Consider the following 56,228-nt stretch of genomic DNA (forward strand, 5'->3'; position numbering starts at 1 on the left):
CGGCTCCCGTCGCGGGGCGCGTGTGCTGCCCCGCTCCGGCCGCGTGGCTGGTGTCCTTCCCGGCTCCCGTCGCGGGGCTGGCGTGTTGCGGGGCTCCGGTCGTGGGGCTGGTGTGCTGCCCGACCCTCGTCGCGGGGCTTGTGTTTTCCCCGACTTCCGCCAGGGGGCTCGAGTGTTGCCCGGCCTCCGCCGTAGAGCCCGTGTGCTGCCCGGCTCCCGTCGCGGGGCGCGTGTGCTGCTCGACCCTCGTCGCGGGGCTTGTGTTTTCCCGGACTTCCGCCACGGGGCTGGTGTGTTGCTCGACTTCCGCCACGTGGCTCGTGTGTTGCCCGGCCTCCGCCGTGGAGCTCGTGTGTTGCCCGGCTCCGGACACGGATCGCGTGTCCTCCTCGGCTCCCGCCGCGGGGCTCGCGTACTGCCCGGCCCCCGTCGCAGAGCCCCTGTCCTCCCCGGCCCCCGCCGAGGAGCCGGGACGCCTCTGCTCCGGCACCCGCGGTACACCGTCCATCGCCGTCCCCCTAGGGCCTGTTGACAACCCGGTCAGTCTGCCTTGTCCACGGCAGATGCGTCAGCTGTGGAGAGGCTGATCACAGATGGGCGCGCGGTATATCACAAGGCCCTCACTCTCTCTCCGCACACTTCCGCACAGGAACCGTCGGCATCGGTCGCCGCCCACCCAGCTGACGGACCGTCAGATCGGCGCTACCGTGAGCGCCATGGAGACCACGACGGCACTTCCGAAGATCATCTCCGTCGACGACCACACGGTGGAGCCCTCCGACGTCTGGCAGAACCGGCTCCCGAAGAAGTACCTCGACACCGGCCCCCGCGTCGTCCGCGCCCCGCTGAAGGAGATCAGCTTCCTGGGCGGCCGCTTCAAGCCCGTGATGGGCGCCCCCGGGGACGACGGACCCCTGGGCGACTGGTGGCTGTACGAGGGACTCCAGCGCCCCCTCACCCGCCTCGACACGGCGGTCGGCTACAGCAGGGACGAGATCAAGCTGGAGGTCATCACGTACGAACAGATGCGCCCCGGCTCCTACGACGTCCCCCAGCGCCTCGCCGACATGGACGTCAACCACGTCCAGTCGGCCGTCTGCTTCCCGACCTTCCCGCGCTTCTGCGGCCAGACCTTCACCGAGGCCAAGGACCACGAACTGGGTCTGCTCTGCGTCCAGGCCTACAACGACTGGATGGTGGAGGAGTGGTGCGGCCCCGACGCGCAGGGCCGGCTCATACCGCTCACCCTCATCCCGCTGTGGGACGCCGAACTGGCGGCCGCGGAGGTACGCCGCAACGCCGCCCGCGGGGTCCGCGCCGTCGCCTTCTCCGAGATACCCCCGCACCTCGGCCTGCCCTCCGTCCACTCCGACGACTGGGACCCCTTCCTCGCTGCCTGCGACGAGACCGGCACGGTCATCTCGATGCACATCGGCTCCAGCAGCCGTATGCCCTCCACCTCCGCCGACGCCCCGCCCGCCGTCGGCTCCACGATCACCTTCGCCAACTGCTGCTTCTCGATGGTCGACTGGCTGATGAGCGGCAAGTTCGAGCGCTTCCCGAACCTCAAGGTCATGTACGCGGAAGGCCAGATCGGCTGGATCCCCTACATCCTGGAGCGCGCCGACGTGGTCTGGGAGGAGAACCGCGGCTGGGGCGGCGTCGCCGACAAGGTCCACCGCCCGCCGTCCGAGCTCTTCACCGAGCACGTCTACGGCTGCTTCTTCGACGACGCGTTCGGCCTGAAGAACCTGGATGCGATCGGCGTGGGGAACGTGCTGTACGAGACCGACTACCCCCACTCCGACTCCACGTGGCCGAAGTCCCGCGAGGTCGGCGAGGCGCAGATGGGACACCTGGACGCCGAGGTGGTGGAGCGGATCGTGCGGGGCAACGCCATCGACCTGCTCGGTCTCACCCCGGACGGCCTCTGGGGCGGCCCGAAGTGATGGAGTACGGCATCCAGCTCCCCGTCCAGTCCCAGAGCACCCTCTACGCCGAGCCCTGGGAGGCCGGCGCCGGGCCGGAGGATCTCGCCGAGGTGGCCGGGGCCGCCGACCGCGCCGGGTTCGCGTACATCGCGGCCTGCGACCACGTGGCCGTCCCCCGCCGCCTCGCCCCCGCGATGAGCACGGTCTGGTACGACCCGGTCGCCACCCTCGCCTTCCTGGCGGGCGTGACCGAACGGGTGCGGCTGCTGAGTCATGTGGCGGTGGTCGGGCTGCGGCACCCCCTGCTCACCGCCAAGCAGTACGCCACCCTCGACCATCTGAGCGGCGGGCGGCTGATCCTCGGGGTCGGTGCGGGACATGTGCAGGAGGAGTTCGAGGCGCTCGGGGTCGACTTCGCGGGGCGCGGGGCCGTTCTCGACGAGTCGATCGACGCGCTGCGAAAGGCCCTGGGGCCCGAGGAGTTCCCCGAACACCACGGCAAGCTTTACGACTTCGAGGGCCTCGGGCAGCGTCCGCGGCCCACGCAGTCCCGCGTACCGGTGTGGGTCGGCGGGTCCTCTCCGGCCGCCGTGCGCCGGGCCGCGCTCAAGGGTGACGGGTGGCTGCCCCAGGGGGACCCCCGGGACCGGCTGCCCGCACAGATCGATCGGATACGGCGGCTGCGGGCGGAGGCGGGCGTCGAAGGGCCGTTCAGCGTCGGGGCCATCGCCGAGCCGCTCCACGTCGGCACGCCCACGTGGGACGTCGGCCGCCGGACGCTCAGTGGCCCGCCCGACGAACTCGCCGAGTCCCTGCGTGCCTACCGCGCGATGGGCGTGGACCAGATCCAGGTGCGCTTCCGCAGCCGCGAACGGGCCGAACTCATCGACCAGATCTCGGCGTTCGGCGCCGACATCGCCCCCCACCTCTGAGGAGTCACCGCATGGGCAAGCTGGACGGACGTGTCGTCCTCGTCACCGGCGCGGCGCGCGGGCAGGGCGAGCAGGAGGCCCGGCTGTTCCGGGAGGAGGGCGCCGAGGTCGTCGTGGGCGATGTGCTGGACGAGCAGGGGAAGGCGCTGGCCGAGGAGATCGGGGCGCTGTACGTCCACCTGGATGTCAGTCAGGAGTCCGACTGGCAGCGGGCGGCACGGGCCGTCGTCGAGGAGTACGGCCGGGTCGACGGGCTCGTCAACAACGCCGGCATCCTGCGCTTCAACACCCTCCTGGACACGCCTCTCGCGGAGTTCATGCAGGTGTTGCAGGTCAACCAGGTCGGCTGCTTCCTCGGCATCAGGACCGTGGCGCCGGTCCTGTCCGACGGCGGCACGATCGTCAACACCGCCTCCTACACCGGGGTGACCGGGATGGCGGGGGTGGGCGCCTACGCCGCCTCCAAGCACGCGATCCTCGGGCTCACCCGGGTCGCCGCGCTGGAGCTGGCACCGCGCGGTATCCGGGTCAACGCCATGTGCCCGGGAGCCGTGGACACCGAGATGTCCAACCCGGCGGTCCTGGACCCCTCGGCGGACGGCGAGGAGGCCTCCCGGGGGCTGGACCGGTTCTACCGCAAGGTCGTTCCGCTGGGCCGGATCGGGCGGCCGGAGGAGGTGGCGGCGCTCGCGCTCTTCCTGACCTCCGCCGACTCCTCGTACATCACCGGCCAGCCGTTCGTGATCGACGGCGGGTGGCTCGCCGGGGTCTCGGTCATCTGACCACCCATCAGCTATTGACGCTGTTGGCGCCCGGTGCCACAGTCGGCGGCAGATCAGGAATCTGACGGAGCGTCAGAAACTACTGGGGACGGTGAACCTCCTTGGAATTCGGGCTCTTTGTACAGGGATACGTGGGCAAACGTGCCGAGACCGACCCGCTGGCCGAGCACAAGGCGCTGATGGAGGAGACCGAGTACGTCATCCAGGCGGACCGGTCCGGCTTCAAGTACGCCTGGGCGTCCGAGCACCACTTCCTGGAGGAGTACTCGCACCTCTCCGCCAACGACGTGTTCCTCGGGTACCTCGCGCACGCGACCGAGCGGATCCATCTCGGCTCCGGGATCTTCAACCCGCTCGCGCAGGTCAACCACCCCGTGAAGGTCGCCGAGAAGGTGGCCATGCTCGACCATCTCACCGAGAACCGCTTCGAGTTCGGCAGCGGGCGCGGGGCGGGCTCGCACGAGATCCTCGGGTTCATACCGGGCGTGACCGACATGAACTACACCAAGGAGATCTGGGAGGAGACCATCGCGGAGTTCCCCAAGATGTGGCTCCAGGACGAGTACGTCGGCTTCCAGGGCAAGCACTGGCAGCTGCCGCCGCGCAAGGTGCTGCCGAAGCCGTACGGGAAGGCGCACCCCGCGATGTGGTACGCGGCCGGGTCGCCGCCGTCGTACGCCATGGCCGCGCGCAAGGGGCTCGGGGTGCTGGGCTTCAGCGTGCAGAAGGTCTCCGACATGGAGTGGGTCCTCGAGCAGTACAAGACGGCGGTGGTCGACGCCGAGCCGATCGGGGACTTCGTCAACGACAACGTGATGGTGACGACGACGGCCATCTGCGCGCCGACGCACGCCGAGGCGATCGAGATCGCCGTGAACGGGGGGCTGCACTATCTGCCGTCCCTGGTGTTCCGGTACCACGACACCTTCCCGCGGCCCGAGGGGTTCCCGGTGTGGCCGGAGACGCTGCCCGAGTACACCGCGGAGTTCGTCGAGGTGCTCATCGAGGAGGAGCTGCTGATCTGCGGGGATCCGGACGAGGTGGTCCGGCAGTGCAAGCGGTGGGAGCAGGCCGGCGCGGACCAGCTGAGCTTCGGGCTGCCGGTGGGGGTGCCGAAGGAGGAGACGCTGCAGACGATCCGGCTCATCGGGGAGCACGTGATTCCGAAGATCGACACGGATCCGGTGCACCGGACCACGCGGTTCCGCGAATCTGCGTAAGGGGGTTCGGTTCCATGCTCGACCACCTCATCAAAGGGGCGACCGTCGTCGACGGCACGGGCGCCCCCGCCCGCACCGCCGACGTCGGCATCCGGGACGGTCGTATCGCCGTCGTCGGCAAGGTCACCGAAGACGCCCGCACCAGCGAGGACGCCACCGGGCTCGTCCTCGCCCCCGGGTTCGTCGACCCCCACACCCACTACGACGCCCAGCTGTTCTGGGACCCGTACGCGACGCCCTCCCTCAACCACGGGGTCACCACGGTCGCCGCCGGGAACTGCGGTTTCACGCTGGCGCCTCTGAACCCGGCCCGCCCGGACGACGCCGACTACACCCGCCGGATGATGTCCAAGGTCGAGGGGATGTCGCTGGTCGCCCTGGAGGAGGGGACGCCCTGGAGCTGGCACTCCTTCGGCGAGTACCTGGACGCTCTCGAAGGCCGGATCGCGGTCAACGCCGGTTTCATGGTGGGCCATTGCGCGCTACGGCGGTATGTCATGGGGCCGGACGCCATCGGGGGCCAGCCGTCCCAGGAGCAACTCTCAGAGATGCTGCGGCTGTTCCACGAGGCCATGGACGCCGGCGCCTGGGGTCTCTCCACCACCCAGTCGTCCACGCACTCCGACGGGGACGGAAAGCCCGTGGCGTCCCGGCACGCGCTGCCCGCCGAGCTGCTGGCCCTGTCACGGGCCGTAGGGGAGCACGAGGGGACGCAGATCGAGGCGATCGTCGCCGGGTGTCTCGATCAGTTCAGCGACGCCGAGATCGAACTGTTCGTGGAGATGAGCGCGGCGGCCGGGCGGCCGTTGAACTGGAACGTGCTGACCATCGACTCGTCCGTGCCGGAGCGGGTGCCGAGGCAGCTGTTCGCGAGTGAGCAGGCCCGGAAGGCGGGCGGCCGGGTGGTGGCGCTGACCATGCCGATCCTCACCCCGATGAACATGTCCCTGGGCACCTTCTGCGCGCTGAACCTGATCCCCGGGTGGGGACCGGTGCTAGGGCTGCCCGTCCCCGAGCGGATCGAGCGGCTGCGCGACCCCGACGTACAGAAGGAACTGCTCAGGGCGTCCCAGTCCAAGGAGGCCGGGGTCTTCCGGCGGCTGACCAACTTCGGGCGGTACGTCATCGGCGACACCTACAGCGAGACGAACCGCGGGCTCAATGGGCGGGTCGTGGAGGACATCGCGGCCGAGCGCGGGCAGGAGCCGTTCGCGGCGCTGGTGGAGATCTGCGCGGCCGACTCGTTGCGTACGGTCCTGTGGCCCATGCCCACCGACAACGACCCGGCGTCCTGGGCGATGCGTGCCGAGGCCTGGCAGCACGAGGACGTGCTGCTCGGGGGGTCCGACGCGGGCGCGCATCTGGACCGGATGTGCGGGGCGCCGTACACGACCCGCTTCATCGGGGACTGTCTGCGCGGGCGGCGGCTGACGTCGTTGGAGCAGGCCGTGAAGATGCTCACCGACGACCCGGCCCAGCTGTTCGGGCTGCGGGAGCGCGGGCGGATCGAGGAGGGATTCCATGCGGACCTCGTGCTCTTCGACCCGGAACGGATCGCCGCGGGCACGGCCACCCTGGTGCACGACCTGCCGGGCGACAGTCCACGGCTGGACTCCAAGGCGATCGGGGTACGGGCCGTGTGGGTCAACGGAGTCGAGGCGATCCGGGACGACGTGGTGAGCGGGTCCGTACCGGGCCGGGTACTGCGGTCCGGCCGGGACACGCGGACGGTGAACACGAAGTGAGTTCGCCGGAGGAGCAACGGCTGTTCGTCGGTGGTGAGTGGGTGGTGCCGGGCGGTGGGCATTACGCGGTGGTCGATCCGGCCACCGAGGAGACCGTCGGGTGGGCGCCGGAGGCCTCGCGGGATCAGGTGCGCGCGGCCTGTGCCGCGGCCCGCGAGGCCTTCGGGACGTGGTCGCGCACGTCGGCGGGGGAGCGGGCGGCGATCCTCGCGCGCGCCTCCGACCTCATGCGCTCCCGCCTGGTGCCGTACGCCGAACTCGCCCAGGCCGAGACCGGGGCGACCACCGCCACGGCCCGCGCGATGCAGGTCGGCGTCGCCGCCGCCCGCTTCCGGCGGTACGCGCAGGTCGAGCCCACCGAGTGGGCCATCCCGCCGCAGATCAACGAGGCCGGCCCGATGGGGAAGGCCGCGGTGATGGGCGCGCTGGCCGTCCGGCAGCCCGTGGGGGTCGTCACCTGCATCACGTCGTACAACAACCCCTGGGCGAACCCGGCCGGCAAGATCGCCCCCGCGCTAGCCCTGGGCAACACGGTGGTCGTGAAGCCCGCCCCGCAGGACCCCCTTTCCGTCTACCGCATGGCGGAGGCGCTGGAGGCCGCCGGGGTCCCGCGCGGGGTCGTGAACGTGGTGAGCGGCCGTTCCGTGGAGGTCGGTGAGGCCGCGGTCGACTCCCCGGACGTCGACATGGTCAGCTTCACCGGCTCCACGGCCGTCGGACAGCGCATCGGCGAGGTGTGCGGGCGGTCCATGAAGCGGCAGTTGATGGAGCTGGGCGGGAAGGGAGCGGCGGTCGTCTTCGAGGACGCGGATCTCGGGTCGGCCGTGGCCGGGATCGGGACCACCTTCTCCTTCTACAGCGGACAGATCTGTACGGCACCGACGCGGGTGCTGGTGCAGCGGGGGGTCTACGAGCGGCTCGTCGAGCAACTGGCGAAGTACGCAGGCAGGTTGAAGGTGGGCGATCCCCGGGAGGCCGGGACGGTCGTCGGGCCGGTGATCTCGGCGGCGCACCGGGAGCGGGTGGAGTCGTACGTCGAACTCGGCCGCAAGGAAGGCGCTTCCGTCCTCGCGGGCGGTGAACGGCCCGCTCAGGAGCGGGGTTTCTACGTCGCCCCGACCCTGCTCGCCGACTGCCGACCGGAGATGCGGGTGGTCCGCGAGGAGATCTTCGGCCCGGTCGTGACCGTGACGCCCTTCGACGACGAGGAGGAGGGCATCACGCTCGCCAACGACAGCGAATACGGCCTCATCGACTACGTGTGGTCGGCGGACGTGGCCCGCGCCTTCCGGGTGGCACGGCGACTACGCGCCGGGGGAGTCGGGATCAACACGGTCGGCCGCAACATGGAGGCACCGTTCGGAGGCTTCCGCAGCAGCGGGGTCGGACGGGACTGCGGGTCGTACGCGCTGCACGCCTACAGCGAGGTGCAGTCGATCGTCTGGCCGGGGTGAGGCGGCTTCTCGGGACGGGGTTCGGCCAACTGGCCGGTAACCCTCGGGCGGGCCCGTAGAGTCCCGGACCGGGGGCGGCGACATCGATGTCGCCGTACTGAAGACCAGTCAAGAACCCTTCCGGAGAACCGACTTGAAGCTCACCAAGCGACTCGCCCTGACCACCGCGGCCCTCGCCGCCGCGACCGCCTTCCTGGGGACGACCGCCGGAAACGCGGCCCCCGCCGATGCGGCGCTCAAGCCCGTGAAGGCCCCCGCGGCCCTCAAGGTGCCCGACGGCAACAAGCTGACGGGCGTCTACCCGGCCCGGGGCGTGCAGACCTACACCTGCACCGACGGTGCCTGGAAGCTCCTGGAGCCGGCCGCCACCCTGTCGGACAGGAGAGGCCGCACGGTCGCCCTGCACTCCCGTGGCCCCGTCTGGGTCTCCACGGTGGACGGCAGCGCGGTGAACGCCGCAGCGATCGCCACCTCCCCCAAGACCGGCACCATCCCCGAGCTCCTGCTCCAGGCCACCGCCACCCGGGGCACGGGCGTCTTCGGGGGCGTCTCCTACATACAGCGCCTGAACACCACCGGCGGCGTCGCCCCGGCCACCGCCTGCACCGGCACGGATCAGGTGAGCATGGCCTACACCGCGACGTACGCCTTCTACAAGCCGGCCAAGTGACGTCGCCCGTGACGGTCTGAGCGGCGCGGCGGTGGCTTCCCGCCGACGCGGGGGCCGCCGCCGTGCCGCCAGCTCATGTGCTCCTGCCCCTCACAGGAACTCGCTCCGGTAGGTCGAGGCCAACTCGGCCGCGCGGCGGCGGCGCTCCGCGAGCTCGTCCTCCGACAGCTGTGGTGGGGGCGCGTCCTTGCCCGCCACGACATCGCCGATGCGCGTGAAGTACTCGTCCTGGCCCGCAGGGGTGCACATGCACAGCATGCGGGCCGGCGCACCCGAGGCGTTGCGGAAGTTGTGCGGGGCGTTGGCCGGGATGTTGATCGTGGACCCGGCCCGTACGGTGTGCTTCTCGCCGCGGAAGGTGAACTCGATCTCGCCCTCGAGGAGGGTGAACATCTCCTCGAAGTCGTGCCGGTGCGGCGGCGGGCCGCCGCCGTCGGGGACGCGCATGTCGATCAGGCAGTACCGGCCGTCGGTCTGCTCGCCGGTGATCAGCATGGCGTACGTGTTGCCCACCAGAGAGATGTACGTCGTGCCGGGATCGTCGGGGTCCGCCACGGTCAGCGAGCGGGACGGATCGTCGTCGGGGATCATCGGGGTCGTCTCCTTCAAGGGGCGGTCAGGTGAGGATCAGGCGGCGGGCGCGACGATGACGACCTTGCCGTGCAGCTCGCCCGTGGCGGCCTGGGCGTGGACTGCCGGCAGCTCCGCCAGCGGTACTCGCCGCGCGACGTCGACGCGCAGCTCGCCGGAGTCGACCAGCGCCACCAGCCGCGACAGCTGTTCGGCGTCGCTGTTGACGAACAGGTCGATGCCGCGCACGCCGCGTTCCTCGTCGCTGGGCGCGGGCATCCACACCGTGGTGTTCACCAGCACGCCACCGGAACGGATCAGCGTGAGCAGCGCGGCCAGCTGCGCCGGTTCGATCGGCGCGAGGTTGAGCACGACGTCGACCGGCTCGGTCACCGCCACGGTCACCTCGGTGGCGGTGTGGTCGACGACCTCGTCGGCACCCGCGGTCTTGACCTGCTGGCTGCTGCGCGGGCCGGCCGTGGCGATCACGTACGCGCCGGCGTTCTTGGCCAGCTGCACGGCGTAGCCGCCGACCGCGCCGCCCGCACCGTTGATGAGCACGCGCTGCCCCGGCACCAGCTTCGCGTGATCGAACAGGGCCTGCCAGGCGGTGAGACCCACCAACGGCAGCGCGGCGGCGTCGGGCAGCGGGATGCTCCGGGGCGCCGGCGTCAGAATCCCGGCCGGGGCCACCACGTACTCCGCGGCCGCGCCGTCGCCGCCCATCGGCAGGAAGCCGACGACCTGATCGCCGATTTCGAGGCCGGCCACGCCCTCACCCAGCCCGTCGACCGTGCCGGAGACGTCGATGCCGGGAATGTGCGGCAACGTCACCGGGATGGGGCCCTGCATGAAGCCCCCGCGGATGTTGCCGTCAACACCGTTGAACGACGTTGCGGCGACCCGGATCAGAACCTGACCGGCGCCGGGTACGGGCCGCTCGACGTCCTCGTGGCGCAGGACGCTCGGGTCGCCGTACTCGTGGAAACGTACTGCCTTCATGGGAAATCCTTTCGAAGCACTCTCGGGTCATGCGATGCCTAAGTGCCCACGGCGGGCAGGAGTTGGAGCTTTTCGTAGCTGGGTGAGCCGGGTGTGGCGGAGAAGACGAGCAGTTCCTGGGCCTGGTCGGGGTCGATCAGGCGCTGGCAGTACAGCTCCAGTTCTCCCAGATCGGGATGGCGGTAGCGCTTGAGGTCGTTGTGGTGGCTGACGTCCACCTCGTGCAACCGCCAGACCTCGGCGAACTCGGGGCTGGCCTCCAGCAGTGCGGCGACGATCTCGCCGGCCCTGCCCGTGGGCTCCGCCGTGTGCACCGCCCGGATCTCCACGGTGAAGACCCTGCCCCGCAGGGCGTGGTCCTCGACGGGGTAGAGGTCGCGTTGCGCCGGGTCGGTGAACCAGCGGTAGACCAGGTAGCGGGACAGTCCGCTGAAGCGGGTGTAGTCGCCCAGCAGGGCGACCGCCGGACGGGTCTGCAGCAGCGTCTCACCGAAGCGGGACATCACCAGGGCGGGTGTGTCCGCGAGCCGTTCGACGATCCGCATCATGGTCGGGCCGACGTGGTCGTCGCGTCCGACCCGCCGCGGCGCCGAGTGCCCGGCGAGGTCGAAGAGGTGGTCGCGCTCGCTCAGGCTGAGGTGCAGTCCCCGGGCGAGCCCGGCGAGCACCTGCTCGGACGGCATCGGACCGCGCTGTTGCTCGATCCGGCTGTAGTAGTCGACCGACATGCCGGCCAGTGCGGCGACCTCCTCGCGCCGCAGCCCACCGGTACGACGCCGCGGACCGCGGGGAAGCCCCACGTCCTCCGGTTGCAGCACCTCCCGGCGTGCCCGGAGGAAGTCGGCCAGCAACGCCCGATCCATCTCAGCCTCCCGTGTTCGACTGAGCAAGCGTGGCGTTGATCAGAACCCGGATGAAGGCCTCACTTATCCACGGACAAGTTGTCCCTGGCAGACCGAGCGGTGCCGGCTGAGCACCGGCTGCGCGATATGCAGCTCATCGGCGGCGGGGCCGAAGTGCACCTCTGGTGATGCCTGCGGGGTATCACCACGACTAAAAGAAGTCTTGGACACCCGCTCAGGCCAATGGCAACCTGAATAGGTGCCTATTGAGGCCGAAGTGAATTCGGCACATTGATTCGGCGCATGAATTCGACAATTCATAAGGAGCAGTAGCGTGCGCGTTTTCGTCGCTGGCGGGACCGGCCATTCCGGTTCGTACATCATCCCCGAGCTCATCGCAGCCGGGCACGAGGTCACCGGCCTGGCCCGGTCGGACACAGCCGCGGCTGCGGTGTCCGCGCTCGGCGCGAAGGTGCGTCGCGGCGACCTCGAGGATCTCGACGGGCTCAAGGAGGCGGCCGCGGACTCCGACGGCGTCATCCACGTCGCGCACAGGCAGGACCTGCTTCCCTCCGGCGGGCTCGACGCCGTGGCCGCCGCGGAGCTCCCGATCATGCTCGCGTACGGCGAGGCACTCGCGGGAACCGGAAAGCCGTTGGTCGCGGCGGGGAGCATCGGCTCGCCCGGGAATCTGGGCCGACCGGCCACCGAGGAGGACCCGGCTCTTCCCGGGGGCGATGAGTACAAGGGCACCCTGCGGGTTCGCAACGTCGTGGAAACCGCCGTCATCGGCCTCGCCGAGCGGGGCGTGCGGTCTTCGGTCGTGCGGATTGCCAACATCGCGCACAGCACGACCGACCGTGCCGGCTTCCTCCCCACGCTGGTCGCGCTCGCGAAGGAGAAGGGTTTCGTCGGCTACCCCGGAGACGGCGCGAACCTGTGGAACGCCGTGCACATCCGCGATGTCGCCTCCTTGTTCCGCTTGGCGCTGGAGAAGGGGCCGGCCGGCGCATACTGGCACGCGGTGGGGGACGGGGGAATTCCGTTCCGCGAGATCGCCGAGGCCATTGGAAGCCGTCTGGACCTGCCCACTGCAAGCGTTCCCGTGGACGTATTGATGGTGCCGGGATACTTTGGATTCCTCGCGAACATCGTCACGCAGAACTACCCGGCGTCCAACCTCATCACCCGCCGGACCCTCGGCTGGGAACCAGCCCAGCCCAGCTTGCTCGCCGATTTGGACAATGGCCATTACTTCCCGCCGGCTGAGGGACGCTGAGAATATGACGACTGTGGGATTCATCGGAAGCGGACATATAGGCAGTAGCGTCGCGCGGCTCGCCATCGAGGCCGGGCACCAGGTCGTGCTCAGCAACTCACGCGGTCCCGAAACGCTCGCGGACACGGTCGCGGAACTGGGGCCGCGGGCGTCCGCGGCGACGAGCGGGGCGGCCGCGGCGGCCGGTGACATCGTCGTGGTCACGGTGCCGGTCAAGGCCTTCCCCAACCTGCCCGCCGCGCCACTGGCCGGGAAGACGGTCATCGACACGTGCAACTACGGCCCCGAGCGTGACGGGCCCATCCCCGAGCTGGACGGCAAGTCGCTCACCTCGAGCGAACTGCTGCTGCGGTACATCCCGGACGCCATGGTCGTGAAAGCGTTCAACACCATCTACTTCAAGCACCTGCTGTCACTCGCCCGCCCGGCGGGGGCGGCCGACCGCTCGTCCCTGCCGATCGCCGGAGACTCCGCGCCGGCGAAGGCGGTGGTGACCGAATTCATCGCATCCATCGGGTACGCCGTCGTGGACGCGGGACCGCTGGCCGACAGCTGGCGGCAGGAGACGGGCACGCCGGTGTGGGGCACCCCGTACGGGCCGGTCTCGAACGAGAAGGGCCGGCCGGTCGACGAGGACGCCATCCGCGCGGCACTGGCCACCGCAACGCGGTAACCGCGAGTTGGCGCGGGCCGCGGCATGGTCCGGCCGTGTTAGGGCCCTGTCCGGTAGGCGTCGGTCTTGGCAAGTGAGCTCGGCAGGAGTTGGAGCTTCTCGTAGCTGGGTGAGCCGGGTGTGGCGGAGAAGACGAGCAGTTCCTGGGCCTGGTCGGGGTCGATCAGGCGCTGGCAGTACAGCTCCAGTTCTCCCAGTTCGGGATGGCGGTAGCGCTTGAGGTCGTTGTGGTGGCTGACGTCCACCTCGTGCAACCGCCAGACCTCGGCGAACTCGGGGCTGACCTCCAGCAGTGCGGCGACGATCTCGCCGGCGGTTCCCTCGGGGTCCGCCGTGTACGCCGCCCGGATCTCCGAGGTGAAGACCCTGCCTCGGAGGTCGTGGTCCTCGGCCGGGTAGAGGTCGCGTTGTGCCGGGTCGGTGAACCAGCGGTAGACCAGGTAGCGGGACAGTCCGCTGAAGCGGGTGTAGTCGCCCAGCAGGGCGACCGCCGGTTGATTCTGCAGCAGGGTCTCGTTGAACCGGGACATCACCAGGGCGGGTGTGTCCGCGAGCCGTTCGACGATGCGCATCATGGTGGGGCTGACGTGGTCGTCGCGCAGCTGCCGCCGTGGCGCCGAGTGCCCGGCGAGGTCGAAGAGGTGGTCGCGCTCGCTCAGGCTGAGGTGCAGTCCCCGGGCGAGCCCGGCGAGCACCTGCTCGGACGGCATCGGACCGCGCTGTTGCTCGATCCGGCTGTAGTAGTCGACCGACATGCCGGCCAGTGCGGCGACCTCCTCGCGCCGCAGCCCACCGGTACGACGCCGCGGACCGCGGGGAAGCCCCACGTCCTCCGGTTGCAGCACCTCCCGGCGTGCCCGGAGGAAGTCGGCCAGCAGCGCCCGGTCCATGCTTCTCTCATCCTCCGCGAACGAGACACATGCCGAGGGATGTCCGGTCGGCGCATCCACCGTATCTCCTCACTGGTCCAGATCCACCCGTACGGTCAACTGACCGGCCCCTATGGCCCGTACCGCCGCGCTGTTCATCCGGGGCAGCGTGCGCAGTCGTACGGCGGTGTCGTCGTCCGGCATGAGATGGGCGGTCCCGGCGTGCCACCGCCCCCGGATGCGCACCCGCACCCGCGGATCGGCCTTGATGTTGCGGACGTACTGCGAACGCTCGCCGAACTCGGAGACCAGCCAGAAGGCCCCGCCGATCCGCTTGCCGCCCACCGGGGTCCTGCGGGGCAGGCCCGAGGTGCGGCCGGTGGTCTCCAGGACGGTCTGGAGCGGCAGCCGGCGCATGATCGGGTTGAAGCGGCGCTGGAAGGCCGTGGCTGCGCGGTACTTGCGCTCGGCGTTGGGGGACATGGGTGGTGAGACTCCTGTCTCTGGTCTGCTCTCCGGTCTTCCGTAACCTGACCGACGGCCTCGATGATCTCAGGGTGCGGCCGGGTGGACGAAGGGTGTCGGCGATGCGCGTGGTGACCTGGAACCTGTGGTGGCGCTTCGGCCCGTGGGAGGAACGCCAGAAGGCGATCCTGGCGGTGCTGCGGGAGCTGCGGCCGGATGTGGTGGGACTGCAGGAGGTGTGGTCGGCGGGCGGTTCAGGTGGTGAGAACCTCGCGGAGTGGCTCGCGGGCGAGCTCGGCCTGCACTGGGCGTGGGCCGCGTCGCCCGCCTCGGAGCGCTGGCAGCGGCGGATCGGCGACCCGGGGGTCGAGGTCGGCAACGCGGTGCTGAGCCGCTGGCCGGTGATTGACCAGGCCGTCCTGCGGCTGCCGGCCCCCGAGGATCTGGACGACGGCCGCCTCGCCTTCCACGCCCGGCTGGCCGGCCCGTCGTACGACATCCCCTTCTTCACCACCCACCTCACCTCGGCCCCCACCGCGTCGGCGATCCGCTGCCAACAGGTCACGGCGCTGGCGGAGTTCGTGGCGACGCACAGGTCGGGCACCGACTTCCCGCCCGTCGTCACCGGCGACTTCAACGCCTGGCCCGACTCCGACGAGGTCCGCCTCTTCGGCGGCTACAAGACGGCCCCGGCCGCTCCGGACCAACTCTTCCTGGACGCCTGGGAGTACGCGGATCCTGCGGCCCCCTCGGCGACCTGGGACCCGGCGAACCCGTACGTCCGCGTGGCCCCGCCGGTCCGTATCGACTACATCCACGTGGGCCCGCCGGGAGCGAGGGGGCTGGGCCATGTCCTGGGCGTCCGGCGCGCGGGCGACGGTCCGGTGGACGGGGTCTGGCCGTCGGACCACGCGGCGGTGGTGGCGGACCTGGCGGACGGGTCAGAGTGACGTCAGCAGGGCGGCGAAGGCGGCGTGGCTGACGGTGACGATGGTGTGGGCGGCATCGGAGTCCGTGATGTGAACGTTGTCGAGGTCGGTGGATATGTGGACGCAGGCGTCGCCTTCCTGGCAGTAGGACGACTTCTGCCGGCGGTCAGTGATCATGTCGGCTCCCTCACAGGTTCTGGGCGATGGAATGGATCATGGTGAACGGGGCGATGCCGAGCTCTCGTGCTACGGCGCCGAGATCCGCGAATCGGGTGTGGACTGGCTCGTTCGCCAGATCCGGGACATGGCGAGGATCCCGGCCAGCGAAGACGGAGACCACGTCTCAGGCCTCTTCCTCGCCGGCCATGAAGTCGACGGCACGACCGAATGGCAGGTTCGGGACGGCCAACTCTTCGTCTCGCCGAGCGACGGCAGGTACCGCTACCTCAACGCATGACCTCACTCGCCCTGTTCGTGGCCGGTGAACATGTCGATCAGACCGTAGGGCGTGCTGTCGCCGAACATGAGGGCGTAGAGCTCGGTGCCCTCGGTGGCGGTTGCGGCGCTGCGGGGGAACATGGCCCGCTCGTACTCGGTGAGCGCGGTCTCGAGGTCGTGGGGGCGGGCCGCGAGGGCCTGGGCGAGTTCGGCACCGTCGAGCATGGCGAGGTTGGCGCCCTCGCCGTTCGGGGCGGCGACATGGGCGGCGTCGCCGATCAGCGTCACTCCCGGCACCCGCTCCCACCGGTGTTCGACGGGCAGGGCGGCGAAGGGACGCAGTATCGGGGCGGTGTCGGCGTCGGTGATCAGCGCGGTGAGTTCCGGTGCCCAGCCGTCGAATTCTGCCGCGATGCGGGCGGTGGCCGCGGCGGGGTCGGTGAAGTCGATGTCCGCGAACCACTCCTGCGGGCGGGCGAATATCACGTAGGTGTGCAGGTCGCCGCCCCTCTCCCGGTGCGTCACGAAGCCCTTGCCCGGCGCGAGCACGAACAGTGCGCCGCTCCCGACCGCTTTCGCGCTGACCGGGTGCCGGGTGTCGGCGTCGTACAGGTACACCTCGACGCAGGACATGCCGGTGTACTCGGGCCTCGCGGCGGAGAGCAGCGGCCGCACCCGGGACCAGGCACCGTCCGCGCCGACCAGCAGACCGGTGACGACGGTGCTCCCGTCGGCGAAGGTCACCTCGTGGCGGCCCTCACCGAGCTCACGGGTGCCGCTGACCTTGTGACCCCAGCGGACCGTCCCGGCCGGGAGCGAGTCCAGCAGGAGCTGCCGCAGCTCGCCGCGCTGCACCTCGGGGCGGCCGCCGGTGCCGTCGTCGGCCTGCTCGAACAGGACGGTCCCGTCCGGGGCGAGCAACCGCGTCGCCTCACGGCCCTCCAGGACGAGACCGCGGAACTCGTCCATCAGGCCGGCCGCCTGAAGGGCGAGCTGTCCGTTGTCGTCGTGGATGTCGAGCATCCCGCCCTGCGCACGCGCCGTCGGCGAGGACTCCGCCTCGTAGACGGTGGACGGGATGCCGTTGACGTGCAGGACGCGGGCGAGCGTGAGGCCGCCGAGTCCGGCGCCGATGATCGTGACGTGGGTGGTCATGGTGACTCCTGGGAGGTCGCAGGGCCGGCGGGCGGTCACCCGGCGGGATCTGCGACAAGACTCCTGGCCCCGGCCGACAGGCCGCCGACATCGGACCGACAGTCCCGACAGACGACCGACAGTCCCGACAGCGACTGCTCTCCCGGTACGTCACCCACTGATGCCGACCAGTCGGTATGGACATCCCCGCCCCGGCCCGGTACAGATGCAGTCATGCGAATTTCCGTGACGATCTTCCTCACCGACGAGACCATCACCCCGACCCGGATCGCCCGTGAGCTGGAGGCGCGGGGCTTCGCCGGGCTGTATCTGCCCGAGCACACCCACATCCCCGTCGAGCGGATCACCCCGTACCCGGCGGGCGGCGACCTGCCGCGCGAGTACGGCCGTACCCTCGACCCCTTCGTCGCGCTCGGCCAGGCCGCAGCCGTCACCGAGCGGCTCGGTCTCGGCACCGGCATCACGCTCGTGGCCCAGCATGACCCGATCGACCTCGCCAAGCAGATCGCGACCCTCGACCACCTCTCGGGCGGACGGTTCACGCTCGGACTCGGGTTCGGCTGGAACGTCGAGGAAGCCGCCGACCACGGCGTCGAGTGGCGGACGCGCAGGGAGCTGGTCCGCGACCGGATGGCGCTCATGCAGGCGCTCTGGGCGGACGAGCCCACCGCCTACGAAGGGGAGTTCGGGAGCGTCCGGGCCAGTCACGCCTTCCCCAAGCCCGTCCGGAAGCGGACTCTCGTGGGCGGCGCCGCGGGGCCGAAGTTGTTCTCCCACATCTGTGAGTACGCCGACGGCTGGCTGCCCATCGGCGGACGCGGTCTGACCGAGTCCCTGCCCGTGCTGCGCACCGCCTGGTCCGACGCGGGCCGCGACCCGGCCGCCCTCCAGGTCGTCCCGTACGCCGTCGTCCCCACGCCCGGCAAGCTCGCCCACTACGCCGAGCTCGGGATCGAGGAGGTCGTGCTGCAGCTGCCCCCGTCGGGGGAGACCGAGGTGCTCAAGGTGCTTGACGAGTATGCCCGTTATGTCCAGGGTGAGGGTGAGGGGGTGTGACGTCACCCACCTTCGGGCAGCGCCACTGCCCTGATCACACCGCTCGTATGCTCGAAGGATGACGACTTCCGCGGCCTCCGGAACCGGCCCCACCGACCGCCCCGGCGGTACCGGCCCCACCGAGAACTCCATGCGTCGCGCTCTGAAACGTGCCCGGGACGGTGTCGCCCTCGACGTCTCCGAGGCCGCGGTGCTGCTCCAGGCCCGCGGCCCGGCCCTGGACGACCTCACCGCGTCGGCCGCCCGCGTCAGGGACGCGGGCCTCGCACAGGCGGGCCGACCCGGTGTCATCACGTACTCGAAGAGCGTCTTCATCCCCCTCACCCGGTTGTGCCGGGACAAGTGCCACTACTGCACCTTCGTGACCGTGCCCGGCAAGCTCCGCCGGGCTGGCCACGGCATGTTCATGTCCCCCGACGAGGTCCTGGACGTGGCCCGCAGGGGCGCCGCGCTGGGCTGCAAGGAAGCCCTGATCACCCTCGGCGACAAGCCCGAGGACCGCTGGCCGGAGGCCAGGGAATGGCTTGACGCCCATGGCTACGACGACACCATCGCCTACGTCCGGGCCATCTCCATCCGCATCCTGGAGGAGACGGGCCTGCTGCCCCACCTCAACCCGGGCGTGCTGTCCTGGACCGACTTCCAGCGGCTGAAGCCCGTCGCGCCGAGCATGGGCATGATGCTGGAGACGACCGCCGAGCGGCTCTGGTCCGAGCCCGGCGGACCGCACTACGGCTCCCCGGACAAGGAACCCGCCGTACGGCTGCGGGTCCTCGAGGACGCCGGGCGGTCGTCGGTGCCTTTCACGAGCGGCATCCTCATCGGGATCGGGGAGACGTACGAGGAGCGCGCCGAGTCCCTCTTCGCGCTGCGGCGCACGGCACGGGCGTATCACAGCGTCCAGGAGCTGATCATCCAGAACTTCCGCGCCAAGCCGGACACCGCGATGCGCGGCATGCCCGACGCGGAACTGGACGAGCTGGTCGCCGCGGTGGCGGTGGCCCGCCTCATCATGGGTCCGGCCGCCAACATCCAGGCCCCGCCGAACCTGGTCGACAGCGAGTACGAGCGGCTGATCGGGGCGGGAATCGACGACTGGGGCGGGGTCAGTCCGCTCACCATCGACCATGTGAACCCCGAGCGGCCCTGGCCGCAGATCGAGGAGCTCACCGAGCGGTCCGCGGCGGCCGGTTTCGAGCTGCGGGAACGTCTGTGCGTGTACCCCGAGTTCGTGCAACGCGGCGAGCCCTGGCTGGACCCACGGCTGCGACCGCACGTAGCGGCTCTGGCGGACCCGGAGACGGGCCTCGCGCGTCCCGACGCTCTCCCGCAGGGGCTGCCCTGGCAGGAGCCGGAGGAGGTCTTCGTCCCGTCCGGCCGCACGGATCTGCACGCCACGATCGACACCGAGGGCCGTACGTCCGACCGCCGCGACGACTTCGACGAGGTCTACGGCGACTGGGGCGCCCTGCGCGAGGCGGCCGCCCCCGGCATGGTGCCGGAGCGCATCGACACGGACGTACGGCAGGCCCTGCGGGTCGCCGCCGACGACCCCACGCGGCTGACCGACGCCGAGGCGCTGGCGCTGCTGCACGCGGACGGGTCCGCCCTGGACGCCCTGTGCCACGTGGCCGACGACGTCCGCAAGTCGGTGGTCGGCGACGACGTGACGTACATCGTCACGCGGAACATCAACTTCACCAACGTCTGCTACACGGGCTGCCGGTTCTGCGCCTTCGCCCAGCGACGCACGGACGCCGACGCCTACACCCTGTCCCTGGACCAGGTGGCCGACCGCGCCCAACAGGCCTGGGAGGTGGGCGCGGTGGAGGTCTGCATGCAGGGCGGGATCCACCCCGACCTGCCGGGAACGGCGTACTTCGACATCGCCCGCGCGGTGAAGGAGCGGGTGCCCGGCATGCATGTGCACGCCTTCTCCCCGATGGAGGTCGTCAACGGCGCGACCCGCACCGGCATGTCCATCCGCGAGTGGCTGACGACGGCCAAGGAGGCCGGCCTCGACTCCATTCCCGGCACGGCCGCCGAGATCCTCGACGACGAGGTCCGCTGGGTGCTGACCAAGGGCAAGCTGCCGACGGCCACCTGGATCGAGGTGATCGAGACCGCGCACGAGGTCGGCATCAGGTCCTCGTCGACGATGATGTACGGACATGTGGACCAGCCACGCCACTGGCTGGGCCACCTGCGGACCTTGGCCGGAATCCAGCAACGTACGGGCGGCTTCACGGAGTTCGTGACGCTCCCCTTCATCCACACCAACGCCCCGGTGTACCTGGCCGGCATCGCCCGCCCCGGCCCCTCCATGCGGGACAACCGGGCGGTGACGGCGATGGCACGCCTGCTGCTCCACCCCTGGGTGCCGAACATCCAGACCAGCTGGGTCAAGCTGGGCACGGAGGGCGCGGCGGAGATGCTCCGCTCGGGGGCGAACGACCTGGGCGGCACGCTGATGGAGGAGACGATCTCGCGGATGGCGGGTTCGTCGTACGGCTCGTACAAGTCGGTGAAGGACCTGATCGCGGTGGCGGAGGCGGCGGGCCGTCCCGCCCGTCCGCGCACGACGCTGTACGGGGAGGTGTCGGAGGAGCGGCAGAAGGCGGCGCAGGTCTCCGACGGGCACCTGCCCGAGCTGCTGCCGGTCCTGGACTGACGGGAAAGGTGTCTCGGCGGGGGCCGGTACGATGATCCGACCCCCGTTCGACGGGGATCCTTAGCCGAGGAGATGCGTGCCGTGCCAGCCCCGAAGGTCTGGGTGACGGGTCTGACCGTGGGGGCGATCGCCGCCGTCGTCGCCCTGGCCGTACAGGCCGACAAGGGAACGAAGCCGAGCGTGGCCGCCACCGCCCGGCCGAGCGTGTCGGCGTCCCCGCGCGCGTCCGCGCAGCCCGAGCCGTCGGCGACCGCGGTCCCGGACGCCTCCGGGACCGGCCGCCGGATCGTCTACTCGCTCGGCGACAAGCGGGTCTGGCTGATCGACGCGAGCGAGGCGGCCCGGCGGACCTTCGCCGTCTGGCCGGGGACGGTGGACCCGGCCCCCGGCACCTACTCGGTCTCGCTGCGCCGGGGAGACCCGACGACCGGGTCCGACGGCGTGCGGATCGAGCACATCGTGTACTTCACCGCCGTGGGCGGCGTGAACGTCGCCTTCTCCAACGCGGTGAACGGCTCCTCGCCCCCGCCCGCGAACGGCGCCCAGACCGGCGGCATCCGCATGAAGACGGCGGACGGGTCGGCCCTGTGGACGTTCGGCGAGACGGGGACGAAGGTCGTCGTCGTCAACTAGCGCTGCGGTCGGGCAGGTTGACCACCAGCAGCACGACCCCGCTCAGCACGAACACCCGCAGCGCCGCGTCCAGGCCGTTCCAGGTGTCCGACTGCCACATGGAGAACCACTCCCCGCCGATCGCGATGAACCCGGCGCCGAAGAGCAGCATGAGCATGAGCAGGCCGTAGGTGGAGAAGCGCCGGGCCGCCTGGTCGTCCCGGCGCACCCACAGCCATGTGCCGTAGATCAGCACGAGCGCCGCGAGCGTCTCCCAGACGATGATCGCGACGTACGCCGTGTTCTGAAGTCCCTTGCTGGTGATGGCTCTCCACATCAGATCGTCGTCCTTGAACGTCGTGTCCATCGCGAGAACGTGCTGCACGAACGCCTGGTTGGTCCCGAAGTCCGTGATGTTCCCGAACGCCACGAGCGCTATGTACAGCGCGACGCTCGCGGTGAGGAGGGTGGCGGAGAGGTGGAGTGCGCTGCGTGTGGTGCGTGGGGGTGTCGATGCCATGGAACTCATCTAACCGGAAACCGCTTCGACGATGTCAGTGCTCCTTGTTAGCCTCCAGCGGCCTGTGTGAACAGGCTCAACGAAGCGCGGGGAGGGGACAGTTGACCAGATCGAGAAGATCAGGTGGCGGCAGACTGTGGGCGGTGGGGTGTTCCACGGCCGCCGTCGTGATGGCCATGTCCGGTGTGGCGCACGCGGCGGACAACCTGCCGCCGAAGCAGCCGCTCGTCGAGGACCTCATGACGGGGACCAAGGCGTGCGCGACAGGGGAGGACCGGGCGTACGTGGGAGCGCCGCCCACTCTGCGCGCGGCCCTGTACGACCCTGAGGAGGACAACCAGCCCGCCGAGGCCAACATGGTCAAGGGCGAGTTCGAGGCCTGGTGGACGGATGCCGACGGGGTGGAGCAGAGGCTAACGTACACCACGAACCCGACACTCTCCGGCGCTCGGCAGCTGTGGCGGATGCCGCAGGACGGCATCCCGGCGAACACCGTCGTCTCCTGGCACGTCCGGGCGAACGACGGCACGGAGAACTCCCCCTGGAGCTCCGAAGGCGCGGGCTCCGTCTGCGAGTTCGTCTACGACGACGTGAGCCCCGAGAAGGCGACGATCACCTCTCCCGAGTACCCGCAGGACGTGCTCTGGGTGGACGGAGTGGGCGTGTACGGCCACTTCACCATGGACTCGCCCTCGGACGACGTCGTGGCCTACACGTACGGCTTCATCGGCGGCCCGTACGGGACCGTTCGGCCGGAGCAGCCCGGTGGGAGCGTGACCGTGCCCTTCCTGCCGTTGCGTTCGGGGCCGGACAGGCTGACCGTCCACGCCATCGACCGCTCCGGACGCAGCAGCGGCGAGTCGTCGTACAGCTTCTACGTGCAGTCCGGCCGCGCCCCGGTCGCCCACTGGCGGCTGGACGACGCGGCGGGAGCCACCAGTGCGGGAGCCGAGACGGGCACGGCAGCGCGTGCCGGGTCCGGCGTGACCTTCGGCGGACCGGCCCCCGCGCGCACCGACCTGACCTCCACGGCCCACCTGGACGGCAGCAGCCATGGCTACCTCACCCCGGACGCGCCGGCGGTCGCCGACCCGCGCAAGAGCTTCGCGGTGAGCGCGTGGGTACGGCCCGCGCGGACCGACCGGACCATGACCGTCGCCGGCCAGGACGCGGGCCGGTCCGCGGGGTTCACGCTCGGCCTGCGCGAGGAGGGCACGACGTCCCTCTGGTCGTTCGCCATCGGGGACGCACGGGTGTCGGGCGGCGCACCGGAGACCGGCGAGTGGGCCCACCTGCTGGGTGTGTACGACGCCGAGACCGGTCACGCGAAGCTCTATGCCAATGGTCATGAGGTCGGCACCGAGACCGAGGCCACGCCCGCCGCGACCACCGGCGCCTTCCAGATCGGCCGCGTCCGCCATGGCGAGGCATACCGCGACCGCTGGCGCGGTGACCTGGGCGACGTACGAGTCCACGACCGGGTGGTCGTCCCGGCCGAGGCGGCCCAACTGGCCCATCGCCGACCGAGCCTGCTCGGCCACTGGTCCCTGGAGACGGCCCCGGCCGGCGCAAGCCCCGACCAGAACGGCGGCGCACCCCTGAAGCTGGGTGACGGCGCCGCGATCCACCGCGGCCCTGACGACTCGTGCATCCCGGAACTCGACCCGGACTGCCCCGTGATCCCGTACGCGCTCGTGGGCGACGGCCATCTGACACTGGACGGCCGGACCGGTCACGCGGCCACGGACGGGCCGATCGTCGACACGTCGGACAGCTTCACCGTCGGCGTGGTCGTACGCCTGGCGGACGCCGAGCCGGACCGCCCGATGACCGTGCTCTCGCAGGGCGGTGAGCACACCGACGCCTTCAAGGTGCGCTACCAGCCCTCGGAGCACGCCTGGCAACTGGTGATGCCGCAGCGGGACGAACAGGGCGCGGCCGAGACCGTGGTGGCGCAGGTCGCCGCGGCGGACGGCGGCGAGGGCCGCGGACACCGGCTCGCCGTCGTCTACGACGACGCCACGGACCAGATCAAGCTCTACATCGACGGTGGGAGCATCGCCGCGGCGACCGCGGACTTCCCGAACGGCTGGCCGAGCACGGGTCCCCTGCAGATCGGCCGGGCCCGGACTGGCGAGGGTTGGGGCGAGTACCTGCACGGCGACGTGGACGAAGTGCAGGCGTACGCCGGCGCCCTGAGCGCGGACGACATCAACGGGCTGGGCTGGGGCACCGACCCGTGCCTGTGCTGATGCCTGCCTGAGCGAGTCGGGCCGAAGGGCCGTGGGACCCACCGGATGCACCGGGCACGGGGTCTCACGGCCCTCACTTGTTGCCACACTGGGCGGAACAGGTGGGGACGGACACGGGAGTGTGACCGATGAGGCCTACGCGGCCGTCGATGCAGGAGCTGATCCGGCAGCGCAGGCGGGCCGGGTTCGTGGGGCGCGGTGACGAGCGGGCCGCGTTCCGGCGCAACCTCGACCTGGCGCCGGAGGACGAACGGCACCGCTTTCTCTTCCACGTGCACGGCAACGCCGGGGTCGGGAAGACCTTCCTGGTCCGGGAACTGGAGCAAGTGGCCCGCGAAAAAGGCGCGTTCACGGCCTATGTCGACGAGAGTGTCGGCAGCGTGCAGGAGGCGTTGGCGGCGATCAGCCGCCAACTTGGCGCCCAGGGCTGCCGCTTCAAGGAACTGGAACGGCTCCTCGCCACCCACCGCGAACGCCGACGCGAGGCGGAGGCCGCCGCCGTCGCCACCCTCGAGGCGGAGCCCGAGGGGCCGTCGGCGGGCAGCATGGCCGCGGCGCGGGCAGGACTGGCCGGACTGGGAATGGTGCCGGGCGTGGGAGCCTTCGCGGGCGCCCTGGACGCGGCTCAACTCGCCCAGGGAGCAGACCGGTTGCGAGCCGGCCTCAGCGCGCGCTTCCGCAGCCAGGAAGACGTCCAACTGGTCATGCACCCGGAGCGGGTACTCACCCCGGTTCTTCTGGACGAACTCACCGACGCGGCGGCCGCGGCCCCCTGGATCGTCCTCTTCTTCGACACGTACGAACGGACCGGCCCGTTCTTTGACGGCTGGCTGCTCGAGGTCATGACCGGCGACCGGTACGGCACCCTCCCCGCGACGGTTGTCGTGGTGACGGCGGGCCAACGTCCCTTCGACACCGCCCGCTGGGGCGCCTTCGCGGACTTCATGACGGACGTGCCCCTCGAACCGTTCACGGAAGCGGAGACCCGGGGGCTGCTGGCGGGCAAGGGAGTGGTCGCCGAGCCCGTGGTGGAGGAGGTGCTGCGCCTCACGGGCGGACTGCCGGTCCTCGTGTCGACCCTTGCCGAGCAGCGCCCCACCGGCCCCGAGGACATCGGCGACCCCAGTGCGACGGCCGTAGAACGCTTCCTGAAGTGGGAACAGGATCCGGTACGGCGGTCCGCGGCCCTGGCGTGCTCATTGCCCCGGCACCTGGACATGGACGTGTTCCGGGCGGCCGTGGACTGCCCGGACGACGAGGTGGAACAGCTCTTCGCCTGGCTGCGGTCCCTGCCGTTCGTCACCGACCACGGCGACCGGCTGCGCTATCACGACTTGGTGCGGGAGGCGATGCTGCGGATGCAGCGCGGGCGGTCGCCGCGCGGCTGGGTCCAGCAACAGGCGCGTCTGGCACGGATATTCGGTGAGTGGCGGGCGGAGGCCGAAGCCGGGCGCGCGGACGGGGAGCTGTGGGCGGACGAGGAGTGGCGGGAGCTGCGGCTCGCCGAGTCCTACCACCTGCTGTGCGCTCAGGCGCGTGTCGTACTGCCGTTGGTGCTGCGGGACTTCATGGACGCCTGCGACACGGATGATGTCACCGCGGCCCGGTGGGCGCGGACCCTGCTGGACGCGGGCCGGGACGGCCACATGGAAGCGGTGTCCCGGTGGGGGAACGAACTGTCCCGGACGCTGACCGAGGGCGGCGTCCCCGCGGCACTCGCCCGACTGCTGTCCCGGGCGGCCCTCGACGAACCGGCCCAGGCACACGCCCGCGTGGTACGGGGCAGCGCGCTACGGCGCCTCGGGGCCCTGGAGGAGGCCCTGCGCGAGTACGACCGGGCGGTTGCGCTGGATCCCGGGCTCGCACGCGCCTACCGGGGGCGTTCCTACGTGCGCGGCGAACTCGGCGACTACGAAGCGGCGGTCGACGAGCTGGACCAGGCCCTCGCGCTGGAGCCGGACAATGCCTCCGCCCACTCGGTGCGGGGTGAGTACCACAGGGTGCTGAACCACGGCGACGAAGCGCTCAGGGACCTGGACAAGGGGATCGAACTGGACCCCGCCCACCACTTGGCCTGGGCGTCCAGGGGTGCCGTCCGTCTGACCCGGGGTGAACTCGACTCCGCCCTCGCGGACTTGGACCGGGCCCTCGACCTCAAACCCGACTACACCTGGGCCCTGGTCCGCCGCGCCCGCGTATGGCGCGGCCTCGGCGATCCCACCCGCCAACTGGCCGACCTCGACCGAGCGGTCACCCTCCAGCCGGACTCGCCCTGGGGCTGCTGCGAGCGCGGCGACGCCCTCCGCAATGCCGGCCGCCTCGAGGAGTCCCTCCGCGACTACGATCGCGTACTCGCACTCGCCCCCGACTACGCCTCGGCCCACGCGAGCAGAGGCGCTGCCCTGTCCCAATTGGGCCGCTTCGAGGAGGCACTCAGCGCCCTGAACCGCGCCCTGGACCTCGACCCCACCTACATCTGGGCCCTGTGCCGCCGAGCCGAAACCCACCTCGCCCTCGCCGCCTTCGACGCGGCCCTCGCCGACGCGGAACGCGCATGCGCGTCGAACCCGGACGACGAGCGGGCGCGTGCGGTGCGGGAGCGGGTGCTGGGGGGCGCCGGATAATCCTCAGCCCCGACTGCTCGGGGGCGAACAACCGTCCTGGACACCGACCCGCCCGTGCCATGGTGGCTCGCTGAGCGCGTAAAGGAGACGATTGACCACTTCACCGACAGTGAAGTCCCATCCGGTCAGGCGCTGTCCGCTCCAGTTGATCCCTACGCGGAAGTCGTCCTTGGCCAGATCCGGCAAAGCCGCGCTTCGCCACTGATCCAGCGGCATTGGAACAGCTCGAAATTGAGGACCCCATAGCTGAGCGGCGCGCTGTGCACGGGTCTTCGACGACCAATAGGGGAAAGCTGGTTGCCCAGAACTTGAGACCGGGGTCGGACTGCCGTCGTCGTCTCGAACCCACCAAACAGTACGAGTCCGAGCGATCTCACGGAAGAAGGCCGCTGCCTGGGCCCCGCTTGTGCTCACCAGAACCCTCCGTACGCCTGACCGGCGTCACCCCGACCGGCCGCCGCCCCCGCCCCTGGCGTCATAGGCCCGCCGAGCCTCCTCCACCCTCTCCAGATTCGGTGACCACTGCGCCAGTGTCGCGAACAACGGGGCCAGGCTGCGGCCCAGTTCGGTGATCTCGTACTCCACGCGGGGTGGGACCTCCGCGTGGTACGTGCGGTGGACCAAACCGTCGCGTTCCAGTTGGCGCAGGCGCTGGGTCAGGACCTTGGGGGTGATGGTGGCGATCCGGCGTTCCACTTCCACGAAGCGCTGACGGCCGTACTCGTGGAGGGCCCAGAGGATCGGCGTGGTCCAGCGGCTGAAGACGATGTCGACCACGGGGGCGATGGGGCAGGCGTTCTGGGGTGTGGTCTCCGTCACATCGATACCATCCATCCATTACTTTCCTCTAGGTACCTACTGGCTTCCCGATAGTAGCTTCGCCGGTGTCCACAGAAGCCTCCGGATTGGGGAGCAACATGATCGTGGTGACCGGTGCTACGGGGAACGTCGGGCGGCCGCTGGTGAGGGCGCTTCTCGCGGCGGGGGAGCGGGTGACGGCCGTCTCCCGGCGGAGTCCGGACGACATCCCGGCAGGGGTGCGGCACCATCGGGCCGACCTCGCCGCACCCCGGACCCTCAAGCCCGCCCTCGACGGCGCGGAGTCGCTCTTCCTTCTGACCTCCGGCGACTTCGTGGCGCAGGGCGGCAACCTCGACGACGTCCTCGACGTCGTCCGGGCCGGTGGGATCCGGCGGGTCGTGCTGTTGTCCTCGCACGGCGTCAGCACCGGCGACCATCCCGCCGGACTCGAGGACGCCGTACGGCGGTCGGGGCTCGACTGGACCATGCTGCGGCCCGGCGGATTCCACTCCAACACCCTCCAGTGGGCCGGTGCGGTGCGCGCCGAGCGGACGGTGGCGGCACCTTTCGGGGACGTCGCGCTGCCGACCGTCGACCCGGACGACATCGCCGAGGTCGCCGCCGTCGCGCTGCGGGATCGCGGACATGCCGGGCGCGTCCACGAGTTGACCGGACCCGCCCCGATATCGCCTCGGCAGCAGGCCGCCGCCCTAGCGGACGCGCTGGGCGAACCCGTGCGGTTCGTCGAGCAGACCCGGGCCGAGGCCAGGGCCGGGATGGTCCGGTTCATGCCGGAGCCGATCGCGGACGCCACCCTCGACATCCTCGGCGACCCGTCGGAGGGTCTGCGCCGCGTCAACCCCGACGTCGAGCGGGTCCTCGGCCGCCCGCCCCGCGCCTACGCGCACTGGGCCGCCGGTAACGTCTCCGCCTTTCGGTAAAAGGCGCGCATACCCACACGCCCCCTGAACCCCCCACCTCCCGTCGATTACAGTGCTGAGCGTCGTACATACGGACGGTCGCCACGGGAGGTCTTGGTGGGTGCGACAGCCGGGGCCGTCGTCTGGGGGCGTGCCGAGCAACAGGACTTCCGTAGCCGGGTGCGGGGGACGCTCCTCGGGGTGGCCGTGGGTGACGCGCTGGGCGCGCCGGTCGACGGACTCGGACTGGACGAGATCCGGGAGGCGTACGGCGCCGAGGGGCTCGTGGACCTCGCGTTCGGGTACGGCCGACGCGGCGCCGTCACTCATCTCACCCAGCTGAGCCTGTTCACCGTGGACGGGCTCATACGGGCCCAGGTCCGACGGGACACAGGCGCCTGGCATCCGCCCACCGATCTGCACCGGGCGTATCTGCGGTGGGCCGCCACCCAGCGGGACTGGGGACCCGACGAGCGGCGCAAGGACGACGGCTGGCTGGCCCGGGAGGAGTGGCTGTACGCCCGCCGCGACCCGACCCGGTCCCTTCTCATCGGGTTCGGCGACGACACCATGGGGACGCTGGAGTCGCCGAAGAACCCGAACGAACTCGGGCCCGAGGCCACGGCCCGGTCCGCGGCCTTCGGGCTCCTGGTCGGGTGGGAGCCGCAGCTCGTCGTGCAGCTGGCCGTCGAGTGTGCCGCGCAGACCCACGGGCATCCCGTCGCCTATCTGTCGGCGGGCGCGTACGCCGTGATCGTGCACGCGCTGGCCCTCGGCGACAGTCTCGACGGGGCGGTGCAGCGGGCGCTCGCGCTGCTGGCCGCGCGGCCCGGGCACGAACCCGTGTCGGACGCGCTCCAGCACGCGCTGGGTGCCGTACGGCAGGGGATGCCCACCCCGGCGCGGGTGGAGGAACTCGCCGCCGACGGTTCGGCGGACGGGCTGCTGTCCGCCGCCGTGTACTGCGCGCTGGTCGGGGAGGACGTACGGCACGGTCTGTGCCTCGCGGTGAACCACGACGGGCCCTCGGCCGCGGCCGGCGCCCTCACCGGAGGCCTGCTGGGTGCCCTGCACGGCGAGACGGCCCTCCCGCCGGCCTGGCTGGCCGAACTGGAGGGCCGTCCCACCCTGCTGGAACTCGCCGACGACTTCGCCATGGAGATGACCCAGGGGCCGGCCCTGCACGGGCCGGCGGGGGCGTCCCCGGGGTGGCTGGTCCGCTATCCGAGGGCCTAGACCGGTCCGGTCGGAACGTCTAGTCCTTGACCTTCGTACCGATCACGTCCTCCACACCGCCCACCGGAGTCGGGATCGCCGCGGCCGCCGCCCCGTCCCCGTCCGTGTTGATCTTCTCGATGATCGCGAGGCGCTCCGGGGTGTCCTCGGGCTTGATGAAGCCGACGAGGATGTACAGGATCAGCGAGACCGCCAGCGGGATGGAGACCTGGTACTGGAGCGGGACGCCGCCGTCGACGTTCCAGTTGATCGGGTAGTTGACCAGCCAGAAGGCGAGCAGACCCATCGACCAGCTGGTGAGCGCGGCGGTCGGGCCGGAGCGGCGGAACGGGCGCAGCAGGCCGAGCATCATCGGGATGGCCATCGGGCCCATGAGCCCGGCCACCCACTTGATCACGACGGTGATGATGTCCTTGAACGCGGGGGAGTTGACCTGGGTCGCCGCCGCCATCGACAGGCCGAGGAAGACGACCGTCGTGATGCGCGCGACCCGCAGGCCCTGACCCTGGCTCCAGCTGCGCGCCCTGCGCCACACCACCGGTGCGCAGTCCCGGGTGAAGACCGCCGCGATCGCGTTGGCGTCGGAGGAGCACATGGCCATCGTGTGCGAGAAGAAGCCCACGATCACCAGGCCCAACAGGCCGTGCGGGAGCAGCTGTTCGGTCATCAGGCCGTAGGAGTCGGAGCCGTCCGGCTTCTGCGACTCGACCAGCAGCGGCGACATCCACATGGGGAAGAACAGGACGACCGGCCACACCAGCCACAGGATCGCCGACAGCCGTGCCGAGCGCTCGGCCTCATGCGCGTTCGCCGTGGCCATGTACCGCTGGGCCTGGTTGAGCATGCCGCCGTTGTACTCGAAGAGCTTGATGAAGAGGAAGGCGAGCAGGAAGACCGTGCCGTACGGCCCCACCAGCGGCTCCCCGTGACCCTGGAGCTCAGGCTCGTCCCAGGCGCCGAAGAAGCCGATGCCCTTGTCGTTGAGCTTGAGGACGACGGCGATGAACATCGCGACACCGGCCAGGAGTTGGATGACGAACTGACCCAATTCCGTGAGCGCGTCGGCCCACAGGCCGCCGATCGTGCAGTAGACGGCCGTGATGGCACCGGTGATGAGGATGCCCTGGTTGAGCGAGATCCCGGTGAAGACGGACAACAGGGTCGCGATCGCGGCCCACTTGGCGCCCACGTCCACGATCTTCAGCAGCATGCCCGACCAGGCCAGCGCCTGTTGGGTCTTCAAGTCGTAGCGGTTCTTGAGGTATTCGAGCGGAGATGCCACATGGAGCCGTGAGCGCAGCCGGTTGATACGCGGCGCGAACAGCTTCGAGCCGATGGCGATGCCGAGTGCGATGGGGAAGGACCAGGTGACGAACGACGTGACGCCGTACGTGTAGGCGATGCCCGCGTACCCGGTGAACATCACCGCGCTGTAGCCCGACATGTGGTGCGAGATGCCCGACAGCCACCACGGCATCTTGCCGCCGGCCGTGAAGAAGTCGCTGACGTCGTCCACCCGTTTGTGCGACCAGACGCCGATCGCGACCATCACGCCGAAATAGCCGATGAGCACGGCCCAGTCGAGACCGTTCATATGCGCCCTCCCAGGGATCAGCCCGGCGCTCATCGTGGGCGCCACCGCGTGGACACGACAAGCTGGTGTAGGGTCAAAGGGAGGTAAAGATATTCGTGATGATGGCCTGCGTTCACCTACATGAACTCACCGCATCAGCTCCCCGGCGTTGACCAGCAGTGACTGTCCGGTGATCGCCCGCGCACGGTCCGAGGCCAGGAACGCCGTCGCGTCCGCCACGTCCCCGTCGGTCGCGAGATCGGGCAGCGCCATCCGGTCGGTGAGCCGCTTGAGTACGTCCGCCTCCGGCACCTTCTCCGTATGCGCGGTGAACTGCACGTACGCCTGCACCGGCGGCCCCCACATCCAGCCCGGCAACACGGTGTTGACCCGGATCCGGTGCGGCCCGAGTTCCCGCGCCAGCGAGTACATCGCGCTGGTCAGCGCCCCCTTCGAGGCGGCGTACGCGGCCTGCCGCACCTGTGAGGGGGAGGCCACGGCCGACTGCGTCCCGATGAACACCACCGAGCCGCCGCCCGCCGCCTTCAGCCCCGGCAGACAGGCCCGGGTCATCCGCAGCGATCCCAGCAGGTTCACGTCGATGACCGACTGCCAGGTCGCGAAGTCCGCGTCCTCGAGGCCCCCGAAGTAGCTGTCCCACGCGGCCACCTGCACGACCGCGTCCAGCCGCCCGAACCGCTCCACCGCCAACTCCGCGAGCCGCACGCACTGTTGCTCGTCGGTGATGTCCGTCGACCGGTACGCCGTGTGCGCCCCGTCCGGATCGATCTCGACGGCACTCTTCGCGAGGTTCGCCTCGGTCCGCGCCCCCAGCACGGCGTTCCCGCCCTCCCGCACGACCGTCGCGGCGACCTGATGACCGAGCCCCGCGCCGACGCCCGACACGACGACGGTCTTCCCGGAGAGAAGTGACATACCGGCGGCCTCCCTGCTCTGGCGCATTATCTGACGGGGCGTCAGAGTATGGGCGAGTGCTGGAGGAGGGAAGGTCCCATGTCAGAAGAGACCCACAGCGAGACGTACGCCGAACTGGCCGCCGTAGGGCCCTACGGAGTCCGCCCCGGCCACGCGCTGATCACCATGGTCGAACCGCATCCCGGCCACGAGTACGCCTACAACCGCTGGTACGAGGATGATCACTTCATCGCGGGAGCGATGGCCATGCCCTGGATGTACGCAGGACGCCGCTGGGTGGCCACCCGTGAGCTCCAACTCCTGCGCGTCCCGGAGAAGTCGGCGGTGGCCCAGCCGGTGACGGCGGGCTGCTATCTCTCCACCTACTGGGTCACCGACGGCCGCTACGACGACCACATGAAGTGGACGGTGGCCATCAACAAGCGCCTCAACCGCGACGCCCGCGTCTACCACGACCGCACCCACGTCTTCACGGCGTTCCAGGACCACGAGTCCACGGTCTACCGCGACGGCGCTGCGGGCCCGAGGGACTTCCACGCCCTGGACCACCCGTACGCCGGGCTGGTGCTGGAGGTGATCGACGCGGAATCCCCGGAGCGGCGAGGGGAGTTGCTGGAGTGGCTGGTCTCGCGGCACCTCCCGAAGAGCATGACGGGCTCCCCGGCGGCGATGGTGACCGTCTTCCGCCCGACCCCCCTCCCCGGCGACCGCATGACCTACGTGAAGCAGGTCGAGGGCGTGGACACCCGCCTCACACTGCTGTGGTTCCTGGAGGCGGACCCCAGGGAGTGCTGGGACCCCTGGTTCACGGACCTGGAGGACAAGGTCACGGAATCAGGTCTCGGACGAGTGGAGCTGCTGGCGCCTTTCGTCCCGACGGTCCCGGGCACGGACACCTACGTGGATCAACTGCGCTGATCACTTCAGCTCATCCGGACAAGGCGTCCCGCGAGGCACCGTGTACGGCGCCGCCAGCCGATACGTCCCCGCCTTCGGCGCGAGCAGCATCGTCCACTTGTCCCCGTCCGCGTCCTCCGGCGTCTCCATCAGGCATCCGTTGACGTTGTCGAAGGTCTTCGGCTCCCCGTCCTCCCGCTCCTTCGACGCGTCCGTCTCCTGCGGCGGCTTCAGCTTGTTGCCCTCCGCGTCCACGATCGACAGCCACGGCGAGTAGGGGATCCGGATGAGGATGCGCCCGGCCTTCTTCACCCGCATGGTCATCTCGCCCTGCGCGGCCCGGTCGACGACCGTGTTCGGGGAGGCGAGCGGCGCCGGGTCGGTCACCTCGAAGAGCTGCCAGTTCGCGTCGCCCCAGATCTGCTTCAGATACGGCATCCCGCGCTGGACCAGCTCCCGTTCCCGCTCGCCCCCGTCCCCGTCGGGCTCGTCCTTCGGCACGACCACGAAGTGCACGGCCCAGCGCTGGAGCCATTCGTGGTAGTTCGCGGAGTTCAGGGTGTCGTCGTAGAAGAGCGGGTTGCGCTCCATGTCGGCCTGCCGGTTCCAGCCCCGGGCGAGGTTGACGTACGGCGCGAGCGCGGACGCCTCGCGGTGGGAGGCGGCCGGTACGACCTCGACACGGCCCTTCTCGGCGCCGACCTCCTGAAGCTCGTTGACGAGGGGGGCCAGCTCGCGTGCCCAGGACGCCGTGGGGGTCGTGTGGACGACGTCGTCGACGGACTTGAAGCCGATCCAGGTGGTGAAGCCGGCGAAGGCGACGACGAGGGCGTACCACTTGCGGGTGCGCGGCACCGCGAACGGCAGCGCGGCCGCCAGGGCCACCCCCGCGAACAGCATCGACAGACGCGAGATGTTGGAGCCGATCTGGGAGCTCACCAGCCAGACCAGGAGGACCGACAGGCTGTAGACCCCGGCCGTGATCCGGACCGTCGTCCACTCGCGCGGGACGAGGAGGAAGACCAGCAGGCCGTAGGCCAGCGGCAGCAGAACCGAGGCGATCTTCATCGGCTGGGTGCCGGCGAACGGGAAGAGCCAGGCGGACAGCGCGACGACGGCCGTGGGCGCGATGCCCAGCGCCCAGGCGCCCGGACGCCGTTTCTGCAGGAAGAGGGCGACCGCCACCAGGCCCACGAACAGGCCGGCGACCGGTGAGGCCATGGTCGCGAGCGCGGCGAGCGGGGCCGCGCACAGGGCTTTCGCCCAGCGTTTGTAGCGCCAGCGGTGGGGCCAGCAGAAGACGACGGCGACCGCGCCGAGCGCGAAGACGGTGCCGAGTCCGAAGGTCACCCGGCCCGAGGCCGCGTTGCACAGGAAGGCGTACACGCCCGCCAGCGAGGCCCACAGGGGGTTCTTCACCGACCGGCTGCGGATGAGGATCAGCGTCAGCAGCCCGGCCGAGACGGTCCCGGCCAGCATCATCGTCGTACGGACGCCGAGGACCGACATCAGATACGGCGAGACGATGCTGTACGACACCGGGTGCATGCCGCCGTACCAGGCCAGGTTGTACGCGGAGTCGGGGTGCCGGCCGACGAACTCGGCCCACGCGTCCTGCGCCGCGAGGTCGCCACCGCTGTTCGCGAACGTGAAGAACCAGACGATGTGGAGGACGCCGGAGAGTGCGGTCATGGAGAGGACGGGGTGGCGCAGCAGTCGCTCGCGCAGCGCGAGGAGAGCGGTCCGGGCTTTGGCCCTGAGGCCCGGGGGCGGGCTGCCGTTCCCGGTGTCAGGTTCTGCGGGCTCGCGTATTCGCGGGCCGGTACCCGGGCCCGGGTCGGTGTCGTCGGCGCGTGTCGGCTCCGCAGTGGCCACCTGAAGGCACTCCCCGTGGTGTCCCGTCTTCATGTCTCGGCCGCGCCCCAGCGTCGACCTGCCCCGGTTCGTGACGCTAGCACGCGGCCCGCCGTCCGGAACCCGGGCGGGGTCCGGCCGGTGGGCCGCGTGAGGTGTCCGTCCCGGTGCCGGATCAGCCGACGCGGGTCAGCTTGTCGGTGAATCCCGGTTCGGTCAGATCCTTCTGCAGGGTGACCGGCACCTTGACCGCGCCGCCCTCGCCGTCGCCGACGGTGAGGCTGCCGACCTTGGTGCCGGCCTTCGCGGTGTGCGGTACGTCGTCGGCGGTGAAGGACAGCTTCACCTTGAAGCCGGCCCAGCCGACGGCGGTGACGTCCTTGGTGAGCACGAGGGGGGTGTGGCCGCCGAGGCCGTCGTCCACGTACCCGACGACGTCGCCCTTCTTCAGGATCTTCGCCGAGGTCAGGGCGTCCTCGGCGGCGAGCAGCGCGACCTTGCTGACGTCGTTGACGGTCTGGATGATCGGCGCCTTGTGCTGGCCGAGTACCGCGCCGACGACGGTGACGGTCTCCCCGCCGACCTTCTTGCGTGACGCGAAGAGGAGGTTGCCGCCGGCGGCGCTGGTGGTGCCGGTCTTGATACCGATACCGGTGTAGGGGACCAGATAGTTGTAGTTGTACCACTTCTGTCCGGACGGATCGACCCACTGTCCCATGGACGTGATCTCCATCAGCGCCGGGATCTTGACCAGCTCGTTGCCGAGCTTCACCTGGTCCTCGGCGGTGGAGACGGTGGTCTCCTTCAGGCCCGAGGCGTCGGTGTACTTCGTGTTCTTCATGCCGAGTTCCTGGGCGGTGTCGTTCATCTTCTTGATGAACGCCGCCTCGGAACCGGAGTCCCAGCGGGCGAGCAGCCGGGCGATGTTGTTGGCGGAGGGGATCATGATCGCCGCGATCGCCTGCCTCTGGGTGAGGACGTCGCCCTGTTTGACGGTGTTGAGGGTGGACTCGCCCTGCTTGTTGTAGCCGCCCTCCTTCTCGGCGAGCGCGTCGACGGTGATCTTCGCGCCCTCCTCGCCGGACTTGAGGGGGTGGTCCTTGAGGACGATGTAGGCGGTCATGGCCTTGGCCACGGAGCCGATCGCGACGGGGGTCTGCTTGCCGAAGTTCCCCATCGTGCCGACGCCGTTGACGTCCATCCAGCCCTGCCCCTGGGTGGGCCAGGGGAGGGTGGCCTTGCTGCCGTCGAAGGTGTACGAGTCCTCGGCGGTGAGGCTGAGCGTGGGGGCCGGCAGCGGGCGCAGACTCTGCGCGATCGCAAACGCGATGACCAGGAGGATGAGGATCGGGGTCCAGATCTTGACCCGGCGGCCGAGGGTGCGCAGGGGGCTGGGCGGGGGCGGCGGAGTGTTGGTGAGCTCCGCGAGGAGGTCGAGAGGCGGCTTCGGCGGCAGGGGCTGCTGTGTGGTCCGCTCCGGGCCGACCTGGGGGACGGCGGCGGTCACATCCGCCTTCGGCCGCGACTCGCGGGGCTCGTCGAGGCCCTTCAGCGCGACGAACTTGCTCGTCCGCTCGGCGGGGGTCTCCGGCTTGCGGGGGGTGTCGGCGTCCTTGGGCTCTGCCGTTGTCGCTGCAGCCTCCGCCGCCTTGCCGAGCTTCAGCATGGTGGTGGGCTGGTCCACGGAGGGCCGGGGCGCCTTGAAGACGGCGGTGGGCTGGTCCAGGGGTGGCTCGTCGCTCACATCCGCGTCACCGGACCCGCCGTCGTCACCGGTCTCGTCGTCCGTCCGCGGGTCGGCGGGGGCGGGCCGCGAGTCCGAGTCACCGGTGTCGGGGCGGGGTCGTTCGTCGGGCTTGGCGTCCGTCGGCGGGTGCGTGGCGGCGGGGTGCGCGTCCGAGTCGCCGGTGTCGGGGCGGGGTCGGTCGTCGGGCTTGGCGTCCGTCGGCGGGTCGGTGGGGGCGGGTCGCGCAGTTCCCCGCGCCCCTGGGGAGTCGGGCTGGTCGGCGTCGGGGCGGGACCCTTCGTCGGGCTTGTCGTCCGTCTGCGGGTGCGTGGCGGCGGGCCGCGAGTCCGAGTCGCCGGTGTCCGGGTGGGCTCGGTCGTCGGGCTTGGCGTCCGTCGGCGGGTCGGTGGGGGCGGGTCGCGCAGTTCCCCGCGCCCCTGGGGAGTCCGAGTCGCCGGTGTCCGGGACGTGGTCCTCGTCGTCGGCTACGGCCGTCTCGGCGACGTCGGCCCCGGTCGACGCGTCGGTGTCCGGGGCGGACTCGCCCTGGGAGGCATCGTCGGCGCCCTTGCCCTCGGGCTTCTTCGCGGCCTCCGCCTTCTCGTCCCCGGTGGCGACCCACGCCGCCACCGCGTCCCGCAGCCGCGCGTCGGGCGCGCCGGAGTCGCTGGACCTCTCAGCCGTGGCCGAACCGTCCGGGTCGTCGGTCGTGTCCGCGTCATCCGGATTTCCCGCTGTGGCGGAGGTGCCGGAGCTCTCGGCCGTATCGGAATCGTCCGGGTCGTCGGTCGTGTCCGTGGCGTCCGGGTTTCCCGCCGTGGCGGAGTCGCCGGAGCTCTCGGCCGTACCGGAATCGTCCGGGCCGTCCGTGGGGTCCGGGGCTTCCGTCGCGTCGGAGTCGCCCGAGGTCTCCGTCGTGGCCGAGTCCTCCGGCCCGTCGGCGCCCTCAGGGCGCTTCTCCGCGGCCGAGGGGGCGTCGTCGGGCTTCCCCGTGTCGGAGCCGCCCGTTCCCGCCTCTGCGGGGCTCTCGGCGGGCTTCTCGGGGGTCTCCGGGAGGTCACGTACCGAGAAGACCCTCGTGGCCGTGTCGACGCCGCCGAGGGAGATGGACTCCCGTGCCACCGCGAGCCGGGGATCGCGGGCGGAACTCCTCGCCTCGGGAACCGGACTCGCGCTCCCCGACGTCGGTTCTGCCGACGACTCGCGCTGCTTCGACCTGTCGGGGGACTCGCCCGCCACCGATGCCTCCTCCATGTGCCGCGGGTGATCGGTATCCGTCACCCTGCGTCTGCCGAACCGTTGAATCGCCGCCCGGGCAGCCGCCACACCACGCTGTCCGAACCATGTACCAGTGTCCTGTGTGTGGCCCTGTCCCAAGCGGTAGACGAGAACGACATACCTACCGGTTCCACTACAAACAGGTCACGCACCCTCGACAGACCAATGTGAGAGGGGTCACCCTGTCTTTCATCCACGCGGGGAGGCATGGATGGGCAGGAGCCGCAGAACACTTCCGGAAGAGCTTCTGCTGCTGGCGTTGGACCCGACCACGGGTACCACCGCACAGCCGCAGTCGCTCGACCTCGGTCTGGCCGGAGCACAGCTAGTGGAGCTGGCGCTGGCCGGACGGATAGCCCCAGACGGGGATCGTATCGCCGTGGTAGCCCCACGGCCGACTGGAGATCCGACTTTGGACTGCGCGTTGGAGTTGCTGCGAAGGCGTGGCGCTCCCGTGCGGGCAGTGAACTGGATCGGCGGGCCGCGACTGGGGCTCCGCCAGACATACCTCTCGCATCTGGAGCGGTGCGGCATGGTTCATGCCGTGGCGGGTCAGATGTGCGGAGTGCTCCCGACGACCCGATACCAGGCGACGGACAACGAGATCAGCCGGGAGATCAAGTCCCGACTGGACTCGGCGATCCGCACCGGCGTACCGCCGGACCCGCGGACCGCCGCGCTCGCCGCCCTGGCACACGCGGTCGGCCTCGGCAAGCACCTGTATCCGGGCAACGAGGGACGGTCCTCGAGGTCCCGGCTGCGGGACCTCATCAGGCACGACCCGATGGGCGGTCTCGTCGCGCACGCCGTGATGGACGTCCAGAACGGTGTGGCCGCACAGCCACGTCGTAGCCCGGCACCCGTCGGCCGCCAGGCCGCCCCGGGAGCCAGGCCCGCACCGGAACCCGCTCGCGGCGTTCCGATGCAACCGCGCCGAGGACCGATGGCGCGCGCCGTGGCTCACTGAGCCGCAGTTCCACGGCACGCACCGCCGGCAGCACGATCCGCACCACGCACCACTCAGCCGCCGCACCGTCAGTCCCCAAAGACCGGTCCGGGAGCCGCTGGTCCGCGCGGGGCGACGGAACCGTACGTCCGTACATCGGGCGTCGCCGGGTTCCGCCGCCCCGCGCGGCCGCATGTCCGGGCGCGGTCGGCCGGCATCCCTCGGCTGACGCGTACGCAGCGCATATACACCGTTTCCCAGCGGTAATAAGCACCTTGGTGGCAGTCTGCTCAACAGCAGATACGCAAAGTCAAGAACGAGGCACGCAGCCGGAGGTGCACGTCCCGTGGCGTCCAATGTCAATCCCACCGTCAGGCGGCGCCGGCTGGGCCAGGAGCTGCGCAGGCTCCGCGAGCTCAAGGGCATGACGGCCGAAGAGGTGGCGGAGCGGCTGCTCGTGTCGCAGTCGAAGATCAGCCGGCTGGAGAACGGCCGGCGCAGCATCAGCCAGCGCGATGTCCGCGACCTGTGCGGGGTGTACGAGGTCGAGGACCAGCGCATCGTCGACTCCCTGATGCAGATGGCCAAGGACTCGCGGCAGCAGGGCTGGTGGCATGCCTTCGGGGACATCCCGTACAGCGTCTACATCGGTCTGGAGACCGACGCCGAGTCGCTGAGGGTGTACGAACCCCAGATCATCACCGGCCTGTTGCAGACCCGGCCGTACGCCGAGGCCATCGTGCGCGGCGGCGCGCCCGAGGCGACGGAGACGGAGAACGACAAGCGGGTCGAGGTGCGGCTGCGGCGGCAGAGCCGGGTCGCGGCCGAACGGGATCCGCTGCGGCTGTGGGTCGTCCTGGACGAGGCGTCCCTGCGCCGGGTCGTCGGCAGCCGGCAGGTGATGCGCGAGCAGTTGGAATACCTCGTGGAGATGTCCCAGCAGCCCCATATCACCGTGCAGGTACTGCCGTTCGACGTCGGCGCCCACCCCGGACTCAGCGGCCAGTACTCCATCCTGGAGTTCTCGGACGCGGCCGACTCCAGCGTCGTCTACATCGAGGGCGTCACCAGCGACCTGTACCTGGAGAAGGCGCACGACGTGCAGAAGTACACCGTGATGTACGAGCACTTGAGGGCGCAGGCGCTCAACGTCGACCAGTCGCGTCAGCTGATCGAGGACCTCGCCAAGGAGTACGCCCGGGAATACGCCCGTTGAACCGCTTCCCGACAGGGCGGGCCGGATAGTACACCCCGGCCCGGTCCGCCTGGAAGAGTCCACTGGAATATGCCGCCAGAAGAGTGAATGGCTGCTCCGAAAGAGGAAGTCGGCGAGTAGCGTCGATCACGCCAACGATCAGTAAAGGTTGGCGTGATCCGAACACTGCACATCTGGCTACGGAGCGAATATGGCAATCCGTCTGGGCGACCTGGACACATGGACGACCTCCACCTACACCAACGCCAACGGCGCGTGCCTGATGGTGAGGTCGACCGAAGAGGAAGCACTCGAACTCGGCGACACGAAGATCCCCGAGGGTCCCAAGCTGGCCTTCCCCGCCGAGGCGTGGAGCGCCTTCGTGGCCTCGGTCAAGGTGTGAGGGGCGGACCGGCCTGATCCCCGTCCCGTTCATCCACAACTGCACACCACAACTGCTCGCGACAACAGCACAAGCACCACCACAGAGCCCTCTCGACCAGATCGCCGTCCTTGCCGAGGGGGCTCGGCGTGTGCCTGCGGCGCTTCGGCCGAGGGGTTGTGCATAGGGTGCGGCTCGGTGGGGGCTGGGCGCGCCCCGCGGCGGAGCCGCCGATGTCACAGCCCCGCGCCCCTAAAGGTGGGAACAGCCAGGCAAGCGTGACCGCACCCACCAAGGGGCGCGGGGAACTGCGCGACCAGCCACGACGGACCCGCAGCCGCTTATGCCAGCGCACCCTCCACGGCGGAGACGATCTCGTCCGACTCCGGCTCCGTCTGCGGGGAGAACCTCGCGACAACCGACCCGTCCCGGCCGATCAGGAACTTCTCGAAGTTCCAGCGGATGTCCCCGGTGTGCCCCTCGGCGTCGGCGAAGCCCACCAGACGGTCGTAGAGCGCGTGCCGCCCCTCGCCGTTCACCTCGACCTTCTCGGTCAGCGGGAAGGTCACCCCGTACGTCGCCGAGCAGAACTCCGCGATCTCCTCGGCGCTGCCGGGCTCCTGCCCCAGGAACTGGTTGCAGGGCACGCCGAGCACGGTGAAGCCCTGCTCCGCGTAGCGCTCCTGGAGCTTCTCCAGGCCGTTGTACTGCGGGGTGAGCCCGCACTTGGAAGCCACGTTCACGATGAGGACGGCCTTGCCGGCGTACCGGCCGAGGTCGGCGGAACCGCCCGTGAGGGCACCGATCTCGACGTCCAGGGGAGAGGAACCATCTGTAGTCGTCATGACCGGATGCTAACTCCGCCCAGTGAATCCCCGGTTCCGGCCCCCGACGCCTCCACGAGCACTTCCCCGGCTCCCGTCCGCGCGTACAGCACCGATCGCCCGGCCCGCCGCCGCTCCACCAGGCCCGCGTCCAGCAGCACCCGCAGATGCCGCCCCACCGACCCCAGCCCCTGCCCGGTCAGGACGACGAGCTGGCTCGTGCTCAGGGGGGAGTCGAGGAGGACCAGCACCCTGGCCCGCGCGGTGCCGAGCAGCGTGCCGAGGCTTGCGGGCACGCTCCGGGCGCCCGGGTCGGCGAGGGCGCCCGCGCAGCCGTAGACGATGGCGTACCGCCGCGGTTCCTCCCACGTCGCCCAGCCGCGGCCCGGGGTGACCGGGACGAAGACGAGTTCGGCGCCGGAGATCTCGCGGGGCGGACGCTCGTGCCGGTTCACCTGGAGCCGGTTCTCGCCGAGCCAGCGGGTCTGGCCCGGGGCCAGGGAGTCGATGACGGCCGCCCAGCCGCCCCGGCTCACCTGCGCGGTCCGGGCGACCACGTCCGCCTCCAGGATCCGCCGCCGACGGTCCCAGGACGGCCGTACGGTCCGCGTCCAGACGTAGGCGAGGAGCGCGGCGGCCCGCTCCGGGAGGTCGTCCCGCTCCAGGGCGACGGGCAGCGGTCCGCGCAGGGAGACCCGGACGTTCGCGCGGGCCTCGGCGGGGTCGGTCGCCCGGATCCGCGCGAGCGTCACCTCCAGGGGCGTGCCGTCGCGTGGCAGCGGCGCGAGGAAGTCGGCGATCCAGGACGTGCCCATCGCCGAGCGCACCAGCAGCGCGGTCACCGGGTCGGCCGCGAGGCGTGCGCGGTAGCCGGGCAGGTGGGTGCGGAGCCAGGCCTCCTCGCCCGGGTGGGCGGCGGTGCCCGTGTGCAGCAGCCGCAGGGTGGCGAAGGTCTCGGTGAACGGGCAGACCACGAACCGGCTGCGGACGAGGGTGTCCGCGTTGACCTGCCACCAGCCCATGGACCCCCCTTGGTTTCGCGACCGCGCGAAACACTAACCGTCAGCCGCCGACCGCTCCGAGACTCCCCCGCATGCGCAGCTACCGCACCCTCTTCCGCACCCCGGAATACGCCCCCTTCCTCCTCTCCTTCGCCGGCTACGCCGCCGCCCAGACGATCGCCGGCCTGGCCCTGGCCACGCTGGTCTACCGGGCCACCGGCTCCCCGCTCCTGTCGGCGGTGAGCATGTTCGGACCGCAGCTGGCGCAGTTACTGGGAGCCGCGTTCCTGCTCTCCGGCGCCGACCGCCTGCCCCCGCGCGCGATCCTGACCGTGATCTCCCTCGCCTTCGCGGCGGGTACGGCGGTGCTGGCGCTGCCCGGTCTGCCGGTCTGGGCGGTCTTCGTCGTCCTGCTCCTGCAGGGCCTGGTCGCGTCGCTCGGCGGGGGAGTGCGCGGGGGACTGATGAACGAGATCCTGCCCAAGGACGGCTACGTCCTGGGCCGTTCGGTGTTCAACATGCTCTGGGGCCTGGTGCAGGTGACCGGTTTCGCGACCGGCGGCGCGCTGCTGGCCCTGCTGTCTCCCCGCGTCTGCCTGCTCCTCGCGGCGGCGTTCTACGTGGCGTCGGCCCTGGTCAATCACCTCGGCCTCACGCCCCGCCCGCCGCGCTCCGCCGGCCGCCCGTCCTTCTCCGCGACCTGGCGCACCAACGCCCTCCTGTGGTCCTCCCGCCCCCGCCGCCTGGCGTACCTGGGCCTGTGGGTCCCCAACGGCCTCGTGGTCGGCAGCGATTCGCTCTACGTCTCCTACGCCCCGGCGGCCGCCGGCACGATGTACGCGTGCGGGGCGCTGGGCATGTTCGTGGGCGACATGGCGGTCGGCCGCCTGGTGCCGCCCGCGCTGCGCCCCCGGCTCGCGACCCCGTTGCGCCTGCTGCTGGCGGCGCCCTACCTGTTCTTCGTCCTACGGCCGTCAGTGGCGCTGTCGGTCGTGGCCGCCGCCGTCGCCTCCGTCGGGTTCGCCGCGAGCCTGGTTCTCCAGGAACGCCTGATGTCCCTCACTCCCGACGACCTCGCGGGCCAGGCCCTCGGCCTGCACACCACCGGCATGGTCGCCCTCCAGGGCATCAGCGCCGTCCTCGCCGGCACCCTGGCCCAACTGACCTCCCCGCCCACGGCGATGACGCTGATGGCTACCGCGTCGGTCGCGGTGACCCTGACGCTCTTCACGCTGGAGAGGCGCGGGGAACGACAGCCGGGTGCCGGTGTGCCGACCGCCGCGGAGGCGACCGGCACCGGGTGACGGGCGATCGGAGCGCGAGGCGGGGCGCGGTCGTCGGACTCTACGGAGCGGCGACCGCGTCTTCGGTGGCGCTGAGCGGGACCGTCTCGACGTCCCGCTCCCCGACCTCCTTCAGGTAGCTCTCGAGCGCCGGCGGTCGGTAGCGGGCGTCGCCCTTGCGGCGCAGCAGGACCGAGTCGGCCAGGTACTCGTGGCCGACGAGGTCGCCCTGCGCGTCCCTCTCCTGTCCGATGGGGCGGTGCAGCGGCTTGAAGAGCCGGTAGAAGCCTTTCCGGGAGGGGTCCCACGGGCCCATCGGGTTCGGCTGGACGGCGAAGTCGACGCACTCGTCCGGGTCCATCGTGTCCGGCCCGTGCTCGCTGAGGACCCGGGGGTCGAACTCCAGGTCGTACCGGGCGGCCTGCCGGACCATCCACAGGAGGGTGATGTCGGACAGGCCCGAGTCCTTCTCGCCGCCCCCGACGGCGGTGTGCACCCCGGCGAACCAGACCTGTCTCAACTCCTGGCCCTTGGCGGCGTCTTCGTCCTGCCGCCACAGTGTCGGCGGGAACGCCGAGCGTTCCTCGTCCACGGCCAGGGCCTGGAAGGCACCGTTCACCGACGTGCTGAGGGTGGTGTCGTGGAAGGCCCAGCGGTGGTTGAAGCGGTCGACGAGCGGCTGGAGGAACGAGGGCGCCGGAACCGGGATGCCCAGGGAGCCGACCGTGTCCCACACGCCCACGAAACGGATCTCCGTCTCGTACGCGTACGCCCTGCGGAACAGCGTGGCGGCCACGCTGGTCGGCTTGTCGGCGCGGCTGCGGTACAGCGCCCATGCCTCGTCGATCCGGTAGGCCTGTTCCGGGCGCAGGATGCCGCAGTTGTGGATCAGCCCCGCCAGACTGCGCGCGGTGAACGCGCCCCGGCTGAACCCGAACAGGTACAGCGTGTCCCCGGGTTCGTAGGTGTGGATCAGGAAGCGGTAGGCGTCGAGCACGTTGCGCGAAAGCCCCACTCCGAACGCCCCGCCCCGCAGCCGTTCCCGCCGGTTCGTGCCGACCCCGCTGTGGTAGTACACCCGCTGTTCCGTTCCGACAGCGGAGCGTCGCCGTACGGCCAGGGCCACCTTGGCGACATTGGTCTTGCTCGGCTGGTCGGCGAGATTCCATGTCCCGTCGCAGCAGATCACCAGACGCTTGGCCATCATGTGTCTCCTCTCCCTGTAGAGAGGACCCCGCGACTGCTCGGTGGATACAGCCAGTACCGCAGGGACGGTGCCGACCCGCAACTCGGCGCCCGGTGGCGGGTCGGCGGTGGCCCGGTGGTCAGGCCACGACCGTGAACAGTCCCGTCTTCTCGCCCAGCCTCGCCAGCGAGACCTTGCCCGGGATGCCGTTGGCGTCGGCGCCGCTGTAGCCCAGGTGGCGCTGCCACTTGGCGTAGGCGGCGACGGTGGTGGTGCCGAAGGAGCCGTCGCCCGCGTGGGCCCGGGAGAGATAGCCGAGTTCGACGAGGGCGGCCTCGGTGAGGTTGGTGCCGGCCAGGTAGCTGACGTGGCCCTGCTTGGCCCCGGGATCGGTCTTGGCGGCCTTGACCAGCCGGGACAGGTCCACCCGGGGCTTGCCCGCCGGCTTCGTCCCCTCCGGCTTGCCGGGCCCCGCCGCCAGTTGCTTCTTCACCGCGGCCCGGAAGTCGTCCATGTCGAAGCTCGGGTCGATCTTCCCGGGCTGGCACTCCTTGTGCCCGGCGACGGACTTCTCGCTCCAGCCGTGCGCCCGGCAGATCGCCGCCGCCCACAGCACGGCCTGCCGGTACTGCGCGTCGGGGTAGGGGTCCCCGCCCTTGCCGCGGTTCTCGATCTCCAGGCCGTACAGACAGTCGTTGCCGTCGGCCCTGGCCACGTCGTCGTGGGGGAGCGGTTTCTCCTCGCGGAGCGCGTTCAGGACATCGATGTCGGCGTAACCGGCGTGGTTCGTACGGCCGTTGCCGATCAACCACAGCCCGGCGGTCTTGCCGAGCCAGGCGTGGCACAGCGGTCCCGGCAGATCGGATCGGCCCTTGTAGCAGAGCTCCTTGTCGTCGTGCCCGCCGGTGTGGTGGATCAGCACCCCGATGACGGGACCGAAGGACTTCCCGGACGCCGCGTCGCGGTTGTGGGTCTTCCAGCCGGCGTGCTCGTGCACGGTGAGGCCCTCGGCCTTCAGGGCGGCGAGCATCTTCGCGGCGGACAGGGGTGTGGCCATGGCTGAGGTTCCCTCCATGGGGTGCGTCGAAAACGCGTCAAGTACCTTTGAGATCTTGTGTGTTGACGTTTCGTTGGCATTCAGTGGGACGGGTTCGCCCCGCCGTTGCCCATGATTGCGGCAACACCGCGCCCCGCGGGGGGAATCGCAGCATTCACAGCCGAACGGGTCCCCGCCCCTCGTCCGCAGGAGTTGCCGTGCCGCACACCCCGATCGACACCAGCAAGCCGCATTCCGCCCGCTTCTGGAACTACTTCGTCGGCGGCAAGGACAACTACGAGGTCGACCGGGAGATCGGCGACCACATCAAGGAGATCTTCCCCGGCCTCGTCGACGTGGCGGTCACCAGCCGGCGGTTCCTGGGCCGCGCGGTCCGCCATCTCGCCGGGGAGCAGGGCGTACGGCAGTTCCTGGACGTCGGCACCGGTCTGCCCACCGCCGACAACACCCACGAGGTCGCCCAGCGCGTCGCCCCGGACGCCCGGATCGTCTACGTCGACAACGACCCCATCGTGCTGGCCCACGCGAACGCCCTGCTCACCAGCGCACCCGAGGGAAGGACGGCCTATCTGGACGCCGACCTGTACGACCCCGAGTCCGTCCTGGAGGCGGCCGCGGCCACCCTCGACCTCTCCCGGCCGGTCGCCCTGATGATCCTCAACACCCTCGGCCACGTCGCCGACCACGACCGGGCCGTCGACCTGGTCCGGCGGCTCATGTCGGGCCTGGCGTCCGGCAGTTACCTGGTGATCAGCGACAGCACGGCCACGAGTGCGGGGATGATCGCCGCGTCGGAGGCGTACAACTCCAGCGGAGCGGTGCCGTACCACGTACGCCCCGTGGCTGACATCGCCGCGTTCTTCGATGGCCTGGAGCTGGTCGAGCCGGGGGTGGTGCGGGTGACGGAGTGGCGGCCGGAGGAGCCCGGTCCGGCCGGGGTGGACGCGTACTGCGGTGTGGGGCGCAAGCTCTGAGCGTCGTACTCGCACAGTGATGCGGTGAGCCGAGTTCGGCGCGGCGGCCCGAAGGGGTTCGACCGCCGCGCCGAGGCGGGGTCGCCGTGGCCGTGGATCAGCCCGGCGCCACCGCGCGGCCGGTCTGGGGCGAGATCATGCCGGAGCACAGCCCCTTGGCGGCCAGCGTCTGCGCGATGCGCGGGATCGCCGCGCGGGTGTTGGCGGGCCAGTCGTGCATCAGGATGACCTGCCCGTTGGTGAGCCGCCCGACCGCCGCGACGATCGCGTCGGTACTGGCGTTGTTCCAGTCCTGCGAGTCGACCTGCCAGAGGACCTCGGTCAGCCCGTACTTCGCCTCCACGGCCTTCACCGTCGCGTTGGTCTCGCCGTACGGCGGCCTGAACAGCCTGGGCGTGCCGCCGCCCGCGTTCGCGACGGCCTGCTGGGTGCGGGAGATCTCGGAGTCGACCGTGGCCTGGCTCTGCTGGGTCAGATGCGGATGCGTGTAGCTGTGGTTGCCGACCCACATCCCGGCGCTGACCTGGGCCCTGACGAGCGCCGGGTTGGCGGCGGCGTACTGGCCCTCGTTGAACATGGTGGCCCTGAGGCCGTACTGCTTCAGGGAGTTGAGCAGGGTGGTGGTGCCGCTGCCCGGGCCGTCGTCGAAGGTGAGTCCGACGTATCCGGCGCAGGCGGCGGCCTGCGCGGGAGCGGCGGCGGGGGCCGCGAGGGTGCCGGCGGCGGCCAAAGCGGCGGCGGCCAGTAACGGGAGGTGCGCCCGGGCCCTCATCACGCCACCGTGATGTTCGAGCTGCCGCTGCTCTGGTACCCCTCGGTCGCGAGGATCATGTAGTACTTGAAGCTGCCCATCGGCATGCCGACGCGGGACCACGCGTCGAAGTGGTTGCCGGTGGTGATGGAGCCGCCGGTCCGCCTCGACTGCCGGACGCTCCAGTACTGGTTGAAGGTCTTGGTGCCTTCCACGGACGGGGCGTTGTACCGGGTGGTCTGGTAGATGTCGTACGTGCCGCCGTCGCTGGTGACGGTGCCCTTGTACGTTCCGGTGGGCCGGTAGGTGCCCCAGTTGTCGACGATGTAGTACTCGACGAGCGGGTTCGAGGTCCAGCCGTAGAGGGCCAGGTAGGCGTTGCCGGACGGGTTGAAGCTGCCCGAGTAGTTCACGGTCCTGCGGGAGCCGTTGCTCCAGCCCTTGCCGGCCACGAAGTTGCCGGTGTTGCGCCAGGAAGTGCTGTAGTTCCCGCCGGAGTTCAGGGTCATGGAGACCGTGCCCTGGGCGTCCGTCCAGAACGAGTAGTAGTAGCCGTTGTTGGTTCCGGTCTGGTTCGTGGTGATGACCGTGGCCGCCTCGGCGGTGCCGGGCAGGGCCAGGGTGGCCCCGGTGGCCAGCAGGAGGCCGCAGACACTGCGGCGCGTGGGGTGTGCGGGTGTGGAATTCATGCCCCACAGTTTTGGCCTGCCCCTGTCAAGCGTCAACACTTTCGACAAATGATTCGAAAGGTTCGGTCGGCTGTGAGCTGGCTATATCTGATCAACTGCGAGCGGTAGGACTTCGGGCAATCGATCAATATCTTCGAATGTTTCGAGAGTCTTCCGGATGTCCATGGCAAAAGAAAAAGGCAGGGAGGTCAACACCTCCTTGCCATGTTCAACGTATAGCGTACTGGGGGGCTTGCGGCAAGGCCCCGGGGTGGGCGCACACTTACCGGCCGTACCCGAAACCGGAGCTGCTGACTTGAATTCCCTGCCCACCAGCGTGTTCGCCCTCCCCGAGCGCCTCGCCGCCAAGGCCGACCCGACGCTGACCGCCGCCGACGAGCGGCACTTCGCGGCCATCGCGGAGTGCCTGGAGCAGACGATCGCCGAACTGTCCGCCACCCTCGACGCCACCCTCAGGGCACCCGGCGGCATCGGCCAGGAGGCGATGGACCGGGACACGGAGATCCACCGGCTCAGCGCCCGGCTGCGCACCCTGCGCCGCTTCGGCCTGGACCTGTGCCTCGGGCACATGCTCGCCGCCGACGACCCCGAGCCGGTGTACGTCGGACGCCTCGGCCTCACCGACAGCACGGGCCGCAGGCTGCTCGTCGACTGGCGGTCCCCCGCGGCCGAGCCGTTCTTCGGGGCCACCCACGCCCACCCGATGGGGCTGGCCAGCCGCCGCAGGTACCGCTGGACGGGCGGCCGGATCAGCGACTACTGGGACGAGGTGTTCACCCCGGACGGGTTCGCCGGGCACCACGCCTCACTCGACGACCAGTCCGCCTTCATCGCCAGCCTGGGCAGCGACCGCTCGGAACGGATGCGGGACGTCCTCGGCACCATCCAGGCCGACCAGGACGCCATCATTCGCGCGGGATCCCGCGGCGCGCTCGTCGTCGACGGCGGTCCCGGCACCGGCAAGACCGTGGTCGCCCTGCACCGCTCCGCCTACCTCCTGCACGCCGACCCGCGTCTCGGCCACCGCCGCGGCGGCGTGCTGTTCGTCGGCCCGCACCGGCCCTATCTGGCCTACGTCTCCGACGTCCTGCCCAGCCTCGGCGAGGAGGGCGTACAGACCTGCGTCCTGCGGGATCTCGTGGCCGAGGGAGCCACGGCAGGCATCGAGACCGACCCGGAGGTGGCCCGTCTGAAGTCCTCCGCGGACCTGGTGAAGGCGATCGAGAAGGCCGTCAGGTTCTACGAGGAGCCGCCGAGCGAGGGCATGATCGTCACGACCCACTGGTCCGACATCCGGCTGACCGCCACCGACTGGGCCGAGGCGTTCGACGCGGCGGAAGGCGCCCCGCACAACGACGCCCGCGACCTGGTCTGGAACGAACTGCTCACCATCCTGGTGGACCGGCACGAGGGCGACGCCCCGGAGAACCTGCTCCGCAAGTCCCTGCGCCAGAACAGGGAGCTGCTCACGGCCTTCAACCGCGCGTGGCCGCTGCTGGAGGCCGCCGACCTGGTCTCGGACCTGTGGACGGTGCCCGCCTATCTGCGGATGTGCGCCCCCTGGCTCGACCGCGACGACGTGCACAAGCTTCAGCGCGCGGACGGCCAGGCCTGGACGGTGTCCGACCTGCCGCTCCTGGACGCGGCCCGGCAGCGGCTCGGCGACCCGCAGGCCTCGCTCCGCAAGCGCCGCAACGAGGCCACCCTCGCCGCCGAACGCGAGCGCATGGCCACGGTCGTGGACAACCTGAGCGCGGTCGCCGACGACGAGTACGGCATGGGCCTGGTGACGATGCTCCGGGGCGAGGACTTCCACCACGCCCTGGTGGACGAGAGCGCCCTGCACACCGCCGACCCGGACCTGCTCGCCGGCCCCTTCGCGCACGTCGTCGTGGACGAGGCGCAGGAACTGACCGACGCGGAGTGGCAGATGCTGCTGCTGCGCTGCCCGTCGCGGAGCTTCACCATCGTCGGGGACCGCGCCCAGGCGAGGCACGGCTTCACCGAGTCGTGGCAGGAACGGCTCGAACGAATCGGCCTGGACCGCGTCACCCTGTCGTCCCTGAGCATCAACTACCGCACCCCGGAAGAGATCATGAAGGAGGCCGAGCCGGTCATCCGCGCCGTCCTTCCCGACGCCAACGTCCCGACCTCCATCCGCAGCACCGGCACCCCCGTCACCCACGGCTCGACCGCCGACCTGACCCCGACCCTGGACACCTGGCTCACCGCCCACCCCGACGGCATCGCCTGCGTCATCGGCGACCCCGCCTTCCGGGCGACGCCCCGGGTCCGCTCCCTTCCTCCAGAACTCTCCAAGGGCCTCGAGTTCGACCTGGTGGTCCTCGTCGACCCGCAGAACTTCGGCGAGGGCATCGAGGGAGCGGTGGACCGCTATGTGGCGATGACCCGGGCGACGCAACAACTCGTCGTCCTCACCACTCCCTGACAGCCGGGTCGGCAGCCGGGGTTCGTGCGTCAGAACGCGGTGGCCAGCCACGCGGTGACGGCGGCGAGGAGGATCAGCACGAGGTTCAGGCCGGTGTCCTTCGCCTCCCCGCGCGACAGGTGAAGCCCGGCCGCGAGTATCTGAAGCATCACGAAGCCGACCGCGGCCAGGATCGCCAGAACCGGTGCGATCCCGGTCGCCGGCGGCAGGATCAGACCGGCCGCGCCGAACACCTCCACCACGCCGACAGCCCGGACGGCGGGCATCGGGACGGTGTCGACCCACCCCATCATCGGCGCGAGCCGCTCCCGGCTCTGGACGATCTTCTTCCCGCCGGCGTAGAGGTAGAAGACACCCAGCAGCCCGGCGATGATCCAGTACGCGACGGTCACGGCGGCACCCTCCCATGGTTACTTCTTGTAAGAAGGGCCATGGTGGGTCACTGTCGGAGGGCTTACAAAAGGCACACGGGTGTGTGTGACCGTCACCAGGAGCGCGATGTCGGAGTACGAGAAGACCTGCCTGATCCGCGGCGACGGCGGCCGCGCCATCCGGGGCGTCCTCGACCGCATCGGGGACAAGTGGACGCTCCTGGTGGTCGCGACCCTCCACGGAGAACGCATGCGCTTCACCGAACTGCTCCACCGCATCCCCGGCATCTCCCAGCGGATGCTCACCCTGACCCTGCGCCACCTGGAACGCGACGGCCTGGTGGGACGCACGGCCTACGCCGAGGTACCACCCAGGGTCGAGTACGAACTCACCCCCGTGGGCCGCACCCTGATCGAGCCCGCCGTGAGCCTGGCCGAGTGGGCCATCGAGCACAACCCCGACATCGAACGCAGCCACCAGGCCTACGACACCCGCGGCGGCTGACCTCCCCCGGCCGCGTCGCCGGGTCGGTGCATAGAATCCGGTCCCATGGCGAACCCTGACGAGCTGATCGTTGACATCGCCGCCCTTGTGGAGTCCGGGCGGAGCAGTCACATGTCCCTGACCGTGGTCACCGGTGGTGCCGTCATCACCGGTCGACTGGCTCCCGAAGCCTTGTGGAGGCAGCGGGTGTCGGAGGTGCTGACGGACTCCTCCGACCTGGGCGAGTTCTCCGCCGTCTTCGCCACCCCCGTGAAGAAGGACGGGCCGCCCACGCATCTGCACTTCCACGTCGCCCGGATCCTTCAGGGCACGGTGGGGATCCCGGAGACGGGCGGGATGTACCGCGTCGCGATCGAGGACGTCAGCGCCTGGACCGTGGGCGACTTCAGCTACTCCGACCACTGACACGCGGAACGGCCCCGGACGAGGAGTCCGGGGCCATCCCGCGGCTATGGGCCCGTCGAACGAGGCTGCGTCTTCGGACACCTGTCACCGTTGTGCCCATGTCTTCGGCCACCGTCGCGATCGATGCGTTCATGACCGAACTGTCGAGTGCCATGAGGAACTGACCGGCCGTGAGTGCCAACAGGACGATGCGCGTTGCCGCACTCTCACTGGTGCCTGCCCTGGGTGCCATGCGCGCATCGTCCCAGCCGCCCCAAAGGGCGATCCGCGACCCGCCCCGGGGGTCGACCGGTTGGCGGACCGAGGTCAGCGGAGTCGCTGTGCGAGAAGGGCGAGAGGGACAGCGAGGACGGCCCCACACCGCCTCTGCCCGCAGCCGCATGTGTGCCGCGCGCAGGAAAGCCCTCCCGCCCGACGGACGGAAGGGCTTCTGACCAGGTGTTTCTCCGTGCCCCCGGCAGGATTCGAACCTGCGACACCGGCTTTAGGAGAGCCGTGCTCTATCCCCTGAGCTACGAAGGCGCGACCTCGGGCAGACCGCTGAGGCGAAGAGGCGAGCAGAGCCCGCGTCACACGCCGCAGCGCCCGCCGGGGCGCTCGATCCACACGATACCGGATCGGCGCTCGGACGGGTGGTGCGGTCGGTGGGGTGCCGGTCAGCCGAGTGGGCCGGCGGCGCAGGGCAGGGTGGACAGGCGGGGGGCGTAGATCCACGCCTTGATGGTGGCGAGGGTGTCGCCGTCCTTGTTCACGTGCGCCTGGGCGATCTCGATCCATGCCGGGGGTGAAGGGGAGGTTGATGTCCGCCTCGGGCAGGCACCAGTAGCCGCGGTCGGCGCACATGACGCGGAAGACGTGGGCGAGGGAGAACATGGTGCCGGCGGCGAAGATGTACCCCTGCAGCGCGGCCATCGTGATGGACCCGGCAGGGAGAGCGGACCGTCCGCCTTCTTCACTTCGTCGAGCGCGGCAACTGACCGCGGTGAGCCGGTTGCTGACGCGGGCCGGGGCATGTGATTGCGTACGACGAGCGGGGCCCTGAACCGGCGCCGGGGCGGTCACTCAAGGTGTGGAGGAGCAGGTCGTGGATCTCGGCGGCGGTTGCCTCGATCGGGGCGGCGCTCTGCTCGGCCCGGCACATGATCACCGCGCCTTCGACCGTGGCGATGACACCTCCTGCCGGCGGGCGGAGCCGGCGGTGGCCGAACGAGCAAGCGGGGGTGCGTCGTTGTTGGTCTGCACGGCCACTGCCGCGATCGGGCAGCCGGCCCTGAAGCCGCTCTCCTTGAGGCGCCACGCCGCCTCCGCAGGATCATCTGCCGGCACCTGCTCGCCTCCTGGACCGCCTCCCACGACGATGCCGCTCCCGCCGACAGCCACTGACGGCACAGCTGGACAGAGAGGACCGACATGGCACTCATCCTGGTGACCGGCGCAGCCGCCGGGCTCGGGCGCGACACGGCGAACGCCTTGGCCGACGACGGGCACGACGTCGTCGTCCACGTCCGGAACCCGGCCCGGCTCGCCGACGCGGAGGACAGCGGCCGGTGGAAGGGCCTCATCACGGGGGACCTCGCCGATCTCGACGAGATCCGCGACATCGCCCGGCAGGCGGGCGGGTTCGGCCGCTTCGACACCGTCATCCACAACGCCGGCACCATGAACACCCGTGACGCGGGCACCGTCAACACGGTCGCGCCCTACCTGCTCACGGCCCTGATGGCCAAGCCGGCCAGGCTCGTCCACCTGAGCAGCTCCATGCACCGCACCGGCTCCACCGATCTGCGACGGCTGGCCGCCGGGTCCGCGTCCTACAGCGACAGCAAGCTGTGGGTCACCACCCTCGCGCTCGCTTTCGCGTCCCGGTGGGAAGGCACCACGAGCCACGCGGTCGACCCCGGGTGGGTGCCCACGCGAATGGGCGGCGCCGGCGCACCGGACGATCTGACCGAGGGGCACCGGACCCAGGTGTGGCTCGCCACGCACGACGACGTGACCCCGCGCACCGGTGGCTACTGGTATCACCGGCGGACGCAGACACCGCACCCGGCGGCGCGGGACGAAGAGTTCCAGGCCCGCCTCATCCGGTTCCTGGAGAGCCACACAGGCGTTCCGCTCGACTGACGCAAGTCGGTGGCGGTGTGCACAGCACGCAAATGGATAGGTCAATCCGATTGCTAGAGTGACCGGTATGCCCCCTGGTGCCCAGCACTCCGAAGGCCCGGCCGCTCAGCCGCTGCGCAGTGACGCCGAGCGCAACCGGGAGCGGATCATCGCCGCTGCCCGCACGGTGTTCGCACGCGACGGCCTGAACGCGTCCATGGCCTCCGTGGCCCGCGAGGCGGGCGTGGGGATCGCGACCATGTTCCGCCGCTTCCCCACGAAGGAGGAACTGGTCGACGCCGTCTTCTCCGACCGCATGGGTGCCTACCTCGACGTGGTCACCGTCGCCCTGGACGACCCCGACCCCTGGAACGGCTTCGTCGGCTACCTCGAGACCGCCTGCGCGATGCAGGCCGCCGACAGCGGCTTCGCCGACATCCTGACCATGACCTTCCCCACCGCCAAGGTTCTGGAGGAACGCCGCAACCGGGCGTACGAGGCCATGCTGGTCCTCATCGACCGCGCCAAGGCCACCGGCCGCCTGCGCGAGGACTTCGACCCCTCGGACCTGGTACTGATCCACATGGCCAACGCCGGTGTCGTCAACGCCACCGGCGACGCCGCCCCGGACGCCTGGCGGCGCGTCGTCGCCCTGATCATCCAGTCCCTCGAGGCCCCGGCGCGCGGCCCCCTGCCCGCCTCGCCCGGCCACGAACCCCTCTACAAGGCCATGCTCCGCGCCGGTCAGGGCACTTCCGCACCGCCCTCGGGCAAGAGCGGCTGACCGCGGGGGCGTCAGAGGAGGGGGACCCGGGTGAAGCGGCTCGCCGTGTGGAGTTCGGTCTCCATACGGGTCGCCGTGAGACGCAGTTCGGGGAGGATCTCCGCCACGCATTCCTCGGCCGTGCGGCCCGCCGCGTGCAGGGCCACGTTCAGGGCGGCGACGACCCGGCCCGTACGGTCGCGGACGGGGACGGCAAGGGTACGAAGCCCGTCCTCCCAGTTCTCGTCCAGCAGGGCGTAGCCCTGGGTGCGGACGCGGTCGAAGTCGGCGGAGCCCTCCGTGTCCGCCAGCAGGACCCGGCCCAGGGAGGTCGCCGAGGCCGGCAGGCGGGTGCCGGTCCTGATGTCCACGCCCATGATCCGCGGGGACACGGCCCGCGCCGTGTACTGGATCTCCGCCCCCTCGCCCGATCCCCCCGGCACCAGGACCGCCAGTGCCGTCGACTCCCTCACCCGTGCCGAGAGGTCGGCCAGGTGCGGGGCCGCGATGCGCGGGAGGGTCGTACGGGAGAGGGGTGGGAAGCCCAGGGACAGGACCCGCGGGGTGAGGCCGAAGGTGCGTGACTCCGGCTGCTGGCGGACCAGGCCCAGGTGTTCGTAGGTGATCAGGGCCCGGCGGGCCGTCGCCCTCGCCAGGCCGGTCGCCCGGGCCACGTCCGTCAGCGTCAGCGCGGCCCTGCCCTCACCGAACGCCGTCAGGACCGTCAGGCCGCGGGCGAGGGACTCGATGAACTCCCGGCCCAGTTCGTTCTTGGCCGCGCCGATCCAGGAGGCCGATCCCGAGGGGGGCGGGCCCGGGTCCGGGTCCGGGGTGGACGCCAGTTCGCGTTCCATCTCCGCCACCGTCGCCCGCAGTCGGGGCAGCAGGGACTCGCGCAGATCCGTCGCGGTGTGGCGGCTGGTGTGGCTCACGACGTTCGCCACGCAGGCGATCCGGGCCGTGCTCGGGTCCCGTACGGGAACGGAGACCGCCACCAGCCCCGGCTCGATCAACTGGTCGTCCAGCGCCCAGCCGTCCCTTCCCGCCTGCGCCGCCTTCGCCTCGAACTCCCCTTCCCCGGCCGGGAGTTCCCGAGGCGGTACGGCGGGAAAGCCCCGGTCCTCCGGGTCCGCCGCCCGGCGGTCGCGCCAGGCCCGCCAGTCGGCGTCGCTCCACTCGGACGCGAACAGGGGCCCCGGCGCGGTGCGTTCGGCGGGGAGCAGGTCGCCGATGCGGAAGCTCAGGGACATCGCGCGGCGGCGGGTGGCCTGGTGGATGAAGCGGATGCCGTCGCGGTCGGCGACCGCCAGCGACACCGACTCGTCCAGCTCGTCGGCGAGCGCGTCGGCCCGCCCGGACAGCAGAGCGGGCAGCCGCAGGGCGGCGAGATAGGCGTTGCCGAGTTCCATCAGCCGGGGGGTGATCACCGCGT

General features: G+C 70.5%; 51 protein-coding genes and 1 tRNA gene (1 of these 52 running past the window's edge). 29 read left to right on the plus strand and 23 right to left on the minus strand.

Annotation, left to right across the window (positions count from 1 at the left end):
* Positions 1-707 precede the first annotated feature (707 nt).
* From OG841_RS26390 to OG841_RS26420, 7 genes are all read left to right on the plus strand, one after another.
* Complete coding sequence (locus tag OG841_RS26390; RefSeq protein ID WP_365119165.1) at positions 708-1,949, plus strand: amidohydrolase family protein; 1,242 nt, start codon at positions 708-710, stop codon at positions 1,947-1,949.
* A complete protein-coding gene (locus tag OG841_RS26395) occupies positions 1,949-2,863 on the plus strand; it encodes an LLM class F420-dependent oxidoreductase (RefSeq protein WP_328639232.1) in 915 nt (304 codons plus the stop codon). Before OG841_RS26390 ends, OG841_RS26395 begins: the two co-directional genes overlap by 1 nt.
* An 11-nt stretch (positions 2,864-2,874) precedes the next feature.
* A complete protein-coding gene (locus OG841_RS26400; protein ID WP_371566951.1) occupies positions 2,875-3,645 on the plus strand; it encodes an SDR family NAD(P)-dependent oxidoreductase in 771 nt (256 codons plus the stop codon).
* Between the two features lie 101 nt (positions 3,646-3,746).
* The gene (locus tag OG841_RS26405) at positions 3,747-4,865 is read left to right on the plus strand and encodes an LLM class flavin-dependent oxidoreductase (RefSeq protein ID WP_328639230.1); all 1,119 of its coding nucleotides are present in this window, start codon (positions 3,747-3,749) and stop codon (positions 4,863-4,865) included.
* A gap of 14 nt (positions 4,866-4,879) precedes the next feature.
* Positions 4,880-6,610 (plus strand): N-acyl-D-amino-acid deacylase family protein, encoded by a 1,731-nt coding sequence (locus tag OG841_RS26410; RefSeq protein WP_328639229.1) that lies wholly within the window; start codon positions 4,880-4,882, stop codon positions 6,608-6,610.
* Complete coding sequence (locus tag OG841_RS26415; protein WP_371566953.1) at positions 6,607-8,064, plus strand: aldehyde dehydrogenase family protein; 1,458 nt, start codon at positions 6,607-6,609, stop codon at positions 8,062-8,064. Before OG841_RS26410 ends, OG841_RS26415 begins: the two co-directional genes overlap by 4 nt.
* A gap of 133 nt (positions 8,065-8,197) precedes the next feature.
* Positions 8,198-8,734 (plus strand): DUF3455 domain-containing protein, encoded by a 537-nt coding sequence (locus tag OG841_RS26420; RefSeq protein WP_328639227.1) that lies wholly within the window; start codon positions 8,198-8,200, stop codon positions 8,732-8,734.
* Positions 8,735-8,824: 90 nt separating this feature from the next.
* Here the strand turns inward: OG841_RS26420 and OG841_RS26425 are convergent, their stop codons facing one another.
* From OG841_RS26425 to OG841_RS26435, 3 genes are read right to left on the minus strand one after another with little or no spacing between them, the layout of a single operon-like run.
* A complete protein-coding gene (locus OG841_RS26425; protein ID WP_328639226.1) occupies positions 8,825-9,325 on the minus strand; it encodes a cupin domain-containing protein in 501 nt (166 codons plus the stop codon).
* A gap of 36 nt (positions 9,326-9,361) precedes the next feature.
* A complete protein-coding gene (locus OG841_RS26430; protein ID WP_371566954.1) occupies positions 9,362-10,306 on the minus strand; it encodes an NADP-dependent oxidoreductase in 945 nt (314 codons plus the stop codon).
* Positions 10,307-10,344: 38 nt separating this feature from the next.
* A complete protein-coding gene (locus OG841_RS26435) occupies positions 10,345-11,169 on the minus strand; it encodes a helix-turn-helix transcriptional regulator (RefSeq protein WP_371566955.1) in 825 nt (274 codons plus the stop codon).
* A 313-nt stretch (positions 11,170-11,482) separates the two neighbouring features.
* Here OG841_RS26435 and OG841_RS26440 point away from each other — a divergent pair, with 313 nt between their 5' ends.
* Positions 11,483-12,427 (plus strand): SDR family oxidoreductase, encoded by a 945-nt coding sequence (locus tag OG841_RS26440; RefSeq protein WP_328639223.1) that lies wholly within the window; start codon positions 11,483-11,485, stop codon positions 12,425-12,427.
* Between the two features lie 13 nt (positions 12,428-12,440).
* A complete protein-coding gene (locus OG841_RS26445; RefSeq protein WP_328643568.1) occupies positions 12,441-13,100 on the plus strand; it encodes an NADPH-dependent F420 reductase in 660 nt (219 codons plus the stop codon).
* A 38-nt stretch (positions 13,101-13,138) separates the two neighbouring features.
* On the opposite strand, the gene OG841_RS26450 is transcribed toward OG841_RS26445, so the two are convergent.
* Both OG841_RS26450 and OG841_RS26455 read right to left on the minus strand, forming a co-directional pair.
* Positions 13,139-13,990, minus strand: a complete 852-nt coding sequence (locus tag OG841_RS26450) for a helix-turn-helix transcriptional regulator (RefSeq protein ID WP_328639222.1) — start codon at positions 13,988-13,990, stop codon at positions 13,139-13,141.
* A gap of 69 nt (positions 13,991-14,059) precedes the next feature.
* The gene (locus OG841_RS26455; RefSeq protein WP_328639221.1) at positions 14,060-14,452 is read right to left on the minus strand and encodes a nitroreductase/quinone reductase family protein; all 393 of its coding nucleotides are present in this window, start codon (positions 14,450-14,452) and stop codon (positions 14,060-14,062) included.
* Between the two features lie 104 nt (positions 14,453-14,556).
* On the opposite strand from OG841_RS26455, the gene OG841_RS26460 reads away from it, so the two are divergent.
* Positions 14,557-15,384: an endonuclease/exonuclease/phosphatase family protein gene (locus tag OG841_RS26460; RefSeq protein WP_371566956.1), complete on the plus strand. Its 828-nt coding sequence runs from the start codon at positions 14,557-14,559 to the stop codon at positions 15,382-15,384.
* Here OG841_RS26460 and OG841_RS26465 read toward each other — a convergent pair.
* Positions 15,376-15,540, minus strand: a complete 165-nt coding sequence (locus tag OG841_RS26465) for a DUF397 domain-containing protein (RefSeq protein ID WP_328639219.1) — start codon at positions 15,538-15,540, stop codon at positions 15,376-15,378. The genes OG841_RS26460 and OG841_RS26465 overlap by 9 nt on opposite strands.
* On the opposite strand from OG841_RS26465, the gene OG841_RS26470 reads away from it, so the two are divergent.
* Entirely contained in the window at positions 15,539-15,820 is a 282-nt protein-coding gene (locus OG841_RS26470) for a hypothetical protein (RefSeq protein ID WP_371566957.1), read from the plus strand. The two genes, OG841_RS26465 and OG841_RS26470, sit on opposite strands and share 2 nt — an antisense overlap.
* A gap of 2 nt (positions 15,821-15,822) precedes the next feature.
* On the opposite strand, the gene OG841_RS26475 is transcribed toward OG841_RS26470, so the two are convergent.
* Positions 15,823-16,956 carry an FAD-dependent oxidoreductase gene (locus OG841_RS26475; protein ID WP_371566958.1) on the minus strand — a complete coding sequence of 378 codons (1,134 nt, stop codon included), beginning with the start codon at positions 16,954-16,956 and terminating at the stop codon, positions 15,823-15,825.
* A 213-nt stretch (positions 16,957-17,169) separates the two neighbouring features.
* Here OG841_RS26475 and OG841_RS26480 point away from each other — a divergent pair, with 213 nt between their 5' ends.
* The 3 genes from OG841_RS26480 (at position 17,170) to OG841_RS26490 (ending at position 21,316) form a co-directional block, all read left to right on the plus strand.
* A complete protein-coding gene (locus tag OG841_RS26480) occupies positions 17,170-18,012 on the plus strand; it encodes an LLM class F420-dependent oxidoreductase (RefSeq protein WP_328639217.1) in 843 nt (280 codons plus the stop codon).
* Between the two features lie 58 nt (positions 18,013-18,070).
* Positions 18,071-20,683 carry a bifunctional FO biosynthesis protein CofGH gene (locus tag OG841_RS26485; protein ID WP_371566959.1) on the plus strand — a complete coding sequence of 871 codons (2,613 nt, stop codon included), beginning with the start codon at positions 18,071-18,073 and terminating at the stop codon, positions 20,681-20,683.
* Positions 20,684-20,755: 72 nt separating this feature from the next.
* A complete protein-coding gene (locus OG841_RS26490) occupies positions 20,756-21,316 on the plus strand; it encodes a hypothetical protein (RefSeq protein WP_328639215.1) in 561 nt (186 codons plus the stop codon).
* Here the strand turns inward: OG841_RS26490 and OG841_RS26495 are convergent.
* Positions 21,309-21,815, minus strand: coding sequence for a DUF2165 domain-containing protein (locus tag OG841_RS26495; RefSeq protein WP_007382727.1), 507 nt, complete (start codon positions 21,813-21,815; stop codon positions 21,309-21,311). The genes OG841_RS26490 and OG841_RS26495 overlap by 8 nt on opposite strands.
* Before the next feature lie 170 nt (positions 21,816-21,985).
* On the opposite strand from OG841_RS26495, the gene OG841_RS26500 reads away from it, so the two are divergent.
* Both OG841_RS26500 and OG841_RS26505 read left to right on the plus strand, forming a co-directional pair.
* The gene (locus OG841_RS26500) at positions 21,986-24,067 is read left to right on the plus strand and encodes a LamG domain-containing protein (RefSeq protein ID WP_328643567.1); all 2,082 of its coding nucleotides are present in this window, start codon (positions 21,986-21,988) and stop codon (positions 24,065-24,067) included.
* A 149-nt stretch (positions 24,068-24,216) separates the two neighbouring features.
* The gene (locus tag OG841_RS26505) at positions 24,217-26,691 is read left to right on the plus strand and encodes a tetratricopeptide repeat protein (RefSeq protein ID WP_371566960.1); all 2,475 of its coding nucleotides are present in this window, start codon (positions 24,217-24,219) and stop codon (positions 26,689-26,691) included.
* Between the two features lie 3 nt (positions 26,692-26,694).
* Here OG841_RS26505 and OG841_RS26510 read toward each other — a convergent pair whose 3' ends face one another.
* Both OG841_RS26510 and OG841_RS26515 read right to left on the minus strand, forming a co-directional pair.
* Positions 26,695-27,105, minus strand: a complete 411-nt coding sequence (locus OG841_RS26510; RefSeq protein ID WP_328639213.1) for a DUF2750 domain-containing protein — start codon at positions 27,103-27,105, stop codon at positions 26,695-26,697.
* A gap of 27 nt (positions 27,106-27,132) precedes the next feature.
* Positions 27,133-27,525, minus strand: a complete 393-nt coding sequence (locus OG841_RS26515; protein ID WP_328639212.1) for a winged helix-turn-helix transcriptional regulator — start codon at positions 27,523-27,525, stop codon at positions 27,133-27,135.
* 83 nt (positions 27,526-27,608) lie between these two features.
* On the opposite strand from OG841_RS26515, the gene OG841_RS26520 reads away from it, so the two are divergent.
* Together OG841_RS26520 and OG841_RS26525 are read left to right on the plus strand one after the other, a co-directional pair.
* The gene (locus OG841_RS26520; protein WP_365118495.1) at positions 27,609-28,433 is read left to right on the plus strand and encodes an NAD(P)H-binding protein; all 825 of its coding nucleotides are present in this window, start codon (positions 27,609-27,611) and stop codon (positions 28,431-28,433) included.
* Between the two features lie 96 nt (positions 28,434-28,529).
* The gene (locus tag OG841_RS26525) at positions 28,530-29,648 is read left to right on the plus strand and encodes an ADP-ribosylglycohydrolase family protein (protein ID WP_328639210.1); all 1,119 of its coding nucleotides are present in this window, start codon (positions 28,530-28,532) and stop codon (positions 29,646-29,648) included.
* A 19-nt stretch (positions 29,649-29,667) separates the two neighbouring features.
* On the opposite strand, the gene OG841_RS26530 is transcribed toward OG841_RS26525, so the two are convergent.
* Complete coding sequence (locus OG841_RS26530) at positions 29,668-31,242, minus strand: sodium:solute symporter family protein (RefSeq protein ID WP_328639209.1); 1,575 nt, start codon at positions 31,240-31,242, stop codon at positions 29,668-29,670.
* 126 nt (positions 31,243-31,368) lie between these two features.
* Complete coding sequence (locus OG841_RS26535) at positions 31,369-32,157, minus strand: SDR family oxidoreductase (protein ID WP_328639208.1); 789 nt, start codon at positions 32,155-32,157, stop codon at positions 31,369-31,371.
* 78 nt (positions 32,158-32,235) lie between these two features.
* Between OG841_RS26535 and OG841_RS26540 the strand changes: the two genes are divergently transcribed.
* Positions 32,236-33,075 (plus strand): hypothetical protein, encoded by an 840-nt coding sequence (locus OG841_RS26540; RefSeq protein ID WP_328639207.1) that lies wholly within the window; start codon positions 32,236-32,238, stop codon positions 33,073-33,075.
* Here the strand turns inward: OG841_RS26540 and OG841_RS26545 are convergent, their stop codons facing one another.
* Together OG841_RS26545 and OG841_RS26550 are read right to left on the minus strand one after the other, a co-directional pair.
* Entirely contained in the window at positions 33,076-34,929 is a 1,854-nt protein-coding gene (locus OG841_RS26545; RefSeq protein WP_328639206.1) for a DUF3488 domain-containing protein, read from the minus strand.
* Between the two features lie 154 nt (positions 34,930-35,083).
* On the minus strand, positions 35,084-37,888 hold the full coding sequence (locus OG841_RS26550) for a D-alanyl-D-alanine carboxypeptidase (protein WP_371566961.1): 2,805 nt from the start codon (positions 37,886-37,888) through the stop codon (positions 35,084-35,086).
* 235 nt (positions 37,889-38,123) lie between these two features.
* Between OG841_RS26550 and OG841_RS26555 the strand changes: the two genes are divergently transcribed.
* The 3 genes from OG841_RS26555 (at position 38,124) to OG841_RS26565 (ending at position 40,456) form a co-directional block, all read left to right on the plus strand.
* The gene (locus OG841_RS26555; protein WP_328639204.1) at positions 38,124-38,879 is read left to right on the plus strand and encodes a GOLPH3/VPS74 family protein; all 756 of its coding nucleotides are present in this window, start codon (positions 38,124-38,126) and stop codon (positions 38,877-38,879) included.
* A 325-nt stretch (positions 38,880-39,204) separates the two neighbouring features.
* Positions 39,205-40,074, plus strand: a complete 870-nt coding sequence (locus OG841_RS26560; RefSeq protein ID WP_328639203.1) for a helix-turn-helix domain-containing protein — start codon at positions 39,205-39,207, stop codon at positions 40,072-40,074.
* 190 nt (positions 40,075-40,264) lie between these two features.
* Positions 40,265-40,456: a DUF397 domain-containing protein gene (locus OG841_RS26565; protein ID WP_280858254.1), complete on the plus strand. Its 192-nt coding sequence runs from the start codon at positions 40,265-40,267 to the stop codon at positions 40,454-40,456.
* 320 nt (positions 40,457-40,776) lie between these two features.
* On the opposite strand, the gene OG841_RS26570 is transcribed toward OG841_RS26565, so the two are convergent.
* Positions 40,777-41,280: a glutathione peroxidase gene (locus OG841_RS26570; RefSeq protein ID WP_328639202.1), complete on the minus strand. Its 504-nt coding sequence runs from the start codon at positions 41,278-41,280 to the stop codon at positions 40,777-40,779.
* Positions 41,277-42,281: an ArsR/SmtB family transcription factor gene (locus OG841_RS26575; RefSeq protein ID WP_328639201.1), complete on the minus strand. Its 1,005-nt coding sequence runs from the start codon at positions 42,279-42,281 to the stop codon at positions 41,277-41,279. Before OG841_RS26575 ends, OG841_RS26570 begins: the two co-directional genes overlap by 4 nt.
* A gap of 71 nt (positions 42,282-42,352) precedes the next feature.
* Here OG841_RS26575 and OG841_RS26580 point away from each other — a divergent pair, with 71 nt between their 5' ends.
* Entirely contained in the window at positions 42,353-43,564 is a 1,212-nt protein-coding gene (locus OG841_RS26580; protein ID WP_371566963.1) for an MFS transporter, read from the plus strand.
* Positions 43,565-43,604: 40 nt separating this feature from the next.
* Here the strand turns inward: OG841_RS26580 and OG841_RS26585 are convergent, their stop codons facing one another.
* Both OG841_RS26585 and OG841_RS26590 read right to left on the minus strand, forming a co-directional pair.
* A complete protein-coding gene (locus OG841_RS26585; RefSeq protein WP_371566964.1) occupies positions 43,605-44,750 on the minus strand; it encodes a DUF2235 domain-containing protein in 1,146 nt (381 codons plus the stop codon).
* A 118-nt stretch (positions 44,751-44,868) separates the two neighbouring features.
* A complete protein-coding gene (locus OG841_RS26590) occupies positions 44,869-45,786 on the minus strand; it encodes an N-acetylmuramoyl-L-alanine amidase (RefSeq protein WP_371566965.1) in 918 nt (305 codons plus the stop codon).
* Between the two features lie 197 nt (positions 45,787-45,983).
* Here OG841_RS26590 and OG841_RS26595 point away from each other — a divergent pair, with 197 nt between their 5' ends.
* Positions 45,984-46,760: an SAM-dependent methyltransferase gene (locus OG841_RS26595; RefSeq protein WP_328639197.1), complete on the plus strand. Its 777-nt coding sequence runs from the start codon at positions 45,984-45,986 to the stop codon at positions 46,758-46,760.
* A 97-nt stretch (positions 46,761-46,857) separates the two neighbouring features.
* Here the strand turns inward: OG841_RS26595 and OG841_RS26600 are convergent, their stop codons facing one another.
* A complete protein-coding gene (locus OG841_RS26600) occupies positions 46,858-47,532 on the minus strand; it encodes a polysaccharide deacetylase family protein (RefSeq protein ID WP_371566966.1) in 675 nt (224 codons plus the stop codon).
* Positions 47,532-48,200, minus strand: coding sequence for a glycoside hydrolase family 11 protein (locus OG841_RS26605; protein ID WP_328639195.1), 669 nt, complete (start codon positions 48,198-48,200; stop codon positions 47,532-47,534). Before OG841_RS26605 ends, OG841_RS26600 begins: the two co-directional genes overlap by 1 nt.
* Before the next feature lie 295 nt (positions 48,201-48,495).
* Between OG841_RS26605 and helR the strand changes: the two genes are divergently transcribed.
* On the plus strand, positions 48,496-50,649 hold the full coding sequence (helR, locus tag OG841_RS26610) for an RNA polymerase recycling motor ATPase HelR (RefSeq protein WP_328639194.1): 2,154 nt from the start codon (positions 48,496-48,498) through the stop codon (positions 50,647-50,649).
* A 29-nt stretch (positions 50,650-50,678) separates the two neighbouring features.
* Here helR and OG841_RS26615 read toward each other — a convergent pair whose 3' ends face one another.
* On the minus strand, positions 50,679-51,041 hold the full coding sequence (locus OG841_RS26615) for a DoxX family protein (RefSeq protein WP_328639193.1): 363 nt from the start codon (positions 51,039-51,041) through the stop codon (positions 50,679-50,681).
* A gap of 106 nt (positions 51,042-51,147) precedes the next feature.
* Here OG841_RS26615 and OG841_RS26620 point away from each other — a divergent pair, with 106 nt between their 5' ends.
* Together OG841_RS26620 and OG841_RS26625 are read left to right on the plus strand one after the other, a co-directional pair.
* Positions 51,148-51,525 carry a winged helix-turn-helix transcriptional regulator gene (locus tag OG841_RS26620; RefSeq protein WP_371570833.1) on the plus strand — a complete coding sequence of 126 codons (378 nt, stop codon included), beginning with the start codon at positions 51,148-51,150 and terminating at the stop codon, positions 51,523-51,525.
* A gap of 45 nt (positions 51,526-51,570) precedes the next feature.
* On the plus strand, positions 51,571-51,930 hold the full coding sequence (locus OG841_RS26625) for a hypothetical protein (protein ID WP_328639191.1): 360 nt from the start codon (positions 51,571-51,573) through the stop codon (positions 51,928-51,930).
* Between the two features lie 449 nt (positions 51,931-52,379).
* Here OG841_RS26625 and OG841_RS26630 read toward each other — a convergent pair.
* Positions 52,380-52,452, minus strand: a tRNA-Arg gene (locus tag OG841_RS26630).
* Between the two features lie 888 nt (positions 52,453-53,340).
* Here OG841_RS26630 and OG841_RS26635 point away from each other — a divergent pair.
* Positions 53,341-54,054: an SDR family NAD(P)-dependent oxidoreductase gene (locus tag OG841_RS26635; protein WP_365118507.1), complete on the plus strand. Its 714-nt coding sequence runs from the start codon at positions 53,341-53,343 to the stop codon at positions 54,052-54,054.
* Between the two features lie 67 nt (positions 54,055-54,121).
* On the plus strand, positions 54,122-54,817 hold the full coding sequence (locus tag OG841_RS26640) for a TetR/AcrR family transcriptional regulator (protein ID WP_328639189.1): 696 nt from the start codon (positions 54,122-54,124) through the stop codon (positions 54,815-54,817).
* Positions 54,818-54,828: 11 nt separating this feature from the next.
* On the opposite strand, the gene OG841_RS26645 is transcribed toward OG841_RS26640, so the two are convergent.
* Positions 54,829-56,228 carry the 3' portion of an IclR family transcriptional regulator domain-containing protein gene (locus tag OG841_RS26645; protein ID WP_328639188.1) on the minus strand. It continues 226 nt past the right edge of the window, so the window shows 1,400 of its 1,626 coding nt (coding positions 227-1,626); its start codon lies off the right edge, out of view — the gene reads right to left on this strand; the stop codon is at positions 54,829-54,831.

The sequence above is a fragment of the Streptomyces canus genome (assembly GCF_041435015.1).
Lineage (GTDB): Bacteria > Actinomycetota > Actinomycetes > Streptomycetales > Streptomycetaceae > Streptomyces > Streptomyces canus_G.

What these genes read in the sequence shown, in the direction of transcription:
- OG841_RS26600 (WP_371566966.1), bottom strand. Translation starts at nt 47,532, where the DNA reads ATGAGGGCCCGGGCGCACCTCCCGTTACTGGCCGCCGCCGCTTTGGCC.
- OG841_RS26550 (WP_371566961.1), bottom strand. Translation starts at nt 37,888, where the DNA reads ATGGAGGAGGCATCGGTGGCGGGCGAGTCCCCCGACAGGTCGAAGCAG.
- OG841_RS26640 (WP_328639189.1), top strand. Translation starts at nt 54,122, where the DNA reads ATGCCCCCTGGTGCCCAGCACTCCGAAGGCCCGGCCGCTCAGCCGCTG.
- OG841_RS26515 (WP_328639212.1), bottom strand. Translation starts at nt 27,525, where the DNA reads ATGGATGGTATCGATGTGACGGAGACCACACCCCAGAACGCCTGCCCC.
- OG841_RS26605 (WP_328639195.1), bottom strand. Translation starts at nt 48,200, where the DNA reads ATGAATTCCACACCCGCACACCCCACGCGCCGCAGTGTCTGCGGCCTC.
- OG841_RS26505 (WP_371566960.1), top strand. Translation starts at nt 24,217, where the DNA reads ATGCAGGAGCTGATCCGGCAGCGCAGGCGGGCCGGGTTCGTGGGGCGC.
- OG841_RS26430 (WP_371566954.1), bottom strand. Translation starts at nt 10,306, where the DNA reads ATGAAGGCAGTACGTTTCCACGAGTACGGCGACCCGAGCGTCCTGCGC.
- OG841_RS26590 (WP_371566965.1), bottom strand. Translation starts at nt 45,786, where the DNA reads ATGGCCACACCCCTGTCCGCCGCGAAGATGCTCGCCGCCCTGAAGGCC.
- OG841_RS26435 (WP_371566955.1), bottom strand. Translation starts at nt 11,169, where the DNA reads ATGGATCGGGCGTTGCTGGCCGACTTCCTCCGGGCACGCCGGGAGGTG.
- OG841_RS26570 (WP_328639202.1), bottom strand. Translation starts at nt 41,280, where the DNA reads ATGACGACTACAGATGGTTCCTCTCCCCTGGACGTCGAGATCGGTGCC.
- OG841_RS26475 (WP_371566958.1), bottom strand. Translation starts at nt 16,956, where the DNA reads ATGACCACCCACGTCACGATCATCGGCGCCGGACTCGGCGGCCTCACG.
- OG841_RS26580 (WP_371566963.1), top strand. Translation starts at nt 42,353, where the DNA reads ATGCGCAGCTACCGCACCCTCTTCCGCACCCCGGAATACGCCCCCTTC.
- OG841_RS26455 (WP_328639221.1), bottom strand. Translation starts at nt 14,452, where the DNA reads ATGTCCCCCAACGCCGAGCGCAAGTACCGCGCAGCCACGGCCTTCCAG.
- OG841_RS26540 (WP_328639207.1), top strand. Translation starts at nt 32,236, where the DNA reads ATGTCAGAAGAGACCCACAGCGAGACGTACGCCGAACTGGCCGCCGTA.
- OG841_RS26470 (WP_371566957.1), top strand. Translation starts at nt 15,539, where the DNA reads ATGTCGGCTCCCTCACAGGTTCTGGGCGATGGAATGGATCATGGTGAA.
- OG841_RS26535 (WP_328639208.1), bottom strand. Translation starts at nt 32,157, where the DNA reads ATGTCACTTCTCTCCGGGAAGACCGTCGTCGTGTCGGGCGTCGGCGCG.
- OG841_RS26620 (WP_371570833.1), top strand. Translation starts at nt 51,148, where the DNA reads ATGTCGGAGTACGAGAAGACCTGCCTGATCCGCGGCGACGGCGGCCGC.
- OG841_RS26460 (WP_371566956.1), top strand. Translation starts at nt 14,557, where the DNA reads ATGCGCGTGGTGACCTGGAACCTGTGGTGGCGCTTCGGCCCGTGGGAG.
- OG841_RS26625 (WP_328639191.1), top strand. Translation starts at nt 51,571, where the DNA reads ATGGCGAACCCTGACGAGCTGATCGTTGACATCGCCGCCCTTGTGGAG.
- OG841_RS26585 (WP_371566964.1), bottom strand. Translation starts at nt 44,750, where the DNA reads ATGATGGCCAAGCGTCTGGTGATCTGCTGCGACGGGACATGGAATCTC.
- OG841_RS26575 (WP_328639201.1), bottom strand. Translation starts at nt 42,281, where the DNA reads ATGGGCTGGTGGCAGGTCAACGCGGACACCCTCGTCCGCAGCCGGTTC.
- OG841_RS26465 (WP_328639219.1), bottom strand. Translation starts at nt 15,540, where the DNA reads ATGATCACTGACCGCCGGCAGAAGTCGTCCTACTGCCAGGAAGGCGAC.
- OG841_RS26565 (WP_280858254.1), top strand. Translation starts at nt 40,265, where the DNA reads ATGGCAATCCGTCTGGGCGACCTGGACACATGGACGACCTCCACCTAC.
- OG841_RS26410 (WP_328639229.1), top strand. Translation starts at nt 4,880, where the DNA reads ATGCTCGACCACCTCATCAAAGGGGCGACCGTCGTCGACGGCACGGGC.
- OG841_RS26425 (WP_328639226.1), bottom strand. Translation starts at nt 9,325, where the DNA reads ATGATCCCCGACGACGATCCGTCCCGCTCGCTGACCGTGGCGGACCCC.
- OG841_RS26395 (WP_328639232.1), top strand. Translation starts at nt 1,949, where the DNA reads ATGGAGTACGGCATCCAGCTCCCCGTCCAGTCCCAGAGCACCCTCTAC.
- OG841_RS26400 (WP_371566951.1), top strand. Translation starts at nt 2,875, where the DNA reads ATGGGCAAGCTGGACGGACGTGTCGTCCTCGTCACCGGCGCGGCGCGC.
- OG841_RS26485 (WP_371566959.1), top strand. Translation starts at nt 18,071, where the DNA reads ATGACGACTTCCGCGGCCTCCGGAACCGGCCCCACCGACCGCCCCGGC.
- OG841_RS26635 (WP_365118507.1), top strand. Translation starts at nt 53,341, where the DNA reads ATGGCACTCATCCTGGTGACCGGCGCAGCCGCCGGGCTCGGGCGCGAC.
- OG841_RS26495 (WP_007382727.1), bottom strand. Translation starts at nt 21,815, where the DNA reads ATGGCATCGACACCCCCACGCACCACACGCAGCGCACTCCACCTCTCC.
- OG841_RS26490 (WP_328639215.1), top strand. Translation starts at nt 20,756, where the DNA reads ATGCGTGCCGTGCCAGCCCCGAAGGTCTGGGTGACGGGTCTGACCGTG.
- OG841_RS26530 (WP_328639209.1), bottom strand. Translation starts at nt 31,242, where the DNA reads ATGAACGGTCTCGACTGGGCCGTGCTCATCGGCTATTTCGGCGTGATG.
- OG841_RS26480 (WP_328639217.1), top strand. Translation starts at nt 17,170, where the DNA reads ATGCGAATTTCCGTGACGATCTTCCTCACCGACGAGACCATCACCCCG.
- OG841_RS26450 (WP_328639222.1), bottom strand. Translation starts at nt 13,990, where the DNA reads ATGGACCGGGCGCTGCTGGCCGACTTCCTCCGGGCACGCCGGGAGGTG.
- OG841_RS26555 (WP_328639204.1), top strand. Translation starts at nt 38,124, where the DNA reads ATGGGCAGGAGCCGCAGAACACTTCCGGAAGAGCTTCTGCTGCTGGCG.
- OG841_RS26500 (WP_328643567.1), top strand. Translation starts at nt 21,986, where the DNA reads ATGGCCATGTCCGGTGTGGCGCACGCGGCGGACAACCTGCCGCCGAAG.
- OG841_RS26520 (WP_365118495.1), top strand. Translation starts at nt 27,609, where the DNA reads ATGATCGTGGTGACCGGTGCTACGGGGAACGTCGGGCGGCCGCTGGTG.